Source organism: Bacillus sp. EA-CB0995 (assembly GCF_055814245.1).
Map to the genome: position 1 here is coordinate 250001 of NZ_CP169269.1, position 57671 is coordinate 307671.

The 57671-nt window shown below is 35.8% G+C and carries 37 protein-coding genes, 4 tRNA genes and 13 pseudogenes; 37 read left to right on the forward strand and 17 right to left on the reverse strand.

Features of this window, described 5'->3' with window-relative positions:
* Nucleotides 1–34: 34 nt before the first annotated feature.
* The 6 genes and pseudogenes from gyrA to dnaA all read right to left on the reverse strand — a co-directional run bounded on the left by gyrA (nucleotide 35) and on the right by dnaA (nucleotide 8706).
* On the reverse strand, nucleotides 35–2509 hold the full coding sequence (gyrA, locus tag ACEWFJ_RS01445; protein WP_473690101.1) for a DNA gyrase subunit A: 2475 nt from the start codon (nucleotides 2507–2509) through the stop codon (nucleotides 35–37).
* A gap of 91 nt (nucleotides 2510–2600) precedes the next feature.
* Nucleotides 2601–4522 (reverse strand): annotated as a pseudogene (gene gyrB / locus ACEWFJ_RS01450) (DNA topoisomerase (ATP-hydrolyzing) subunit B).
* 38 nt (nucleotides 4523–4560) lie between these two features.
* Nucleotides 4561–5688, reverse strand: a complete 1128-nt coding sequence (gene recF / locus ACEWFJ_RS01455; protein WP_230575663.1) for a DNA replication/repair protein RecF — start codon at nucleotides 5686–5688, stop codon at nucleotides 4561–4563.
* Nucleotides 5689–5700: 12 nt separating this feature from the next.
* Complete coding sequence (yaaA, locus tag ACEWFJ_RS01460) at nucleotides 5701–5913, reverse strand: S4 domain-containing protein YaaA (RefSeq protein WP_098310159.1); 213 nt, start codon at nucleotides 5911–5913, stop codon at nucleotides 5701–5703.
* A 123-nt stretch (nucleotides 5914–6036) separates the two neighbouring features.
* Nucleotides 6037–7182 (reverse strand): DNA polymerase III subunit beta, encoded by a 1146-nt coding sequence (gene dnaN / locus ACEWFJ_RS01465; protein ID WP_473690102.1) that lies wholly within the window; start codon nucleotides 7180–7182, stop codon nucleotides 6037–6039.
* Nucleotides 7183–7363: 181 nt separating this feature from the next.
* A pseudogene (gene dnaA, locus ACEWFJ_RS01470) lies at nucleotides 7364–8706 on the reverse strand (chromosomal replication initiator protein DnaA).
* A gap of 561 nt (nucleotides 8707–9267) precedes the next feature.
* Here dnaA and rpmH point away from each other — a divergent pair.
* From rpmH to ACEWFJ_RS01520, 10 genes and pseudogenes are all read left to right on the forward strand, one after another.
* Nucleotides 9268–9402: a 50S ribosomal protein L34 gene (gene rpmH / locus ACEWFJ_RS01475; protein WP_000831901.1), complete on the forward strand. Its 135-nt coding sequence runs from the start codon at nucleotides 9268–9270 to the stop codon at nucleotides 9400–9402.
* Nucleotides 9403–9480: 78 nt separating this feature from the next.
* Nucleotides 9481–9846, forward strand: a complete 366-nt coding sequence (rnpA, locus tag ACEWFJ_RS01480; RefSeq protein ID WP_098310156.1) for a ribonuclease P protein component — start codon at nucleotides 9481–9483, stop codon at nucleotides 9844–9846.
* On the forward strand, nucleotides 9843–10652 hold the full coding sequence (spoIIIJ, locus tag ACEWFJ_RS01485; protein ID WP_473690104.1) for a YidC family membrane integrase SpoIIIJ: 810 nt from the start codon (nucleotides 9843–9845) through the stop codon (nucleotides 10650–10652). The genes rnpA and spoIIIJ overlap by 4 nt, the downstream gene beginning before the upstream one ends.
* Nucleotides 10649–11266 carry an RNA-binding cell elongation regulator Jag/EloR gene (jag, locus tag ACEWFJ_RS01490; RefSeq protein ID WP_098310154.1) on the forward strand — a complete coding sequence of 206 codons (618 nt, stop codon included), beginning with the start codon at nucleotides 10649–10651 and terminating at the stop codon, nucleotides 11264–11266. Before spoIIIJ ends, jag begins: the two co-directional genes overlap by 4 nt.
* Nucleotides 11267–11646: 380 nt before the next feature.
* Nucleotides 11647–13023: a tRNA uridine-5-carboxymethylaminomethyl(34) synthesis GTPase MnmE gene (gene mnmE, locus ACEWFJ_RS01495; RefSeq protein ID WP_473690105.1), complete on the forward strand. Its 1377-nt coding sequence runs from the start codon at nucleotides 11647–11649 to the stop codon at nucleotides 13021–13023.
* A 19-nt stretch (nucleotides 13024–13042) separates the two neighbouring features.
* On the forward strand, nucleotides 13043–14932 hold the full coding sequence (mnmG, locus tag ACEWFJ_RS01500; protein WP_473690106.1) for a tRNA uridine-5-carboxymethylaminomethyl(34) synthesis enzyme MnmG: 1890 nt from the start codon (nucleotides 13043–13045) through the stop codon (nucleotides 14930–14932).
* Nucleotides 14933–14953: 21 nt separating this feature from the next.
* A pseudogene (gene rsmG, locus ACEWFJ_RS01505) lies at nucleotides 14954–15672 on the forward strand (16S rRNA (guanine(527)-N(7))-methyltransferase RsmG).
* A 248-nt stretch (nucleotides 15673–15920) separates the two neighbouring features.
* A pseudogene (gene noc / locus ACEWFJ_RS01510) lies at nucleotides 15921–16763 on the forward strand (nucleoid occlusion protein); the annotation flags it as partial.
* A 246-nt stretch (nucleotides 16764–17009) separates the two neighbouring features.
* A pseudogene (gene soj / locus ACEWFJ_RS01515) lies at nucleotides 17010–17769 on the forward strand (sporulation initiation inhibitor protein Soj).
* Complete coding sequence (locus ACEWFJ_RS01520) at nucleotides 17762–18613, forward strand: ParB/RepB/Spo0J family partition protein (protein ID WP_429709798.1); 852 nt, start codon at nucleotides 17762–17764, stop codon at nucleotides 18611–18613. The pseudogene soj and the gene ACEWFJ_RS01520 overlap by 8 nt, the downstream one beginning before the upstream one ends.
* 18 nt (nucleotides 18614–18631) lie before the next feature.
* Here the strand turns inward: ACEWFJ_RS01520 and yyaC are convergent, their stop codons facing one another.
* Nucleotides 18632–19228, reverse strand: coding sequence for a spore protease YyaC (yyaC, locus tag ACEWFJ_RS01525; protein ID WP_473690107.1), 597 nt, complete (start codon nucleotides 19226–19228; stop codon nucleotides 18632–18634).
* A 432-nt stretch (nucleotides 19229–19660) separates the two neighbouring features.
* On the opposite strand from yyaC, the gene ACEWFJ_RS01530 reads away from it, so the two are divergent.
* The 23 genes and pseudogenes from ACEWFJ_RS01530 to rlmH all read left to right on the forward strand — a co-directional run bounded on the left by ACEWFJ_RS01530 (nucleotide 19661) and on the right by rlmH (nucleotide 38148).
* Nucleotides 19661–20542: a mechanosensitive ion channel family protein gene (locus tag ACEWFJ_RS01530; RefSeq protein ID WP_473690108.1), complete on the forward strand. Its 882-nt coding sequence runs from the start codon at nucleotides 19661–19663 to the stop codon at nucleotides 20540–20542.
* Nucleotides 20543–20562: 20 nt separating this feature from the next.
* The gene (locus tag ACEWFJ_RS01535) at nucleotides 20563–20760 is read left to right on the forward strand and encodes a DUF951 domain-containing protein (protein WP_473690109.1); all 198 of its coding nucleotides are present in this window, start codon (nucleotides 20563–20565) and stop codon (nucleotides 20758–20760) included.
* Between the two features lie 207 nt (nucleotides 20761–20967).
* Entirely contained in the window at nucleotides 20968–22068 is a 1101-nt protein-coding gene (gene ychF, locus ACEWFJ_RS01540; RefSeq protein WP_473690110.1) for a redox-regulated ATPase YchF, read from the forward strand.
* Nucleotides 22069–22260: 192 nt separating this feature from the next.
* The gene (gene rpsF, locus ACEWFJ_RS01545; protein WP_473690111.1) at nucleotides 22261–22548 is read left to right on the forward strand and encodes a 30S ribosomal protein S6; all 288 of its coding nucleotides are present in this window, start codon (nucleotides 22261–22263) and stop codon (nucleotides 22546–22548) included.
* 30 nt (nucleotides 22549–22578) lie between these two features.
* A complete protein-coding gene (ssb, locus tag ACEWFJ_RS01550) occupies nucleotides 22579–23088 on the forward strand; it encodes a single-stranded DNA-binding protein (protein ID WP_473690112.1) in 510 nt (169 codons plus the stop codon).
* Nucleotides 23089–23132: 44 nt separating this feature from the next.
* The gene (gene rpsR / locus ACEWFJ_RS01555; protein ID WP_098310141.1) at nucleotides 23133–23369 is read left to right on the forward strand and encodes a 30S ribosomal protein S18; all 237 of its coding nucleotides are present in this window, start codon (nucleotides 23133–23135) and stop codon (nucleotides 23367–23369) included.
* Between the two features lie 167 nt (nucleotides 23370–23536).
* A pseudogene (locus tag ACEWFJ_RS01560) lies at nucleotides 23537–24474 on the forward strand (YybS family protein).
* Nucleotides 24475–24663: 189 nt separating this feature from the next.
* Nucleotides 24664–26637: a DHH family phosphoesterase gene (locus tag ACEWFJ_RS01565; RefSeq protein WP_473690113.1), complete on the forward strand. Its 1974-nt coding sequence runs from the start codon at nucleotides 24664–24666 to the stop codon at nucleotides 26635–26637.
* The gene (gene rplI / locus ACEWFJ_RS01570) at nucleotides 26634–27080 is read left to right on the forward strand and encodes a 50S ribosomal protein L9 (protein WP_098310138.1); all 447 of its coding nucleotides are present in this window, start codon (nucleotides 26634–26636) and stop codon (nucleotides 27078–27080) included. The genes ACEWFJ_RS01565 and rplI overlap by 4 nt, the downstream gene beginning before the upstream one ends.
* Before the next feature lie 27 nt (nucleotides 27081–27107).
* Nucleotides 27108–28456 (forward strand): annotated as a pseudogene (dnaB, locus tag ACEWFJ_RS01575) (replicative DNA helicase).
* A gap of 190 nt (nucleotides 28457–28646) precedes the next feature.
* Nucleotides 28647–29936: an adenylosuccinate synthase gene (locus ACEWFJ_RS01580; protein ID WP_473690114.1), complete on the forward strand. Its 1290-nt coding sequence runs from the start codon at nucleotides 28647–28649 to the stop codon at nucleotides 29934–29936.
* Between the two features lie 163 nt (nucleotides 29937–30099).
* A tRNA-Lys gene (locus ACEWFJ_RS01585) sits at nucleotides 30100–30175 on the forward strand.
* Between the two features lie 12 nt (nucleotides 30176–30187).
* Nucleotides 30188–30259 (forward strand) — tRNA-Glu (locus tag ACEWFJ_RS01590).
* Between the two features lie 23 nt (nucleotides 30260–30282).
* Nucleotides 30283–30358, forward strand: a tRNA-Asp gene (locus ACEWFJ_RS01595).
* Nucleotides 30359–30401: 43 nt separating this feature from the next.
* Nucleotides 30402–30474, forward strand: a tRNA-Phe gene (locus tag ACEWFJ_RS01600).
* A gap of 158 nt (nucleotides 30475–30632) precedes the next feature.
* Nucleotides 30633–31340: a cell wall metabolism DNA-binding response regulator WalR gene (gene walR, locus ACEWFJ_RS01605; RefSeq protein ID WP_429709791.1), complete on the forward strand. Its 708-nt coding sequence runs from the start codon at nucleotides 30633–30635 to the stop codon at nucleotides 31338–31340.
* A gap of 3 nt (nucleotides 31341–31343) precedes the next feature.
* Nucleotides 31344–33178: pseudogene (walK, locus tag ACEWFJ_RS01610) on the forward strand (cell wall metabolism sensor histidine kinase WalK).
* A pseudogene (locus ACEWFJ_RS01615) lies at nucleotides 33175–34395 on the forward strand (YycH family regulatory protein); the annotation flags it as partial. The pseudogenes walK and ACEWFJ_RS01615, both read left to right, overlap by 4 nt.
* Before the next feature lie 105 nt (nucleotides 34396–34500).
* Nucleotides 34501–35332 (forward strand): annotated as a pseudogene (locus ACEWFJ_RS01620) (two-component system regulatory protein YycI).
* Nucleotides 35316–36110: an MBL fold metallo-hydrolase gene (locus ACEWFJ_RS01625; RefSeq protein WP_098310131.1), complete on the forward strand. Its 795-nt coding sequence runs from the start codon at nucleotides 35316–35318 to the stop codon at nucleotides 36108–36110. The pseudogene ACEWFJ_RS01620 and the gene ACEWFJ_RS01625 overlap by 17 nt, the downstream one beginning before the upstream one ends.
* Before the next feature lie 63 nt (nucleotides 36111–36173).
* A pseudogene (locus ACEWFJ_RS01630) lies at nucleotides 36174–37372 on the forward strand (S1C family serine protease).
* 51 nt (nucleotides 37373–37423) lie between these two features.
* A complete protein-coding gene (locus tag ACEWFJ_RS01635; protein WP_154710347.1) occupies nucleotides 37424–37609 on the forward strand; it encodes a CxxH/CxxC protein in 186 nt (61 codons plus the stop codon).
* Between the two features lie 59 nt (nucleotides 37610–37668).
* Nucleotides 37669–38148 (forward strand): 23S rRNA (pseudouridine(1915)-N(3))-methyltransferase RlmH, encoded by a 480-nt coding sequence (rlmH, locus tag ACEWFJ_RS01640; protein ID WP_253631042.1) that lies wholly within the window; start codon nucleotides 37669–37671, stop codon nucleotides 38146–38148.
* Nucleotides 38149–38538: 390 nt separating this feature from the next.
* On the opposite strand, the gene ACEWFJ_RS01645 is transcribed toward rlmH, so the two are convergent.
* The 5 genes and pseudogenes from ACEWFJ_RS01645 to ACEWFJ_RS01665 all read right to left on the reverse strand — a co-directional run bounded on the left by ACEWFJ_RS01645 (nucleotide 38539) and on the right by ACEWFJ_RS01665 (nucleotide 45820).
* Nucleotides 38539–39786 (reverse strand): oxygenase MpaB family protein, encoded by a 1248-nt coding sequence (locus ACEWFJ_RS01645; RefSeq protein WP_473690115.1) that lies wholly within the window; start codon nucleotides 39784–39786, stop codon nucleotides 38539–38541.
* 689 nt (nucleotides 39787–40475) lie between these two features.
* The gene (locus ACEWFJ_RS01650; RefSeq protein ID WP_473690116.1) at nucleotides 40476–40769 is read right to left on the reverse strand and encodes a transposase; all 294 of its coding nucleotides are present in this window, start codon (nucleotides 40767–40769) and stop codon (nucleotides 40476–40478) included.
* 144 nt (nucleotides 40770–40913) lie between these two features.
* Nucleotides 40914–42569 carry a multicopper oxidase family protein gene (locus tag ACEWFJ_RS01655; protein WP_473690117.1) on the reverse strand — a complete coding sequence of 552 codons (1656 nt, stop codon included), beginning with the start codon at nucleotides 42567–42569 and terminating at the stop codon, nucleotides 40914–40916.
* A 459-nt stretch (nucleotides 42570–43028) separates the two neighbouring features.
* Nucleotides 43029–44936, reverse strand: coding sequence for a PhoX family protein (locus ACEWFJ_RS01660; RefSeq protein ID WP_473690118.1), 1908 nt, complete (start codon nucleotides 44934–44936; stop codon nucleotides 43029–43031).
* A 321-nt stretch (nucleotides 44937–45257) separates the two neighbouring features.
* A pseudogene (locus ACEWFJ_RS01665) lies at nucleotides 45258–45820 on the reverse strand (DUF1836 domain-containing protein).
* Between the two features lie 316 nt (nucleotides 45821–46136).
* Between ACEWFJ_RS01665 and trhA the strand changes: the two are divergent.
* The 4 genes from trhA (at nucleotide 46137) to msrB (ending at nucleotide 50354) form a co-directional block, all read left to right on the forward strand.
* Nucleotides 46137–46784, forward strand: a complete 648-nt coding sequence (gene trhA / locus ACEWFJ_RS01670) for a PAQR family membrane homeostasis protein TrhA (protein ID WP_473690119.1) — start codon at nucleotides 46137–46139, stop codon at nucleotides 46782–46784.
* 537 nt (nucleotides 46785–47321) lie between these two features.
* Nucleotides 47322–47954, forward strand: coding sequence for an AmiS/UreI family transporter (locus tag ACEWFJ_RS01675; protein WP_473690120.1), 633 nt, complete (start codon nucleotides 47322–47324; stop codon nucleotides 47952–47954).
* Nucleotides 47955–48277: 323 nt separating this feature from the next.
* Nucleotides 48278–49312, forward strand: coding sequence for an AI-2E family transporter (locus tag ACEWFJ_RS01680; protein WP_098310116.1), 1035 nt, complete (start codon nucleotides 48278–48280; stop codon nucleotides 49310–49312).
* Between the two features lie 82 nt (nucleotides 49313–49394).
* On the forward strand, nucleotides 49395–50354 hold the full coding sequence (gene msrB / locus ACEWFJ_RS01685; RefSeq protein WP_473690121.1) for a peptide-methionine (R)-S-oxide reductase MsrB: 960 nt from the start codon (nucleotides 49395–49397) through the stop codon (nucleotides 50352–50354).
* Nucleotides 50355–50459: 105 nt separating this feature from the next.
* Here the strand turns inward: msrB and ACEWFJ_RS01690 are convergent, their stop codons facing one another.
* The 5 genes and pseudogenes from ACEWFJ_RS01690 to ACEWFJ_RS01710 form a co-directional block, all read right to left on the reverse strand.
* A complete protein-coding gene (locus ACEWFJ_RS01690; RefSeq protein WP_473690122.1) occupies nucleotides 50460–51905 on the reverse strand; it encodes an ArnT family glycosyltransferase in 1446 nt (481 codons plus the stop codon).
* 331 nt (nucleotides 51906–52236) lie between these two features.
* On the reverse strand, nucleotides 52237–53835 hold the full coding sequence (locus tag ACEWFJ_RS01695) for an ABC-F family ATP-binding cassette domain-containing protein (protein ID WP_473690123.1): 1599 nt from the start codon (nucleotides 53833–53835) through the stop codon (nucleotides 52237–52239).
* 552 nt (nucleotides 53836–54387) lie between these two features.
* Complete coding sequence (locus ACEWFJ_RS01700; RefSeq protein WP_429719478.1) at nucleotides 54388–55209, reverse strand: glycosyltransferase family 2 protein; 822 nt, start codon at nucleotides 55207–55209, stop codon at nucleotides 54388–54390.
* Between the two features lie 75 nt (nucleotides 55210–55284).
* Nucleotides 55285–56738, reverse strand: a pseudogene (locus tag ACEWFJ_RS01705) (oligosaccharide flippase family protein).
* A 274-nt stretch (nucleotides 56739–57012) separates the two neighbouring features.
* On the reverse strand, nucleotides 57013–57525 hold the full coding sequence (locus ACEWFJ_RS01710; protein ID WP_098310110.1) for an acyl-CoA thioesterase: 513 nt from the start codon (nucleotides 57523–57525) through the stop codon (nucleotides 57013–57015).
* Nucleotides 57526–57671: the final 146 nt, after the last annotated feature.

The window sequence follows — 57671 nt, forward strand, 5'->3', positions numbered from 1 at the left end:
ACTTTTTATAAAAAAAAGAATAAGGAGAATCCCCTTATTCTTCTGAGCTTTCTTGATCTTCTTGTATGTCTTCTTCATCTTCTTTTTGCGTTTTTGCTACCGTCGCTACTTCTTGCTCGCCTTCTAAACGAATTAAGCGAACACCTTGCGTATTACGTCCCATTTGAGAGATTTGATCAACCGGCATACGAATTAAAACACCTGCTGCTGTAATCAGCATAATATCTTCTTCACCATTTACAGACTTAACAGCAATTAACTTACCATTCTTATCTGTAATATTACATGTTTTAAGACCTTTACCCCCACGGCTTTGGAGGCGATATTCTTCAACTGGTGTCCGCTTACCATAACCATTTTTCGTTACAATTAAGACATCCATTTCTTCTTCAACGATTTCCATGCCAACTACTTGATCTTCCTCACCTAACGTAATAGCTTTCACACCTGCTGCATTGCGTCCCATCGAGCGAACATCTTGTTCATGGAAGCGAATTAACATACCGTTACTTGTTCCCACAATCATATCTTTTTCGCCTGTTGTTAATCGAACAGAAATAACTTCATCATCTTCACGAAGTGATATTGCAATTAAACCATTATTACGTATGTTAGCAAACGATGAAAGGGGTGTTCTTTTTGCAATACCCTGTTTCGTCGTAAAGAATAAGTAATGGTCATCGCTAAATTCTCGGATTGGGATAATCGCATTTACCCATTCATCTTTATCTACTTCTAATAAGTTGATAATTGGTATACCCTTAGCTGTACGGCTATACTCTGGGATTTCATATCCCTTCGTCCGGTATACTTTCCCCTTATTTGTGAAGAATAGAATATGATCATGTGTAGATGTTGTTAACAAATGTTCTACAAAATCATCATTGTTCGTCCCCATACCTTGAACTCCACGCCCGCCACGATTTTGCGTTTTGTACGTAGAAGCTGGTAAACGTTTCACATACCCATTATGAGTAAGTGTGATTACAATGTTTTGCTCTGGAATTAAATCTTCATCCTCGATTGCTTCCATACCGCCAATTGTAATTTCTGATCTTCGTGTATCATTAAAACGATCTTTAACTTCTGTTAATTCTTCACGAATAATTTCAAGAACTTTCTCTTCATCTGCGAGAATTGCTTTTAGCTCCGCAATCAACGCAATTAGTTCTTGATATTCTTGTTCGATTTTTTCACGCTCTAATCCTGTTAAACGTTGCAAACGCATATCTAAAATTGCTTGTGCTTGCTTTTCACTTAAGCCAAAACGTTCCATTAATCCTTGCTTTGCAATGTCTGCTGTCTTCGAATTACGAATTAGAGTAATTACTTCATCAAGATGATCTAACGCGATGCGTAAACCTTCTAAAATATGAGCACGAGCTTCTGCTTTCTCTAATTCATATGCAGTACGTCTACGGATAACGACCTTCTGATGATCCAGGTAATGATATAGACATTCTTTTAAATTTAATACTTTTGGTTCTCCATTTACGAGCGATAGCATATTAATACCAAAGCTTGTCTGAAGTGCTGTATGTTTATATAAGTTATTCAATAACACATTTGCGTTTGCATCTCGTCGTAATTCCATGACGATACGCATACCATTTCGATCTGATTCATCACGTAAATCTGTAATACCATCAATCTTTTTGTCTCGAACAAGCTCCGCAATCTTTTCAATCAACCTTGCTTTATTCACTTGATATGGTAGTTCAGTTACAATAATAGATTGTTTCCCATTTGCCTTCTCTTCAATCTCTACTCTTGCACGAAGAATTACTGTACCACGCCCTGTTTCATACGCTCTTCGAATTCCACTTCGTCCAAGAATTTGACCAGCTGTTGGGAAATCTGGGCCGGGAATATACTCCATTAATTCTGCGATTGTAATCTCTGGATTGTGACTTAACGCTAATACCCCATCAATTACTTCACCAAGCTGATGCGGAGGAATATTCGTTGCCATACCAACCGCGATACCAGTTGCACCATTTACTAATAAATTAGGAAAGCGCGCAGGTAATACAATTGGTTCTCTTTCCGAACCATCATAGTTATCTTGATAATCAATTGTATTTTTTGTGATATCACGCAATAGTTCCATAGAAATCTTGGACATTTTTGCCTCTGTATAACGCATCGCAGCTGCCGAATCACCATCGACAGAACCGAAGTTACCATGTCCATTTACTAGCATATAACGTTGACTAAAGTCTTGAGCCATTCGCACCATTGTCTCGTATACAGCTGAATCACCATGCGGGTGATACTTACCAATTACTTCACCAACAATACGCGCAGACTTCTTATACGCTTTATCAGCAGTAATTCCTAAATCGTTCATCGCATATAAAATTCTGCGGTGAACAGGTTTTAATCCATCACGAACATCTGGCAGTGCACGAGATACGATAACGCTCATCGCATAATCTAAAAACGAGGTACGCATTTCTTGGCTAATATTAATTTCTCGAATTCGGCCTTGTTGTTGGTTGTCTGACATCAACCAGCACCTCCTCATTACATTTCCGATCGATATACCATGTTCATTTATACGTAGAAGACAGGAATACTCCGATTCCTGTCATCAATCATTAAATATCAAGGTTTTTCACATATTTTGCATTTTCTTGGATAAAGTTACGACGTGGTTCAACTTTATCACCCATTAAAATTTCAAATGTTTCATCTGCTTCAATTGCATCTTGAAGCGAAACTTGAAGAAGTGAACGTACTTCTGGATCCATTGTTGTTTCCCATAGCTGCGTTGGATTCATTTCTCCAAGACCTTTATAGCGTTGAATACCTGGTTTTGGTTGTTTCGGAATCTCCACTAATATATTTTCAAGTTCTCTATCGTTGTAAGCATACTCAACTCTCTTACCTTGTTGCACTTTATATAATGGCGGCTGTGCAATATATATATAACCGTGCTCAATAATTTGACGCATATAACGGTAGAAGAACGTTAATAATAGGGTACGAATATGAGCGCCGTCGACATCAGCATCCGTCATAATAATAACTTTGTGATAACGCGCCTTTTCAATATCGAAATCTCCACCAATACCAGTGCCAAGCGCAGTAATAATTGTTCGCACCTCATCGTTTGATAAAATTTTATCTAAACGTGCTTTTTCTACGTTAATAATTTTTCCTTTAAGCGGTAAAATCGCTTGGAAGTGACGATCACGCCCTTGCTTTGCTGAACCACCCGCGGAATCACCCTCTACGATATAAATTTCACTAATAGAAGGATCCTTAGAAGAACAATCTGCAAGTTTTCCTGGCAAGCTTGATACTTCCAGCGCACTTTTTCTGCGTGTTAATTCACGAGCTTTTTCGCCGCTACACGTGCACGCGCTGCCATCGTTCCCTTATCTACAATTTTTCGAGCGACATTTGGGTTTTCAAGTAAAAACTTTTCAAGTGCTTCAGAGAAAACTGATTCTGTAATTGTTCTCGCTTCGCTATTTCCGAGTTTCGTTTTCGTTTGCCCTTCAAATTGCGGATTTGGATGTTTAATGGATACAATAGCCGTTAAACCTTCACGAACATCTTCACCCGTTAAATTACTATCAGCATCTTTTAAAATATTATTTTTTCGACCATAATCATTAATAACACGTGTTAATGCTGTTTTAAATCCAACTTCATGCGTACCACCTTCATACGTATGAATGTTATTTGTAAATGAATAAATGTTAGTTGTATATCCTTCGTTATATTGAAGGGCAACTTCAATTTGAATTCCGTCTTTTGAACCTTCTACATATACCGGTTCCTCATGTATCGGTTCTTTAGAGCGATTTAAATGCTCAACATAAGACTTAATGCCGCCTTCATAATGGAATTCTTTCTTTTGTTTATGTTCACGTTTATCTTCAATTGTTAGTTTAATATTACGATTTAAAAACGCTAGTTCTCGTAAACGAGTTGCTAACGTATCAAATTCATATTCCGTAGTTTCAGTAAAAATTTCTGCATCTGGTTTGAAACGCGTTACTGTTCCTGTATGATCTGTATCCCCAATCACCTTTAAGTCTGCAACTGGAATACCACGTTCATACTTTTGATAATGAATTTGCCCGTCACGATGAACAAATACCTCTAACTCCGTTGATAATGCATTCACGACAGAAGCACCTACACCATGTAAACCGCCAGAAACTTTATAACCGCCGCCACCAAATTTACCACCCGCATGAAGAACTGTCATAATAACTTCTACAGCGGGGCGACCCATTTTCTCGTGCATCCCAACCGGAATACCACGGCCATTATCTGTTACTGTAATACTATTGTCTTCTTCAATAGCTAGATTAATCTCATCACAATATCCTGCTAATGCCTCGTCAATACTATTATCAACAATTTCCCATACAAGGTGATGAAGACCTTTTCCGCTCGTTGAACCAATATACATCCCTGGACGTTTTCGAACTGCTTCTAGTCCTTCTAACACCTGTATTTGACTTTCGTCATATGCGTTTTCTTCAATTTGTTTTTGTTCCATTGACACAAAGATCACCTACTTTTCCATTTAGACAGAAGCTATTTATCTTCTTCTCCACAATCCACTGTGCCGTTCGTTACATGAATTGTTTTTGCTTGTTTTAATGTATCATGCTCAATTCCATCAACACTTGTCGTTGTCACAAACGTTTGCACCTTTCCTTGAATCGTATTAAGCAGATGTGATTGTCTGTAATCATCTAGTTCTGATAACACATCATCTAATAAAAGGATTGGATATTCGTTAACTTCTGAATAAATCAATTCGATTTCAGCTAACTTTAGGGAAAGTGCGGTCGTTCGTTGTTGCCCTTGCGAACCAAAGACTTGAACATTTTTACCATTAACGAAGAATTGTAAATCATCACGATGAGGCCCAATTAAGGTTGTACCACGGAAGAGTTCACGTTGTTTCACAGATTGGAAACTTTCATAGTATACTTCTTTTATTTTCGACAAATCCATGGATTCTGATACATCTATACTTGGTTTATAGACTATTTCCAGCTCCTCAAGTCCCCTGCTAATTCCTCGATGAATTGGAGCTGCCCATTCTTGCAATAAACGTAAAAATTCAAAACGTTTTTTTAATACTTTTACACCATGTTCAACGAGTTGAAGTGTAAACACATCTAGCATAGCTTCATCATTCATACTGTTTCCTTGCATTTTTTTGAGCAAATGATTACGCTGTGTAAGAACTTTTTGGTATTGACTTAGCTCATACAAATATACAGGAGCTATTTGTCCAAGCTCCATATCTAAAAAACGTCTTCGTACTTGAGGACTTCCCTTTACAAGGTTTAAATCTTCAGGAGCAAACATAACAACATTCATTACGCCAATATATTGACTCAATTTTTGTTGCTCAAGTTGATTTAACTTTGCCTTTTTCCCTTTTTTGGAAACGTTCAGTTCTAAGGACAAAGAGTTATTTCGTTTTTGCAGTCTCCCTTTTATCTTACCACAATCTTCATCCCATCTGATAAGTTCACGATCATTAGAAGTTCGATGAGATTTGGCCATCGCTAATACATAAATCGCTTCCATCAAATTTGTCTTTCCTTGCGCATTTTCACCAATAATTACGTTTACTTTATCTTCGAAGGAGAGATCTAACTGTTCATAATTGCGATAGTTTTGCAAATGTAATTCTGTAATATACAAAGGGATCCCCCTTTATCCTTGAACTTGAAATGTTCCGATCCCCGGAATTTCAACAATATCATTTGTATATAATTTTCGCCCTCGTCTATTTTCAGGCTCTTTATTCACATACACTTCATACTCTTGTAAAAACCATTTTACCGCTCCGCCTGTATCAATCACGTCAGCCAGCTTTAAAAATTGTCCTAATGTAATATATTCTGTCGAAATTTGAATATGTTTCATACAAATCGCTCACTTTCTAAAAGTGTTCATTCTTTCATTGTACTAAATAAACAAGCATTAGGAAAGTAATAGGGAAAAATCAAAAGGGTTACCAGTACCTCTACACTAGTAACCCTTATCTTTTTAGTACGTACGTACTGGTAAAATTAATTGAGTAATGGAATCATCGTTCACAGTACGAATTAAAAATGGTCTCATTGCACCAGTGAAGCTAATTTTGATTTCTGTGCTATCCAATGCTTTTAATGCATCCATCATATATTTTGCACTAAACGAGATTTTCAATTCTTCTCCTTCAATTTTCTCACACTGAACTTCTTCTACTACTTTTCCGATTTCTGGAGAATTCGATGAAATTTCTAACATTTGATCTTCTAAAGTTGCTAATTTCACAACATTATTACGTCCATCTCTTGCTAATAAAGACGCTCGATCAATTGCTTGTAAAAATTCTTTTGTATTTACAAAAATATCGGTTTTACTATCTGGTGGGATTAGTCTTGTTGTATCAGGATAGTTACCCTCTAACAATCTAGAGAAGAACAATAAATGCTTCGTCCGGAATAATACTTGGTACTCCGTTATAACAATATCTACCATCTCTTCTGATTCATCAAGAATTTTACTTAACTCATTTAAACTTTTTCCTGGAATAACAACATTTGCTTGAAATTCATTCAAAATAGTTTGTCCTGCAATTTTTGCTTTACGAAGCGCTAAACGATGACTATCTGTTGCAATACAAATCAACTCGCTGTTATATACTTTCCAGTTTACACCTGTCAAGATCGGGCGTGTTTCTGATGTAGATACAGCAAAAACAGTTTGACGAATCATATGTTTTAACAGATCCGTTGGAATTTGAAATACATGATGTTCTTCAATCTGTGGTAACAATGGATATTCAGCTGAGTCTAAACCATTTAAGTTAAACTCGGATTTTCCAGATTTTATTTTCGTCATAAAATGACTTTCTACAGAAATTTCAACTGTATCTTTCGGTAATTTTTTTACAATTTCACTAAAATATTTTGCTTGTAAAACAATGCTTCCTGATTGTACGACTTCTACAATTTCTTTTCCATCCTCTTCAGTTGGGATAAAGGATTCGATGGATATATTTGCATCGCTACCTGTTAATGTAACACCTTCTTCATTTGCTACGATTTTAATCCCTGTAAGAATTGGAATTGTTGTACGAGATGAAACAGCTTTCATTACATCTTGTACACTTCTGACAAGGTAATCTTTTTGAATTGAAAAATGCATAACGAAAACCTCCGGCAAGTATAAAATTGGTTTTATTTAATAATAATAAAAAATTAGTAGTAATAGTAATAGGTCTTGTGGATATGTGGATAACTCATTTAGAATGCGGAAAAACAGTCTATCTACATGTGGATAGACTGTGCATAAAATAAAGAGAGTTATTCACGTTATTCACATCATATTACTTTAAAATATCGCGAATCTCTTCAAGCTGTCTCTGTAATTGTGCATCTGTTTTTAACAGTTTTGAAATTTTTTCATGTGCGTGAATGACTGTAGTATGATCACGACCTCCAAACTCCTCACCGATTTTTGGTAAGGATGAATCTGTTAGTTCACGAGACAGATACATTGCAATTTGACGAGGGAAAGCGACTGATTTTGTACGCTTTTTCGCTTTAAAGTCTTCTAATTTCACTTGAAAAACATCCCCTACAGCTTTTTGGATGTCATAAATTGAAATAATTTTTGGTTTTGAATTTGGAATAATATGCTTTAGTGCCTCAGCAGCTAAATCGGCATTCATATCCTTATTAATTAAAGATGAATACGCTACAACACGAATTAGAGCACCTTCCAATTCACGGATGTTAGAGTCAATTTGATTTGCGATGTAGAGCATAACTTCATTTGGAATATCCAGACCTTCAGCTTTTGCTTTCTTGCGTAAAATCGCAATCCTTGTTTCTAAATCTGGAGGAGTAATATCTGTAATGAGTCCCCATTCAAAGCGTGAACGTAAGCGATCTTCTAATGTAGGAATTTCTTTTGGCGGACGATCACTTGAAATTACAATTTGCTTACTTTCTTCGTGCAACGCGTTAAATGTATGGAAGAACTCTTCTTGTGTTTGTTCTTTTCCAGCAAGAAATTGAATATCGTCTATAAGTAGAACATCGACGTTCCGATATTTATTACGAAAATCAACGGCCTTATTATCACGAATAGAATTAATAAACTCATTTGTAAATTTTTCAGATGACAGATAAACGACCTTTGCGTTTGGATTATGTTCGATAACATAATGACCAATTGCATGCATTAGATGCGTTTTTCCAAGTCCAACTCCCCCGTAAATAAATAAGGGATTGTATGCTTTAGCTGGTGCCTCAGCTACAGCTAACGAAGCTGCATGGGCAAAGCGATTACCAGAACCGATTACAAAGGTATCAAATATATATTTTGGATTGAGCATGCTTTGCGGAAAATGATTAGGTTCATCGTGCGTTGTTGTATTTTTTTTAACAGGAGGATAGTCAAATTCCTCTTCTGTTTGACTTTGTGGAATGATAAAGCGAATCTCAAGCTCTGCTCCCATTAAATGAATGATTGTCTCCGCAATAAGATCTGAATAGTGGGATTCCAACCAATCACGTGCAAATTCATTTGGAGCTGTAATGGTTAAAACGTCCTTTTTTAAAGAATAAGCTTTTGTAGATTTAAGCCATGTTTCATAACTAGGCTTACTCACTTTTTTTCTAGTTCTTTTAAGGTGCTATTCCATAAATCTGAAATGTTTTCCAAAGTTGTCCCTCCTTTACAAAAGATGATAAGTAACAAAGTGTTTAATGTTTGTATAACACAACAAAACAACACTGTATATTTATACGTAACACTTTTTAAAAGTGAAAAAGCGGTTCAAATACGAAATAGAGTTTTCGACAAAAAAACGCATTGTGGAAAACTCCTTATGCACATGTGTTTATACATGTCCACAAGTTATTCACACATTGTGGATAAATAATAGTTGTGGAAAACTTGTCCAAGGTGAAAACACAACTATAATATCAAAAAAAGATAGCAATAGCAATGTATTTCAAAAAGTTATCCACAAAATCAATACCTTGTGGAATAAACTTGTCCACAATACGATATACTGTGTAAAAACAAAAAATGATTTGTGGATATAAAAAAGTGGCAAAAAAAATTATCCACAACCGATGAAAGATACTGTGAACAACGTTGTGAATAGGTAAAAAATGAATATTTTATTAAAATTTCGAGAGGCATTGACATTCTCCTACCAAATTAACTATAATTTATAGGACTGTCTTTAACAGTTATTCCTCAGGGAGGTGTCATATAATGAAAAGAACTTATCAACCAAATAAACGTAAGCGTAGCAAAGTACATGGTTTCCGTAGCCGTATGAGCACAGCGAACGGACGTAAAGTTTTAGCAGCTCGTCGTCGTAAAGGTAGAAAAGTATTATCTGCGTAGGCCACTGATCGTTCAGTGGTCTTTTTTTCTAGTAATTATGAATTTTCCGCTGGCGAAATACAGGAGTGTTCAATTGATATGAAGAAAAAGAATCGTGTAAAGAAGAATGAGGAATTTCAAGCTGTTTTTCAAAATGGAAAATCAAATGCCAATCGTCAATTTGTTGTATATCAGTTAGAAAAACCAAATCAACCATATTTTCGAATTGGTCTTTCCGTTAGTAAAAAACTAGGGAATGCGGTCATGCGTAATCGTATTAAACGTATGATTCGTCAAGCTTTTACAGAATTAAAAGATGAGATAGATTCTGGAAAGGATTTTGTTATAATAGCAAGGAAGCCTTGTTCAGAGATGAACTATGAACAATTAAAGAAAAGCTTAATTCATGCTCTGCAGCGCTCAGGAGTAAAACTGGCAAAAAATAGCGAAATAAGAGGAAAATGAATTACACTATATACATACCGAAACAAGGAGGAGTAGGCTGTGAAAAAAAGATAAGCTTACTAGTCATGGTTATTGCTGTCACGGCAATTTCTGCTGGCTGTAATCAAACCAATCAGCCGATTACACCGGAAAGTACAGGAATTTGGAATGAATATTTCGTATATCCGCTTTCTCAGTTAATCACGTTTTTTGCAAAATTATTTGGCAATAACTATGGTTTAGCGATTGTTGTTACAACTCTTATCATTCGTTTTGCGTTGCTACCATTAATGATTAAGCAAACAAAGAGTACAAAAGCAATGCAATTATTGCAACCTGAAATGGCAAAATTAAAAGAGAAATATAGTTCTAAAGATCAAGCGACTCAACAAAAATTGCAACAAGAAATGATGCAATTGTATCAAAAATATGGTGTAAATCCATTAGCAGGCTGTTTACCAATATTTATTCAAATGCCAATTTTATTTGCATTTTATCATGCGATTATAAGAACAGCAGAAATTAAACAACATACTTTTTTATGGTTTGACTTAGGTCATCCTGATCCATATTACATTCTGCCAATTCTTGCGGCAATTACAACGTTTATTCAACAAAAGTTGTCAATGGCTGGTACTGCTGGGCAAAATCCACAAATGGCAATGATGTTATGGCTTATGCCTATCATGATTTTAGTTTTCGCAATTAACTTCCCAGCTGCGTTATCTCTTTACTGGGTAGTAGGTAACATCTTTGGTATTGCACAAACATATTTGATCAAAGGGCCTGATCTTAAGGCTAGTAAGGCAGGAGGATCAAGTAAGTGAGTATGATTACTGCTAAAGGACAAACAGTCGAACAGGCAGTGCAATCCGCATTAGAACAATTACAAGTATCAAGCGATAAAGTGGAGATTCGCATCATTGATCAAGGTAAAAAGGCTTTTCTCGGTTTCATTGGAGGGCGTCCTGCTATTGTAGAGGTTATTGTAAAAAAAGATCCTGTAGAAGAAGCGGAACTTTACTTGAAAAGTATCATAAAAGAAATGGATGTTGATGTAACTGTTGGAAAAGAGGTAAAAGGACGTGAAATTCATTTTACACTTTCCGGTAGTGAGGTTGGTGCGTTAATTGGAAAAAGAGGGCACATACTAAATTCTTTACAATATGTAACGAAGCTTGTTGCGAATCGTAGCACGAAACAATATATCGGTGTAACAATCGATGCTGAAAATTATCGTGATAAACGAAAAGATACACTAGAGTCACTTGCACTTCGGTTAGCAAAGCAAGTTAGCAATACGAAAAAAAGAATTGTGTTAGAACCAATGCCTTCTTTTGAAAGAAAAGTTATACATCAAGCACTTGCGAGTCATCCATATGTGATTACGACATCTGAAGGGAAAGAACCACATCGACATGTTGTCGTATCTCCAAAATAAAGTGAAACTTCCATCCTGAGGGATGTATCCTAAATGGTTGGCTAGTTGAACGAATCAGGCTTTTATGGGCAGCCTATCTGCTTTGAATTTCTTAGAAGATTGAGGTGGGAGTTTTACTGTCCTTTAGAGCGGGATAAACCGGTAACTCATTTGAGTGCCGGTTTTTTACTGGATAAAATATGAAGATAGGAATTTTTCTGTGGATAAATAAAACGCACTAAACTTATACACGGTGGATAAGTTTAGTGCGTTTTATGAGGGGACATAATAAAATAAGTTATTATTCTTTTTTACACAGTTTCGTTATGGTATCCTAATAATTTAGTGAAGGAAAAAATCGTGTTGAAATAGAGAGAAATAAGTAAGTGAGGTGAAAGAACATGGAATTTGATACAATTGCTGCGATTTCCACAGCTCTTGGAGAAGGTGCAATTGCCATTGTTCGAGTAAGTGGAGATGATGCGGTAGAGAAGGTAAATCGCATTTTTAAAGGGAAAGATTTAACGACAGTTCCATCTCATACAATTCAGTATGGGCATATTGTGGATTTAGATACAAATAAAGTTATTGAAGAAGTTATGGTTTCAATTATGCGGGCACCAAAGACATTTACGCGTGAAGATATCGTTGAGGTAAATTGTCATGGTGGCCTTGTTTCTGTAAATAAAGTATTACAACTTATTTTATCGCAAGGTGTTCGCCTGGCAGAGCCAGGGGAGTTTACAAAGCGTGCTTTTTTAAATGGACGTATCGATTTATCGCAAGCAGAAGCGGTTATGGATTTAATTCGTGCGAAAACAGATCGTGCAATGAATGTTGCAATTAACCAAATGGAAGGTCGTTTATCAAAACTAATTGGTCGTCTGCGTCAAGAAATTTTGGAAACATTAGCTCATATAGAAGTGAACATTGACTACCCGGAATATGATGATGTAGAAGAGATGACGCACGGAGTTTTGATTGAGAAGGCGGAATACGTTCAATCAGAAATTGGGAAGTTATTGCAAACTTCAAAGCAAGGAAAGATTTTGCGTGAAGGAATTGCAACGGCTATTATTGGAAGACCGAATGTTGGAAAGTCATCTTTATTAAATAGTCTTGTACAAGAAAAGAAAGCGATTGTAACGGATATAGCAGGAACGACTCGAGATGTTATTGAAGAATACGTGAACGTACGCGGTGTACCGCTTAAACTGATTGATACAGCTGGAATTCGTGAAACAGAGGATATTGTAGAACAAATCGGTGTAGAGCGTTCAAAAGAGATGATGAATAAAGCAGATTTAGTTCTTCTAGTTGTAAACTATAGCGAAGTGTTAACAAACGAAGATGAAGAATTATTCCGAGCGGTGCAAGGAAAAGATTTTATTGTTATTGTAAATAAAACAGATTTACCGCAGCAAATTGATATGGAGCGCGTTACACAATTAGCTGGTTCAGCTCGTGTTATTACAACAGCTTTAATCGAAGAAAAAGGTGTAGATGAACTAGAGCAGGCAATTGCTGATCTCTTCTTTGAGGGAGCAATTGAAGCGGCAGATATGACATATGTGTCGAATGCGCGTCACATTGGTTTATTAGCACAAGCAGAAAAGACGATTGGTGATGCAATCGAGGCTATTCATAGCGGCGTACCAATTGATATGGTGCAAATTGATTTAACAAGAACGTGGGAAATACTCGGTGAAATTACGGGAGACACTGTACATGAAAGTTTAATTGATCAGTTATTCTCTCAATTTTGTTTAGGAAAGTAATCGTAAGGAGGAATGGAAAATGGGATACAACGCTGGTTTTTATGATGTTATTGTAATCGGTGCGGGTCATGCGGGGTGTGAGGCTGGTTTAGCGGCAGCTCGTATGGGAGCAAAAACATTAATGTTAACAATTAACTTAGATATGGTTGCATTTATGCCGTGTAACCCTTCGGTTGGTGGACCTGCAAAGGGAATTGTTGTTCGCGAAATTGATGCACTTGGCGGTGAAATGGGAAGAAACATTGATAAAACACATATTCAAATGCGTATGTTAAACACAGGAAAAGGTCCAGCCGTACGTGCGCTTCGTGCTCAAGCAGATAAATTTGCGTATCAACATGAATTGAAAAAAACAATTGAAGAAACACCAAATTTAACACTGAGTCAAGCTATGGTTGAGCGCTTAATTGTGGAAGACAGCGTATGTAAAGGTGTTGTTACACAAACAGGAGCGGAATATACAGCGAAAACAGTTGTTATTACAACAGGTACGTTTTTACGCGGTGAAATTATTGTTGGAGATTTAAAATATTCAAGTGGGCCAAATAATCAACAACCATCTGTGAGATTATCAGAGCATCTAGAAGAACTTGGATTTGAACTTGTGCGCTTTAAAACAGGTACGCCTCCGCGTGTAAATAGTAGTACAATTGATTATAGCAAAACAGAAATTCAACCAGGTGATGATACACCACGTGCATTCTCTTTCGAAACAACGAAGTTCATCATGGATCAAATTCCATGTTGGTTAACATATACAAGTGAAGAAACGCATCGTTTAATTGATGGAAATTTACATCGTTCTGCCATGTATTCTGGCATGATTAAAGGAACAGGACCAAGATATTGTCCTTCAATTGAAGATAAGGTTGTCCGATTCCACGATAAACCACGTCATCAAATCTTCTTAGAGCCAGAAGGACGAAATACACAAGAAGTATACGTACAAGGCTTATCAACAAGTCTACCAGAAGATGTACAACGTGAGATGTTAAAGACCATTCCTGGCTTAGAAAATGTAGAAATGATGCGTACAGGATATGCAATTGAATATGACGCGATTGTACCAACACAGTTGTGGCCAACACTTGAAACAAAAAAAATAGAAAATTTATATACAGCAGGACAAATTAATGGAACATCTGGTTATGAGGAAGCTGCCGGTCAAGGATTAATGGCGGGTATTAATGCAGCCTGTCGTTCGTTAGATAAAAAAGAAGTGATTTTAAATCGTTCGGATGCATATATTGGCGTTTTAATCGATGATTTAGTAACAAAAGGTACAAATGAGCCATACCGTCTATTAACATCTCGTGCAGAATACCGTTTATTATTACGTCATGACAACGCAGACCTGCGTTTAACAGAAATTGGCCATGAAATTGGTTTAATTCCAGAAAAGCGATATGAACGTTTTACAGTAAAGAAAGAGCAAATTGAAAAAGAAAAAGAACGTTTAGCAAGTATTATTATTAAGCCGCGTCCTGAAGTACAAGAGCTAATTCGCGAAGCTGGCGGAAGTGAACTAAAGGATGGTATACGTGCGAGTGATTTATTACGTCGTCCAGAAATGACATATGAGCATATTCATCTTCTTGCTCCAAGTGAAGAAGAGATTAGTGATGAAGTGGCAGAGCAAGTTGAGATTCAGCTTAAATATGAAGGATATATTGAAAAATCCTTACAACAAGTAGATCGTATGAAGCGTATGGAAAGCAAAAAGATTCCGGTTGACATTGATTACGATGCGATTTCTGGAATAGCTTCTGAAGCACGTCAAAAATTAAAAGATGTCCGTCCGCTATCTATGGGGCAAGCATCTCGTATTTCCGGGGTAAATCCAGCTGATATTTCCATTTTACTTGTGTATATAGAACAAGGAAAAATTGCACGAGTATCGAACCAATAAATAGTTAGGAGATATAGCGAGATGAATATAGAACAATTTCAATCTATGCTAGTAGAAAGAGGTATTACTCTTTCTGCTAGGCAGTTAGAGCAATTTGAAATCTATTTTGAAACGTTAGTTGAGTGGAACGAAAAAATGAACTTAACAGCAATTACAGAGAAGGAAGAAGTGTATTTAAAGCACTTTTTTGATTCCATTACAGCTGCTTTCTATCATGATTTTTCAAAGCCATTTTCTGTTTGTGACGTTGGTGCAGGGGCGGGGTTTCCTAGTATTCCTTTAAAAATCTGTTTTCCAAATTTAAAAGTCACAATTGTCGATTCCTTGCAAAAACGTATTACATTTTTAAATCATTTAGCAACAAAGTTAGAATTAACTGACGTAGCGTTTTGTCATGATCGTGCTGAAACATTTGGAAAAAAGAAGGCGTACGTGAATCTTTTGATATTGTAATGGCACGTGCGGTTGCTCGTCTCTCTGTTTTAAGTGAATTGTGTTTACCGCTTGTGAAAGTCGGGGGAACGTTTATTGCAATGAAAGGTTCCGCCGCAAACGAAGAAATTGAGAATGGCAAGTATGCTCTGCAAGTGCTTGGTGGCGAATTGAAAGGAATTGCTACGTTCCAATTACCATTTGAGGAAAGTGAACGTAACATCTTATCAATTGAGAAAAAGAGAAAAACACCAAATAAATATCCGCGTAAACCAGGGACACCGAATAAATTACCTATTGAAAAATAAATCTTATTAGACGTAAGATTAAGTTATATAAAGTGAAGCTTCTATCAGTAAGTTTGTTTATCGTTACTGATGGTTAGTTGAACGAATCGGGCTTTTACAGGCAGTTATCCACCACCTATCTTTTTGGATTCCTCACAATATTGAGGCGGGGGCTTACTGTCCGTTAGAGCGGGATAAAGACGTAAATGTTTCACATGGAACATTTTTGTATAGAGTATTCAATAGGATTCAAAGGTGGTGGAATATGTATGAGAAACACGTTTTCTCGTTTATTTGGCTTTGGAGAGAAAGAGGCTGAATTAGCACTACAAGAAGAAAGCCATGAAGAGATAAAGCAAATTTCATTATCAAAAATTGTTCCAAATCGCTATCAGCCACGTACAATTTTTGATGATGCTCGTATTGAAGAGCTTGCGCTTACAATTCATACGCATGGATTAATTCAACCGATTGTTGTTCGCCAGTATGAAGAAGAGAAATATGAGATTATTGCTGGTGAAAGACGTTTTCGGGCTGCAACAAAATTAGGATGGGAAACTGTCCCAGCCATTGTTAAAAATTTGAATGATACTGAGACTGCTTCTGTTGCCCTAATTGAAAATTTGCAACGAGAAGAACTTACGGCAATCGAAGAGGCTGTTGCTTATCAAAAGCTAATTGAATTACATAATTTAACGCAAGAAGCACTAGCGCAGCGACTAGGTAAAGGGCAATCTACAATTGCAAACAAACTAAGATTATTAAAGTTGCCAGAAGATGTTAAACAAGCATTATTAGAGAAGAGTATTACAGAACGCCATGCTCGTGCCCTTATTCCGCTTAAAAATGAAGAGCTTCAATTAAAGGTTTTACAAGAAATTATTGAAAAGCAATTTAATGTGAAGCAAACAGAAGATCGAATTGCTAAATTGTTAGAAGAAACGAAGCCGAAACGAAAAGCAAAGCAAAAAGCAGTAAGTCGCGATATGCGTATTGCAATGAATACAATTCGTCAATCTTTACAAATGGTTACGAATAGTGGCTTGAATGTGAATTCGGAAGAAGAAGAATTTGATGAATACTATCAAATTACAATTAAAATTCCCAAAAAAAATAAGAGAATAGAAAGACCTCAACCGTTGGTAGAGGTCTTTTTGCTTTATCACGCATTAATAGCTAGTAAGACCTCGGTGATGGAGGTTTCACTTTATTAGTACTATATTTTCTTTTAAAATTAAGAAGGAGTTTGTAAATAAATTTTGAAGTTTAATATAAACAAAAGAAACATGATTGTTTCATGTTAAAATAAAAACAATCATTTGTAGAATAAGACAGAAAGGTTGAAAGTAGGTGACATCATGGGGAAAATCATTGCCATTGCTAATCAAAAAGGTGGGGTTGGAAAAACAACGACATCGGTAAATTTAGGAGCTGGATTGGCACAAGTAGGAAAAAAGTACTTCTTGTTGATATTGATGCACAAGGGAATGCAACGACAGGAGTCGGAATTGAAAAATCAGATTTAAATGAATGTATTTATAATGTGCTTGTAGAAGATACGGATGTTCGTGGGGTTGTACAGAAAACAGCAACTGAAAATCTAGATGTGCTTCCTGCTACTATTCAGCTAGCGGGAGCTGAAATAGAACTTGTACCGACAATTTCCCGGGAAGTTCGCCTGCAGCGTGCGCTGCAGCCAATTCGTGATGAGTATGATTATATTATTATTGATTGTCCCCCATCTTTAGGTTTATTAACCATTAACGCATTAACTGCTGCAGATTCTGTTATTATTCCTGTTCAATGTGAGTATTACGCCTTAGAGGGGTTAAGTCAATTATTGAATACAGTTCGCCTTGTACAAAAGCATTTAAATAAAGATTTAGCAATTCAAGGTGTTTTACTAACAATGTTGGATGCTCGTACAAACTTAGGATTACAAGTAATTGATGAAGTGAAGAAATATTTCCGAGATAAAGTATATAGTTCGATTATTCCGCGTAATGTACGTTTAAGTGAAGCGCCGAGTCATGGTAAACCAATTATGATGTATGATGCTAAGTCGAGGGGGCGGAAGTGTATTTAGATTTAGCAAAGGAAGTGATTGCAGGTGGCTAAAGGACTAGGAAGAGGAATTAATGCGTTTTTTCCAGATTTGGATGTGAAAGAGGAAGAAACAATTCAAGAATTGCAAGTAAACGAATTACGTCCTAACCCATATCAGCCGCGTAAATATTTTCACAAGGAAGCAATTCAAGAGTTAGCATTATCCATTAAAGAACATGGGATTTTACAACCGCTTATCGTTCGAAAAAGTATTAAAGGATACGAAATTGTTGCAGGAGAACGGAGATTTCGTGCTGCAAAAGAAGCAAATTTCGAAACGGTTCCTGTTGTTGTTCGAGATTTAAACGAGCAACAAATGATGGAGCTTGCGCTACTAGAAAATTTGCAACGTGAAGATTTAACGCCTATTGAGGAGGCGTTAGCATATCAAATGCTGATGGAACAACTTAAGGTAACACAAGAACAGTTAGCAAAGCGGCTTGGAAAAAGCAGGCCACATATTGCAAACCACATTCGCTTACTGTCTCTCCCATCTTTTGTACAAGAGATGATTTCAAATGGAACGATTTCCATGGGACATGGACGAACATTACTTGCTTTAAAAGATAAAACACAAATTAATAGCTTATTACAACGAATTGAAAAAGAAGGATTAAATGTCCGTCAGTTGGAGCAAATTATTCAGCAGATGAATGAAGATGTTTCACGTGAAACAAAGAAACAAAAACCAGCAAGAAATATTTTTTTTGAGGAGCAAGAAACGGTATTACGAGAGCGATTTGGAACTGCTGTGAAAATTAAAGAAACGAATCAAGAAAAAGGAAAAATTGAAATTCAATTTTTCAATAAAGGTGATTTACAACGTATTTTAGAACTTTTAGCAGGAGAACAGTAAAAAATAAACCATCTTGACTTATAGATGGTTTATTTTTTTCATTACAGCAAGTTTTTTATCTGTTTCAATAATACTTTCTGCAATGCTGGTAGCCATGTTCATAACAAGGTTTAATCTTGTGTTTTGCAGTACAAAAAATTCCATAAATCCATTTAAATTTACAATGCCGTGGATATGCATATCACCAATTGCAGGGAGTTTTTTATTCATAGCGGCTCCAGGTTTACTAGGTCCTTTTCCGATTGTAATGGAACCAATATTTTGAGATTTTCCTAGACATGCATCAATTGCGATAATAAAGGGATCCATAAATGTTTTATGTATTTCTGTAATCGTTTCTTCTAAGTTTAAAGCGTGGACTGGTGATTCTAATGTTCCGTATAAATGAAAATGTTGAATGTTATAATCTTGTAGTTTTGAACCAACAAGGGGACCTAATGCATCACCAGTTGATCGGTCTGTCCCAATACAAAGTACAATAAGTGGAGAGCCTTTTTCAATTGGGAGATGAGAGAGCAGAAAGCTACTAACTGTTTGATTGCAATTTGCATCATGATACATAACTTGCTCCGAATCTTTTTCAAAAAAAGGTAAGCGAAAACTTCCGATATTCACGAAGCATCCATCCTTTAATAGAATTTATCAAATTCATATGAATTTGATTTTCCTAAAAACTATTGCATGTCATATATTCTTTTGAATGTAAGAATTATATTGAGTTTATGGTTAGGGGAACTGCATTTTATGGTATGTATAAATCGGAAAATTTCCCATTTCCCCTGTTGATGGAGAATGAACTCTGTTGTAAAAAGATGAAGTATGAGTAGAAAGAAATATACATTTTTGTATCTAGATACTTATAAAATATGAATGCTAGTGAAGTATGTCGTGTAGTCTGGAGAATACTAGTACTAGTATATAAAGAAAGTTGTTATTTTATACCTTATAGAGTTCGAAATTAAAAGCATATGAAAGAACTTTTTCGTAAAATATAGGAGAAATTCTGTTACAATAAATAATGAATATGAGATAGAAAGGTAGGTCGCGATGAAAGGACTTCACGACTTATATACAAATTTTGCAAACTGGTTATTAGATGCGGGATTATGGGAAAAGATTGGTCTCGGTTTACTACAAATTACACTTATTTTGCTTGTTTCGAGTATAGTTATTCGAATTGGCAGGGCAATTATCAGTAATGCCTTCAAAATAAAGGCAAAATCACCAATTCAAATTTCTGAAAGAAGAACGATGACATTAGCGAAATTATTAGAAAATATTTTAACGTATGTTATCTGTTTCGTTGTAATAATCGCTATTTTAGGGGTATTCGGAATTGATACAAAAGGATTATTAGCCGGTGCAGGGGTTGTTGGTTTAGCGGTTGGTTTTGGTGCACAAAACTTAGTCAAAGATGTTATCACTGGATTCTTTATTTTATTAGAGGATCAATTTTCAGTAGGGGACTATGTACGCTTAGGCCAATTTGAAGGAGTTATTCAAGAGATTGGATTACGTACAACGAAAATGAAGAAATGGACAGGTGAAATTCATATTATTCCAAATGGAAATATTAAGGAAGTAACAAATTTCTCTGTTAGTAATAGTGTTGCCTTTGTAGATGTATCTATTTCATATGAAGGTGATATTGAACATGCAGAAAAAGTTCTTGAAAAGTTATTGGATGAATTACCAACAAGGTATGAGCAAATGGTTGCTCGTCCGCAATTATTAGGTGTACAGAGTTTGGCAGCATCAGAAGTTGTTTTGAGGGTTACAGCTGAAGTAGAACCGATGCAACATTTTGTGGTGGCGAGAGCGCTTCGTAAAGAAATTAAAAATCGTCTTGATTTACATGGTATTGAAATTCCATATCCACGTATGGTTCTATATAACCGTGAAGAGCTGATGAGTGAAAAGGCAAATTAGCAGTGAGAGGAGTTTGGAGAGTGGAGCAAAAGCAATATAACTTGCACGATGTAGTGGAAATGAAGAAAGCTCATCCATGCGGTGAAAATCGTTGGAAAATTATTCGCATGGGAATGGATATTCGTATTAAGTGCGAGGGGTGTGACCATTCGGTAATGATTCCTCGAAGAGAATTTGATCGTAAGGTGAAGAAAATACTTATAAAGCATGAAGAATAGATGAAAAAATAAACAGTAGCTGATGCAGCTGTTTATTTTTTTCGCTATTACTACCTGTAAAAGCTCGATTGGTTTAACTAATAATCAGTGTGGGATAAAGTGCCCTCTCCGCTTCATACAGTTTCGTTTTATGAAACTCTATGAAGCTTGTCATTTTATTCGTTACTATCTATAATGATGGAAGATTGAGACATAGGAGTGAAGAATATGGGATTAACGGCTGGTATCGTTGGACTACCGAACGTAGGTAAATCAACATTATTTAATGCAATTACACAAGCAGGGGCAGAATCTGCAAACTATCCATTCTGTACAATAGATCCAAACGTTGGGATTGTAGAAGTTCCAGATTATCGTTTAAATAAATTAACTGAACTTGTTGAACCAAAGAAAACAGTGCCAACTGTCTTTGAATTTACGGATATTGCAGGTATTGTAAAAGGTGCGAGTAAAGGTGAAGGATTAGGAAATAAATTCTTATCCCATATTCGTCAAGTAGATGCAATTTGCCAAGTAGTTCGTTGCTTTGAAGATGAAAATATTACACACGTAGCGGGTAAAGTAGATCCGATTTCAGATATTGAAACAATCAACTTAGAACTTATTTTAGCGGATTTAGAATCTGTTGATAAACGCATTGATCGCGTGGCGAAATTAGCCAAGCAAAAAGATAAAGATGCTGCATTTGAACATGAAATTTTAGTCCGTTTAAAAGAAGCGTTTGAAGAAGGAAAACCGGCTCGTACAGTTGAATTTACAGAAGAGCAAATGAAAGTAGTAAAAGGTCTTCACTTATTAACAATAAAAGAAATGCTATATGTAGCAAACGTTGGTGAAGATGATGTAATGGATCCATCTGGAAATGAATATGTACAAATTGTAAAAGAATTTGCTGCAAAAGAAAACTCTCAAGTAATTGTTGTTTGCGCAAAAATTGAATCAGAAATTGCTGAGTTAGATGAAGAAGAAAAGAAAGTCTTCCTTGAAGAACTAGGCATTGCAGAATCTGGTCTAGATCAATTAATTCGTGCGGCGTATGATTTATTAGGATTGGCTACTTATTTCACAGCAGGTGTACAAGAAGTACGTGCTTGGACATTTAAAACAGGAATGAAAGCACCGCAATGTGCTGGAATCATTCATACAGATTTTGAACGTGGATTTATTCGTGCAGAAACAGTATCTTATGATGATTTAATGGAACGTGGTTCTATGACAGCTGCTAAAGAAGCTGGAAAAGTACGATTAGAAGGAAAAGAATACGTTATGAAAGACGGAGATGTTGTGCACTTCCGCTTTAATGTATAATTTTTTTATTTCCTAGGAAAAAAATAAAGTATTTAACTTGGCAAATTCATTAGGTTTGCCAAGTTTTTTATGTTTTCATGAGTTGCTTCCTCTAACTTACTATGATATAATCTAAACTCGTGAGTAATTACTATAAATTAATTGCTCCTTGCCCAATTTGGGCCGTTTAGACCAAAAGGAGGTGAAAGTGTAATGAAAAAGTACGAAATCATGTACATCATTCGTCCAAACATGGAAGAAGAAGCTCAAAAAGCTTTAGTTGAACGTTTTGCAGGCGTTTTAACTGAAAATGGTGCAGAAATCATTAACACAAAAGACTGGGGTAAGCGTCGTTTAGCTTACGAAATCAACGACTTACGTGACGGTTTCTACATGATCTTAAACGTAAATTCTAACCCAGAAGCGGTTAAAGAATTCGATCGTTTAGCGAAGATCAGCGAAGATATCATTCGTCACATCGTTGTTAAAAACGAAGAATAATCATTAAGATATATAGGGAGAGTGGTTCGATTGATGAATCGCGTTTTACTCGTTGGTCGTTTAACTAAAGACCCTGATTTACGTTACACGCCAAACGGTGTTGCAGTAGCTACTTTTTCGTTAGCTGTAAATCGCACATATACAAATCAGCAAGGTGAGCGTGAAGCTGACTTTATCAACTGTGTTATATGGCGTAAACAAGCAGAAAACGTAGCAAACTTCTTGAAAAAAGGTAGTTTAGCAGGCGTAGATGGTCGTCTTCAAACTCGTAATTATGAGGGACAAGATGGGAAACGTGTATATGTAACAGAAGTGGTTGCAGAGAACGTACAATTTTTAGAGCCACGCAGTAGCTCTGGTGAACAACGTGGTTCATTCAATCCGCAACCATCGGGAGCAGGTTTCGGAAACCAAGGCTCTCAAAACCCATTTGGTCAATCTGGTAATAATGGTCAGAATGCTGGCTTTACTAGAAATGACGATCCATTTGCAAATGTAGGTCAACCAATTGATATTTCAGATGATGACTTACCATTTTAATGGTGTAGAACGGGTATTTTAAAACAGAATGGAGGGAAATGAACATGGCAGGTGGACGCAAAGGTGGACGTGCGAAACGTCGTAAGGTATGTTTCTTTACATCTAACGGTATCACTAACATCGACTATAAAGATGTAGATTTACTAAAACGCTTCGTTTCTGAGCGCGGTAAAATTTTACCACGTCGTGTAACAGGTACTAGCGCAAAATACCAACGCAAATTAACAGTTGCAATCAAACGTGCTCGTCAAATGGCACTTTTACCATATGTTGGTGAATAATAACGCATGAAATGCACAGTAGAGTGACACTCTACTGTGCATTTTGCTATTCTTTTCTTTTTTATTCCTAAGAGCTTCATCTTAAGATTTAGAAGGAAGAAAATCAGTCGGAGATGAAGAAATCCCACTGATGGAAGTTTCACTTTATAAGAAAGAAGGTGTGAATAATGAAGCGCACACGACTTATTACAGAAGGAGCAGTTTTACTTGCTTTATATGCTATCTTGCTCCTTGCCTCTCTGTATATGCCCATTTTAGGGGCTATATTTATATTTGCATTGCCGTTACCATTTCTTATTTTTACGATAAGATCCCCATTAAGTAGTGCTTGTATGTTATTAGGAGCAGCGATTCTTGTAACACTTATTGTTAGTTCGCCTCTTAGTATTGTGAATACACTTATGTTTGGGATAACAGGTATTGTATTAGGACATATGTATAAAAAGAAAAAAGTATTATTGAAATTTTATTGGTAGGGACACTTGTATATCTTGTGAGTTTTGTATTGCTGTATGTTGTCAGCGTAAAGTTTTTTAACATCGATTTTATTAAGCAAATGGAAGACGTGTTTAAACAATCGATGGAACAAAGCGAGAAATTGATGAACATGGCAGGTGCACCTGTAAATGAAGATCAACTGGCTGAATTGAAAAAAGTAGGGAATATGCTTCGCTTGCTTGCACCAGCTTTACTTGCTATGGGATCATTTTTTTATTCTTGGATTACGATTTTAATTGCTAATCGTGTCTTAAAACGATTAAAGTACACGGTGGAATCTTGGCCGACATTCCGTGATATACAGATTCCTAAGAGTATCGTTTGGTTGTACGTCGCTGTTATTTTGCTTTCTTCTTTTACGAAAATAGAAGCAGGCTCATATTTGGAAATGGTGGTTTTAAATTTATCAACAATTTTCACCTTATTACTGTTGTTTCAAGGTTTTTCGTTCCTTGCTTTTTTTACAAATGCAAAAGGATATACTAAAGCTATTCCAATTTTAATTTTTGTCGTAGGTTTGTTTGTACCAGTTTTGTTTCCTCTTGTGACAATCTTAGGTATAATTGATTTAGGCTTTTCGTTACGGTCGAAAGTACAGGTAAAATAAGTAGTTGAAACAAAGTGCTTTTTATAAGCCTTTTTTTGTAACGAAACATAGAAATATAAACTTTTATCCTGTACTTAATGGGACCGTAAGACTCTGTAAGTGGGGGATAAGTCTGGTGGATTTGACTAAATATCAGTAGCGGAATGAAGACCTAACTGATAGAAGTTTCACTTTATAGGAGTTGTATATATGCCTGAATTTTATAAGAAACAGCGGTTTTTGTATCCTGTTTATGTGTTGGCATTTTTAGCGTTTGTACTCATTACAATTCTCGTCTATTTTCATTGGTTGATGGGGATGATTTCCTTCGTCGTCTTTTGTATCGTTTTATTTTTCACTATTAAATTTGAGCTTGCATTTCAAAAACGCTTTGAAAAGTATACGAATGATACGATTACAAGAGTTAAAAAGGTAAGTAACGAGGCTTTCAATCAAATGCCAATTGGAATTTTACTATATAACAAGGATTATGGAATCGACTGGGCAAACCCATATTTATCTTCCTGTTTAGGGCAGCATTCGTTAGCTGGATGGCATCTGTATGATCTATCAGAGACCCTACTTCTATTTACAAAAGGTGAAACAGCTAATGATATTGTATCTTTGAACAATCGGAAATTTCGCGTGTTTGCCAGAAAAGAAGAAAAGTTAATTTATTTCTTTGATGTGACAGAGCAAACAGAGATTGAGAAAATGTATGAAGATCAAAGAACGGTACTCGCTGTCATCTATTTAGATAACTATGATGAAGTGACGCAAGGACTAGATGATCAATTGCGTACAAACATTACAAGCCATGTTACATCTTTGTTGAATGAATGGGCTGTGAAACATGGAGCTTATTTGAAACGTGCTTCATCCGAGCGATTTTTCGTTGTGTTAAATGAAAGTATTTTAGCGCAAATGGAGAAAGGGAAATTTGATATTTTAGACCAAGTACGTGAAGAAACGTCTAAACGAAATATTCCTCTTACATTGAGCATTGGTGTTGGTTCTGGTGATTTATCGCTAGCGGAGCTTGGAGCTATGGCGCAATCAGGTCTTGATTTGGCACTTGGACGAGGCGGAGATCAAGTGACAATTAAACAGGCGACAGGGAAAGTAAAGTTTTATGGCGGGAAAACGAATCCGGTCGAAAAACGTACTCGTGTACGTGCACGTGTTATTTCTCACGCTTTAAAAGATCTTGTGCTAGAAAGCAGCAATATTATTATTATGGGGCACCGAGCACCGGATATGGATGCTATTGGGGCAGCAATTGGTATTTTAAAAGTAGCGCAACTTAATGAACGAGAAGGATATATCGTATTGGATGAAAATGATTCTGATAAAGGAATTAAACGTCTAATGGATGAAGTTAAGCAGCAAGATGAATTGTGGTCGCGTTTTATTACACCGCAACAGGCGCTGGAATTTGCGAATGATGATTCGCTTCTTGTTGTAGTGGATACACATAAACCGTCCATGGTCATGGAAAAAAGGTTGCTTGATAAGATTGAAAATGTAGTTGTAATTGACCATCATCGCCGTGGTGAGGATTTTGTTGAAGACCCGTTGCTTGTCTATATGGAACCATATGCGTCTTCCACGGCAGAACTTGTAACAGAGCTATTGGAATATCAGCCTAAGCGCTTAAAAATGAATATGCTAGAGGCGACGGCTTTACTTGCTGGCATTATCGTAGATACAAAGAGCTTTACATTCCGCACCGGAGCACGTACGTTTGATGCAGCTTCGTATCTTCGTTCACATGGTGCAGATACTGTGTTAGTACAAAAGTTATTAAAAGAGGATATGGAGCATTATTTACAGATTGCAAAAACAATCCGAAATGCATACATTTATAAAAATGGGATTGCGATTGCAAAGGTAGATGGTGATGGGTTTTATGATCAAGTATTAATTGCACAATCGGCTGATACATTACTGACAATGACAGGAATAGTAGCTTCTTTCGTAATTGCGCGGCGTAGTGAAACTGTTATTGGTATTAGTGGGCGTTCTTTAGGAGAGATAAATGTACAGCTTATTATGGAGCATTTAGGCGGGGGCGGTCATTTAACAAATGCTGCAACGCAGATGCAAGACATATCAATTGATGAAGCAGAAGTAAAACTACAATCTGTTATAACTGAGTATTTAGAGGGAGGAACACAATCATGAAAGTAATTTTTCTAAAAGACGTAAAAGGTAAAGGTAAAAAAGGGGAAGTAAAAAACGTACCAGACGGTTATGCAAATAACTTTTTATTAAAACAAGGTCTTGCAGTTGAAGCAACAAATGCAAATGTGAAAACATTAGATGCGAAAAAACGCAAGGAAGAAAAAGATGCAGAATTAGAGCTTGAAAAATGTAAGGAGTTAAAAGAAACTCTAGAAAAGTTAACGGTAGAATTAAAAGCAAAATCAGGTGAAGGTGGCCGTTTATTTGGCTCTATTACAAGTAAACAAATTGTAGATGGTTTACAAAAAGCTCATAACATTAAACTTGATAAACGTAAATTTGAGATGGATGACGCAATTCGTGCGTTAGGATATACGAATGTTACTGTGAAATTACACCCACAAGTGACGGCGACAGTAAAAGTACATGTTACTGAACAATAAACAAAAGATTGAAGAGGAGGTTTGCGCATGAGTGACGTATTTGCTGATCGTACCCCTCCGCATAATATTGAGGCTGAACAAGCCGTTTTAGGGGCTATTTTTCTCGATCAAGAAGCATTAACATCAGCTTCGGAAATGCTAATGCCAGAAGACTTCTATCGAACGGCACATCAAAAGATTTATCAAATGATGCTTGATCTTTCTGATAAAGGAGAGCCAATTGATTTAGTTACTGCAACAGCAGCGCTTGCTGATCAAAATTTGTTAGAAGAAATTGGCGGTGTTTCCTATTTAGCTGAACTAGCGGAAGCTGTACCGACAGCTGCCAATGTGGGATATTATGCACGCATTATCGCTGAAAAATCGATTTTGCGCCGGCTTATTCGAACAGCAACGCATATTGTGTCGGATGGTTATGAACGAGAAGATGATGTAGAGAGCCTGTTAAATGAAGCAGAGAAAAAATACTAGAAGTATCTCAGCGTACGAATACAAAAGGATTTCAAAATATTAAAGATGTTCTTGTGACAGCTTACGATAAAATTGAATTACTGCATAATCAAAAAGGTGAAATTACAGGAATTCCAACTGGTTTCACAGAGTTAGATCGTATGACAGCAGGTTTCCAGCGTAATGATTTAATTATTGTAGCAGCGCGTCCATCTGTAGGGAAAACAGCATTTTCTTTAAACATTGCTCAAAATGTTGCTACGAAAACGGATGAAAATGTTGCGATTTTTAGTTTGGAGATGGGATCCGATCAGCTCGTTATGCGTATGCTTTGTGCAGAAGGAAATATTGATGCGCAGCGTCTTCGTACGGGATCTTTAACTTCAGAAGACTGGGCGAAATTGACGATGGCGATGGGGAGTCTCTCAAATGCAGGTATTTTTATTGATGATACACCGGGGATTCGCGTTAGTGAAATTCGAGCAAAATGCAGACGCTTGAAACAAGAACACGGTCTTGGAATGATTTTAATCGATTATTTACAACTTATTCAGGGTAGTGGAAAATCGGGTGAAAACCGTCAACAAGAAGTATCAGAAATTTCTCGTACACTAAAAGGGCTCGCTCGTGAACTAGAAGTTCCAGTGATTGCCTTATCTCAGCTCTCTCGTGGTGTTGAGTCTCGTCAAGATAAGCGTCCGATGATGTCTGATATTCGTGAATCAGGAAGTATTGAGCAGGATGCTGATATAGTAGCCTTTTTATATCGTGAAGATTACTATGACCGGGAAACAGAAAACAAAAATACAATTGAAATTATTATTGCTAAGCAGCGTAATGGCCCAGTAGGCTCAGTTGAACTAGCGTTTGTGAAGGAATTTAACAAATTCGTGAATTTAGAACGGCGTTTTGATGAGGGGGCCTAGTGAGGGTATAAAAAAGAACCACATTTCTTATAATAAAATGTGGTTCTTTTTTGTTTGTGAAAAATATTTCTTACGAACGAAAGGGATAAAAGTAAAAAAAATGTTCGTTTTTAAATTGACTTCTCTTTGCATTTTGGTACAATTATATTGTTTGAAAAGTTCGTTTGAAAATTGCGGAGGTGCTTGAATAATGTCTTCAGTAGTAGTTGTAGGAACACAATGGGGCGATGAAGGAAAAGGTAAAATTACTGATTTTCTTTCTGAACATGCGGAAGTAGTTGCAAGATATCAAGGTGGAAATAACGCAGGACATACAATCGTTTTCGGCGGTGTTAAGTATAAATTGCACTTAATTCCATCTGGTATTTTTTATAAAGAAAAAATTTGTGTTATCGGAAACGGTATGGTAGTAGATCCGAAAGCATTACTTGAGGAATTAAAATATTTACATGATCGTGATGTAAACACTGATAATTTACGTATCAGTAACCGTGCGCACGTTATTTTACCTTATCATTTAAAACAAGATGAGTTAGAAGAAGAGCGTAAAGGTGATAATAAAATTGGTACAACGAAAAAAGGTATCGGCCCTGCATACATGGATAAAGCAGCTCGTGTTGGTATTCGTATGGCAGACCTTTTAGATCGTGAAGCATTTAAAGAAAAGCTGGAGCGCAACCTTGCGGAAAAAAATCGTTTATTTGAAAAAATGTACGATGCAGAAGGTTTCAATGCTGACGAGATTTTTGAAGAATATTATGAGTATGGACAACGAATTGCACAATACGTATGCGATACATCTGTTGTCTTAAATGACGCATTAGACGAAGGTCGCCGCGTATTATTTGAAGGTGCACAAGGCGTTATGCTTGATATCGACCAAGGTACGTACCCATTCGTTACATCTTCTAACCCAGTAGCTGGTGGTGTAACAATTGGTTCTGGTGTTGGTCCTTCTAAAATTCATCGCGTTGTAGGTGTATGTAAAGCATATACAAGCCGTGTAGGTGATGGTCCATTCCCAACTGAATTACATGATGAAATCGGCAATCAAATTCGTGAAGTTGGTCGTGAATACGGTACAACAACAGGCCGTCCACGCCGCGTTGGTTGGTTCGATAGCGTTGTTGTAAGACATGCTCGTCGCGTTAGTGGTCTTACAGACTTATCTTTAAACTCTATCGACGTATTAACAGGTATTCCAACTTTGAAAATCTGTATTGGGTATAAATATAACGGAGAAATTCTTGATGAAGTTCCAGCAAACTTAAACATTTTAGCAAAATGTGAGCCAGTATATGAAGAGCTTCCAGGCTGGACAGAAGATATTACAGGTGTAAGAACATTAGCTGATCTTCCTGAAAATGCAAGACATTATGTAGAGCGTGTGTCTCAATTAACAGGTATCCCATTATCTATGTTCTCTGTTGGTCCAGACCGTAATCAAACAAACATTGTTCGTAACGTATACGGCCTATAATCTTGTTTTTTTCTTAAGGGTACGGTATATTGAAGAAAGGACTCATATTCAATTGAGTTCTTTTTTCATGTTTTTATAAAAAAATGAAAAAAAGTATTGCAAAAATAAAACATCTTATGATATTATAAGTCTTGTCGTCACGAAACATGACATTGGTGAGTATGAGCCATTAGCTCAGTTGGTAGAGCATCTGACTTTTAATCAGAGGGTCGAAGGTTCGAGTCCTTCATGGCTCACCATTTTATTTTCGTGGCCCGTTGGTCAAGTGGTTAAGACACCGCCCTTTCACGGCGGTAACACGGGTTCGAATCCCGTACGGGTCACTTTTTTTTTTATATATTATTTTGGTCCCGTGGTGTAGTGGTTAACATGCCTGCCTGTCACGCAGGAGATCGCCGGTTCGACCCCGGTCGGGACCGCCACTTTTGTTTAATACCACAATTAGTGGTTTTATATATATGTTTTGGCTCGGTAGCTCAGTCGGTAGAGCAGAGGACTGAAAATCCTCGTGTCGGCGGTTCGATTCCGTCCCGAGCCACTCTCAGGATATTAGGTGGGCCCACTTAATATCCTTTTTATATTGTTCAATTTTACAAATGAGAGTAGTTCTTTTACAATAGAATGAGGGAGCCTCTAGCAGTTGAAGCTAGGGGCTTTTCTGTAAGGAAAGCATTAAACATGCAGGAGGAAACTAAAATGATGGGAAAGAAAATTTTAGTCGTTGATGATGAGAAGCCAATTGCAGATATTTTAAAGTTTAACTTAGAAAAAGAAGGTTTTGAAATTGTGATGGCACACGATGGCGATGAAGCAATTGAAAAAGCAAATGAGGAACAACCGGATATGGTTTTATTAGATATTATGTTACCGGGAAAAGACGGTTTAGAAGTTTGTCGTGAAATACGAAAAAACCATGAAATGCCGATTATTATGCTAACAGCAAAGGACTCTGAAATTGACAAGGTGCTTGGGTTAGAGCTTGGTGCAGATGATTATGTAACAAAGCCGTTTAGTACACGTGAGTTATTAGCACGCGTAAAAGCGAATTTACGTCGTCATCAGCAAGGAGGAGCAGCTGAAAAAGAAGAAAATACAGAGATGATTATCGGTCCAATTGTGATTAATTCAAACGCATATAGTGTAACAAAACGAGAAGAAAGTATTGAGTTAACACATCGTGAATTTGAATTACTTCATTATTTAGCAAAACATTTAGGACAAGTTATGACACGCGAACATTTATTACAAACGGTTTGGGGTTATGACTATTTTGGTGATGTGCGTACAGTAGATGTAACGGTTCGTCGTTTGCGTGAGAAAATTGAAGATAATCCAAGTCATCCGACTTTAATTGTAACAAGACGCGGTGTGGGATATTACTTACGTGATCCAGAGCAGGAGTAATATATGAAGAAAGTTGGTTTTTTCAGTCTATTCATTTAAAGTTCGTATTAATTTACATGCTATTAATTTTAATGGCGATGCAAATTATTGGTGTATATTTCGTTCGTGAGTTAGAAAAGAATCTTGTGAAGAGCTTTAAGGAATCATTAACACAACAAACGAATTTACTCGCTTACAATTTAAAGCAGGAATTTACAAAAGAAAGAGAAAAAACAGATCCCACTCTTGAAGGAGCAATTCAAACGAGCATAGAAGATTTTTCTTCTGATCGAAAAGCTGATATTCAAGAAGTTAGGGTGATTGATGCAAATAGCCGTGTATTAGCGACATCACATCAGTATAATCAAGGGATTGTTGGAAAGAAAACAACTGATCTACTGGTAAAGCGAGCTTTAGTACAAGGAAAACCCGTTGAAAAAATGGAAATAGATCGCAACACAGGGAATCGTATGGAAGTTGTTGCCACTCCAATTCAAGGAGACAATAAGAAAACACTTGGTGTAATTTATATTGTTGCTTCTATGGAAGATGTTTATAAACAAATGAAGCTTATTAATCAAATTTTTGCAACGGGAACGGTTATTGCACTGTTGGTAACAGCTGTGCTAGGTACTTTGTTGGCACAAACCATTACAAGGCCAATTTCAGATATGAGAAGGCAAGCCATTGAAATGGCAAAGGGGAATTATTCTCGTAAAGTAAAAGTACATGGCAATGATGAAATTGGTCAACTAGCATTAGCATTTAATAACTTATCGAAGAAGTTGCAGCAAGCTCGTTCTTCTACGGAAAGTGAGAGACGAAAGCTTTCATCTGTGTTATCTCATATGACAGATGGGGTAATTGCAACCGATCGAAAAGGAGATATTATCTTATTAAATGATCCGGCAGAAAAAATGTTAAATGTTTCACGTGAAACAGCATTAGACCAGTCTGTTTTAGAAATATTAGGCATTCAAGAAGAATACACATTAGATAATTTATATGAAGAACCAGACTCTGTTATATTAGATTTTAGTACAAGGGATGAGCCATATATTTTGCGAGCTAGCTTTTCTGTTGTTCAAAAAGAAACTGGAAAGGTGAATGGTTTAATTGCAGTATTATATGATGTAACGGAACAAGAACGGATTGATAGGGAACGACGCGAATTCGTAGCAAACGTTTCACATGAACTTCGTACACCATTAACAACGATGCGCAGTTATTTAGAGGCATTGGGTGAAGGAGCGTGGCAAGATGAGAATATTGCACCGCAATTCTTACAGGTAACACAAGAAGAAACGGAACGAATGATTCGCCTTGTAAATGCACTATTGCAGCTTTCGAAATTGGATAGTACAGAATATCGTTTAATGAAAGAATGGGTAGACTTTACACAATTCTTTAGTAATATCATTGACCGTTTTGAAATGTCAAAAGAACAAAATGTATCTTTTAATCGTTCATTTTCTAAGAAATCACGTTTTATTGAAATCGATGAAGATAAAATTACACAAGTTCTCTATAATATCATTTCAAATGCGTTAAAGTATTCTCCAGAGGGTGGAACAGTGACATATCGTTTACGAGAAAGAGAAGATATGTTAGAAATAAGCATTAGCGACCAAGGAGTGGGCATTCCAAAAGAGAACGTAGATAAAATCTTTGAACGTTTCTACCGTGTTGATAAAGCGCGTTCGCGTAAACTAGGCGGAACGGGATTAGGTCTCGCGATTGCCAAGGAAATGATTCAGGCTCATGGCGGCTCAGTTTGGGCAAAAAGTGAAGAAGGAAAAGGGACAACCATCTATTTCACGCTTCCAATGGAAAAGGAAGAAGAGGATGACTGGGAATGAAAATTGAGAATTTAAAGTCAGTCTTGCTTATTAATTTGGTTGTTATTAGTTTATTTCTTACTTTTAATTTATGGACTTATGTGCCGGATTCTAGTAAATCACAAAATGCAAAGTATTTACAAGATAATACAGAGATGATGCAGAAGAGTCCTGAAAATGTCGTTTTGCCTTCTTTAGTTCTTTATCATAAAGAGAATACACACCTTGGAAGCGAAAATATAGATACTATTGATCCTTTGTATAAATTACTTGAGAGAGGAGAATTGTATGATTTTAGAGATATATCAAATGATATCCCAAAACATCAATTCCTCTCCTTCGTTCGTGGTAAAAATAAGATTGAAATGATTTTTCCTACACATATACCTTTAGATTCTATGAGAAGTGTTTTTACAATTAAAGAAAAAATCCCAGAATCATATAGCTTCAATCGTATAATGATTGATTTACAAGGAAGCCGGGATGGTAACATTCCTGTATATTTCATTTCGTATGAAAATCGCAAAGTATATCAAATGGTATTAAAGGGAATTACGCTCAAAGAACTTGATGCAGCACGTGACCAATTTACAGCTAATGCGAGGGAATACTCTCAATATACATTAAGTGATACAAGAGAGATCTTTTTACCAGATACGAAAACAGATATGCAAAGTATGGGATATTTAATAAGTGATATACCTGAGGATATATTTATAAATGCATTATTTACAGATCCTCGTTATGTAAAAAAAGTATCTGATGATCAGGAAAACACATATACAGATGGAATTCGCCTTATGCAAGTACTAAAGAAAAAACAAATGCTGCAGTACACAAATTCAGCTGCATCAGATCAATCACACATATATGGAAACGCGCTTGTTCAACGCAGTTTTGATTTTGTTAATAGTCATGGTGGCTTAACAGATTCTTATCGTTTTGATTATATGAACTCTAAAACAGGACAAACAACGTATCGTTTATATGTTGATAGCTTACCTGTATTTAATGAAAGTGGTATGGCGACGATAGAACAAGCATGGGGGACAGAGGAATTAATTTCGTATAAGCGTCCATTATTTAAGCTATCGACATTAAAGTATGGTGATGATCAAACAATTTCTCTTCCAGATGGTAAGACAATGATACAATCTTTAGAGAAGAATAAAAAAGTGGATATGAAATTAATTCAGGATATTCGGTTAGGATATAAACTTACACCAGAGCTGGGGGCCGATGGGAAAAAGATTGCTGCAGTAAATTTAAAACCTATTTGGTACGTTGTGTATGGTGAAGATAATAACATTCTAGAATGGAGTGAGGAGAAAGGGGAGAGCTCATTGGATTGGAATAGGATTAAAACAATTTTTATTGTTGCCTTTTTCATTTTAGATCTCTTTCTTCTCTTTCAGTTCATTCAAAAGCAAGATAGTAATCAACTTGATTATATGACGGAAACGAATATTGAGGAACAATTGAAAGCAGATAAAATTACAGCTGATAATTTGCCGAAAGAACCGACGAAAGATACGTATATTATGGCGAAAAATAAGGTTTTTTCTGATGAAGATATACGTTCTTTAAAAAGTCAAACGGCGTCTCTACAAGATTCGAATACAATTTCAAGTAAGCTTAAAGAACCATTTGGGAGTTCGAAAGCAACAATAGGTGATAATTATAGTGAATTTCTACGTTCTTATGTAATTGATGGGCAAAAATATAGTCCTGCTGGGAAAGTAGAAGGATCGAGAGTATATTTTTTTCAAAAATATAAGGATAAGCCCATTTATTATAATCAACACGGTATGATTGTTGCGGAGTTAAATGAAAAGAAAGAAATTATATCGTATACACAAACGATGTTATATGATTTTAAAGAGATGGGAGAGCAAAATAAGGAATTGGATATTATTTCTGCTCGGAATGCGTTAGAAACGTTGTATACGAAAAATGAATTAAAGCAAGGGAGTCATGTAAAAGGAGCAAAACTAGGATATGCAACAGTGGTAGCTTCTTCTTCCTCAAATGTGCAAGTTCTTGTTCCCACGTGGAATTTGTATACAGATAAAATGGATTATTTTGTGAATGCAGTAGAAGGACAAATTATTCAATTGGGCAAGGACAACAAGGAAAACGAGCAATGGAGTGAGGGTAAATGAGTTTGCATTTTAGTGTACTTGCAAGTGGCAGTACAGGAAATGCGCTGTATGTAGGGACAGAGCGCCAAAAATTATTAGTAGATGCAGGGCTAAGTGGAAAAGCAACAGAAGCCTTGTTTCAGCAAGCTGAACTAGACATAAATAGCATATCCGGTATTCTTGTTACACACGAACATAGCGACCATATTAAAGGACTAGGCGTGTTAGCACGTAAGTATGATTTGCCCGTTTATGCAAATGAGAAAACATGGAACGCGATGGAACATTTAATCGGTAATATTCCAACAGAGCAAAAATTTATTTTCTCAATTGGAGAGATTAAAACATTTGGAGATATTGAAGTGGAATCATTTGGTGTTTCACATGACGCTGCTGAACCAATGTTTTATGCGTTTCATCATAATGGAAGAAAGTTAGTGCTTATTACAGATACGGGATATGTTAGCGACCGAATGAAAGGAATTATTAAGGGAGCTAATGCTTTTGTATTTGAAAGTAATCATGACGTTGAAATGCTGCGAATGGGACGTTACCCGTGGAGCATTAAACGAAGAATTTTGAGTGATGTAGGACATGTTTCTAATGAAGACGCAGCTCTTGCGATGACCGATGTGATTACAGATGAAACGAAGCATATTTATTTGGCTCACCTTAGTTTAGATAATAATATGAAAGAACTTGCTCGTATGTCTGTTGAACAAGTACTTGAAGAAAAAGGACTTGCTGTAGGAGAAGCATTCCAGCTGCACGATACGGATCCCAAAATGCCAACTAAAATTCAATACGTATAATTCTTCATTTTGGTAAACAATAAAGGAGAATATAAATGCTTTCGGAAGGCTAGGTGAGCATAAATGTCCTTTATTGATGAAGAAGATTTACAGATGAAACGAAAAAGAAAGCAAAAGCATAAACATATTTTCGTTTCTGTTGTAGCGGGAACCGTCATTGGTGCTACATTATTTGCTTTTGCTATTCCAACGTTTTCAAAATTAGGTTGGACTACAATAAGAGAAACAGAAGCAAGTGAAGAGAAACAGTATATAGCGCAGTCTACTCCTCAAGTTACGAATACAGGAGATCATTCTGGCTTTGTTCAAGCTGTTGACCGTGCTTCAGAAGCGGTTGTTGGTGTTATTAATATTCAGCGTGATAATTTTTCAGAAGCAGATTCAGAAGCAGGAACAGGATCTGGTGTAATTTACAAGAAGGAAAAAGGAAACGCATATATTGTAACAAATAATCATGTTGTAGCAGGAGCAAATCGTATTGAAGTAAGTTTGAGTGATGGAAAAAAGTTCCTGGAAAGATTTTAGGAACTGATGTTGTGACAGATTTAGCTGTCTTACAAATTGATGAAAAATATGCGAAGAAGGTTATTGAACTTGGTGATTCTACAAAAGTAAAACGTGGTGAAGCTGCGCTTGCAATTGGGAACCCTCTTGGTTTAGAATTCTCAGGTTCTGTAACACAAGGGATTATTTCAGCAAATGAACGCATTGTACCGGTTGATTTAGATCAAGATGGACATTATGATTGGCAAGTAGAAGTATTGCAAACGGATGCAGCTATTAATCCTGGTAATAGTGGCGGGGCTCTTGTAAATGAAGCAGGGCAGCTTGTTGGAATCAACTCCATGAAAATTGCTGCAAAAGAGGTAGAGGGAATTGGACTTGCAATTCCTATCGCAAGAGCTGTTCCAGTTATGAATGAGATTGAAAAGTATGGGAAAGTAAGAAGACCTTACGTTGGAGTTGAATTAAGGTCTTTAAATGAAATTCCAAATTATTATTGGAATCAAACATTACATCTTCCAGCTAATGTAACAGAAGGTGTATGTGTTTTAGATGTGAAAAGTCCATCTCCTGGTGCAGATGCAGGTTTACGCGAATATGATGTAATTGTAGCAGTGGATGGAAAAGCAGTTCAAGATATTATTGCATTCCGAAAAATCTTATATAATAAGAAAATTGATGATAAAATGACAATCACATTTTATCGTGGTGCAAAAAAAGATACAACAACTGTAAAATTAGGCAGTCAGCAGTATTAAAACAGGAGGCAGCCCCTCCTGTTTTCTGTTGTGGATAAGTGAGGTGAAATTATGAAATTACCTTGTTGTTTAGAGCATGTGGAACTAGCGTTAGACATTATTGTGGATGAATGTGAAGTGGCACCGTTTATCCACACTGTGGATAATAAAGATAATGAGCAAAAAACGTGTGAATTTTGTCAAAATAAGGCGACATATGTTGTATCGAACACAGATTCCCACACAATATGTGGATGATAAATGTGGATATGTGGATAACTTTTGTGGATAACGTGTTTGTAAGGTGGGGAATATATGTGAATATCTTAATTATCTCAATCGGAAAATTAAAAGAAAAATATTTAAAACAAGGCATTGAAGAGTATTTAAAACGATTATCCGCCTATGCAAAAGTGGAGGTTGTTGAGTTACCAGATGAAAAAGCACCGGAAAATTTAAGTGAAGCAGAAATGCAAATGGTAAAAGAAAAAGAAGGAATTCGTATCTTAGATAGAATTTCTGATGATACGCATGTAATTGCATTAGCAATTGAAGGGAAACAAAAATCATCAGAAGAGTTTGCTGCCAACTTAGATCGCCTTGCTACATATGGAAAGAGTAAAGTGGCATTTGTTATTGGAGGATCGCTTGGGTTAAGTCAAGAAGTGATGAAGCGCTCCAATGAGTCATTGTCTTTTTCAAAAATGACGCTGCCCCATCAGCTGATGAGATTAGTGCTGTTAGAGCAGGTGTATAGAGCGTTTCGAATTAATCGTAATGAACCGTACCATAAGTAACTGAGGTTATTTCTTAAAGGCTCTTTTCGTAAACTTTGTTGCTATGAGCTATAAAAGTAAAAATCGGTACTTGGATTTTTACGATTTTGGCCTCTTATTTTCTATAAGTATGAAATCTACTTATTAGGGAAAAGAGCACGAAACCAATATTTAATAAGGGAATAAATGTATATTCGAAAAACAACAACCTGCGAGAACCGCCTTCTTAAAAGAAGGCCGAAGATTAATAAATTAACCAAAATTATGACTAGCTCTTACAATTGGGAGTTGGTCTTTTTTGTGCCATGTAAATGTTAAATAATGTCGTACATCATTTCCCTTTATGATTAGGCGGTGTTGTTCTAATTTTATACATATGGGAAGGGGATTATGGAATATTACACATAATCCCTATATTAAATCAGGAGTCAAATTATTCAAGTAATCGGCATCTCCAACAGCGGTACGACTACCAATGGATACAGCCTGCCACATATCATCCGCCAAGTGTAAGGATACGCATGGTTTATTCATTTTTACCCCTTTTTTTGCATCTCCATCTATTCCCCATACCTTTCGTAGTTCTGTTGGTATGAGAAACGGGGTATATTCATAATCGGTCATGGAAAGTGACTGACGCCTGAGCAATGCCAGCCCGAGCTGATTAGTCATACTTCCAAAAACACCTAAATAATCAGAATCAAGAAAACCCATTAGTTCTTTGAGTTTCATTAACTTTTGCCAATTGGAGCGGGGCACTTCCATCCAATCGGCAATTTCGTCCCCTACAATTTCTCGAATTAGAGCAGGAATAATGTTATCAAACATCTGGCCCGGAATTAGATCTGCATGATATTCAAGAAGAGCCTGAGTCATCTGAATTCCTTCGGGGGACGGACCATGATGCCTTCTTCCAATAGTTTCTTTTAATATTATTGATTGTTCCATGGTCTCTGGGATAATGTCCTCCCGAATTCCTAACATGGATCCTACGATTTTCCAAAAATACAGATAATCTTCGGCCTGTTTTTCTGTTATATTCATACCTAAACGACGAAGGCCATCAATGATAACACTAGAGAAGGTTAATAGAGTACCCAACAGATCCTCCTGACAAATGGGGATACCATTTTCTTTCTCGTCCCATCTACCGGTTTGTTGGATCAAGTGACGAATAGCCGAATGCATTAAACGGACTTTTTGGATCGCTTTGATTCCTTGTCCTTCGGATTCAAGACCACCTGGTGCCATGACATGAAGGATGAATTGTCCTGTTTCAGCTATCCTGCGGTAGGCATTTTGACCTAAACGATAACTGAATGTAAGGACCTTAACACCTTTACGTGCTGCATAACAATACACAAGTGAGCCTGTTGCTAATAGTAAAGTGATAGCAATCCCATGTTCCTGAAATAAGTCAGTCGCGTTTCTCATTCGGGCCCAGTCAACCCCTTCTGGACAATAAGCTGTATCTCTTAGCCAACTCTCGATGTTATTAGGAAGCTCTTCTGGATAAGACTGGTCATTGTTAATTAATTGTCTCAACAAAGAATTTACTGTACCAACCTGACTATTTTTGAACAATTCTTTAATAATTCCATCCGGAATAGGGTCACCTTCCATCCGTAAACTCTCCATAAACTCGTCGGTATATAACATCTGTTTCCCCCTTAACTGTTTATTGTCCATACTCTATACTCTAGTCAACCCGAAGAAGAACAAGAATATATTCAACGTTATATATATTCTATTTATACAAGTAATATGAAAATCTATGAATAATTAATAACATTGAAGGCAGTATGAATAAATATAGGCAATAATAGACTCTCGAAAATAATAGGCCGTGAATTGACATTAGGAAAACAGTCAAGCAAATCTAATTTTTAATGGAGATAATATGGTGAAGGACATAAAAAAGAGTGTTCAATGGAGATTTGACATCGAAAAAAATAAAATGAGAGGTTAAAAATGTTTGATGGGAAAAGAAAAAGCAATGCTTCATTTAATTATTTTATTATTGGTGTACTGGTAAGCGGCTAGATTGGCGTATTAGTTGAATCTATTCTTACAGAACAGCTAGAAGGAAATTCTTTAAGGGTGGACTGTGGTGTTTTTTATGCTTGAATATATAAATCGATTTTAATTTTTCGACATCTAAGTCGCCGCTATGCAAAATGCAACATGATCTACACTCGTTTTCTCTTTCTGTTTTCACTTCGCATGTGGCAGGAAAAGACCCTGACGGCTTCGGTATTGTGGTCTTACCCCTGTCAAGTAGACAGTAAAAGATTAAGTGTCTTTTCATTAAGCAGCCTTAGTTCTAAATTCAGCAGGACTAAGGTTGTTTAATTTTTTTGGAATTGTTTGTTATTGTAATACCTCATCTCCTTTTTCGCAGCCAAGAGCTTTTTTAAGTATGCATTTTCTGCTTCTAATTGTTCTATTCTGTCATCTTGACCTGTTTTTATTGAATTTTGATTTGTTTGTCTAGATCTTCCTCGTTTTTCTTGTGGGCCAAGAATACCCTCGCTATTATAGTTTTTAATCCACCTGTCTATAACTGAATACGTAACTCCTAATTCTCTTCCAATTAATTTACTACCCATTCCTCTATGTAAGTACATTTCAATAGCTTTCATTTTAAAATCAACCGAAAAAGCTCTTCTTTTTTGTTTTGAGATTTGAAAGGGACAAAAAATTGAACCTGTTAAGATGATTGCTGAAAAGTTGACCATTAAATTTGAATATCAAATTCAATGGTCATTGTGTCGATTTTGCTTACTTTATTTATTTTTACGATATTTATGGCAGTCAAAACATTGAGCAAAGGAGTTATCGCTGCATTGTTCTGAATTTCGTTCACATGGGTTAAAGGTAGGATTAGCTAGAACCTCGTATGGTCTCATCATATCGTGATCTTCATGTTCAAGAATGTGGCAGTGCCACGGGTAGATTCCTGTAAATGGCCCAAAACGTGCAATAATCCGGGTCACTTCTCCGGGATTGGCACGAACAGTATCTTTCCATCCTTTCTCGCTTGGATCGGGTGGTATTGGCGGCCCGACTTTGAGGTTAGAACCATTTGGATTGCCAGTAAATACAGCACGATTCAAAATTTGAAAATTTACAAGATGCAAGTGAATCGGGTGAGTGTCCTGTGTAGTATTATACAGTTCCCAAATCTCTATTGTTCCATTATATGGGGTTTCTGTAATGGGCTGATCCCACTCCAGATTGTTTAATAATAGTTTTGGGCGCCCGAAATCATCGGTACCTTCAACTAATGTATTTTTTCGTACGATTACAGCATCTTGTGGATTAAGTTGTTCCAAACAACTCAATTTTTGTGGAATTTTGCTTTTGTCAGATTTGCAACATTTTTGTTTGACTCGAAATTGCATGATTTGTCTGAGGTCTTCAGAAGGATTTTCGCCGTTAGGGAACGGGCTTGGTGCATCATTTGTTAAAATAATACTCTGACCATTATGGTTTGAAAAATCGACAATGACATCGGCACGTTCAGCAGGTGCAAGGATGAGTTGAGATACTTTGATTGGTTTTTCTAAAAGTCCTCCGTCTGTGCCAATTTGGACAAAACTTTGACTAGAGCTCAACTGTATACGATAAAAACGAGAATTGGAACCATTTAGGATGCGGAACCGGTATTTCCGTGGCTCAACCTCAAGATAAGGCCATACTTTTCCGTTGACTAAGATTGTGTCACCAAAAAACTCTGGGACAACTGACGGGTTTGGTAATGTAGGATCTATTGGTGGAGGTGGCTGTGGTGCTGGAGGCGGCACATTGCCTGGTTGGGATGGATAGAACAGTTCACCATTAGGATAGAACGAACGATCTTGGATGACCAGCGGAATTTCAAATTTCCCACTAGGAAGATGCAATTCTTTCTCTTCTTCATCTCTGAGAAGATAGAAGCCCGCAAGACCTGCATAAACATTCAAACGAGTAATTCCAAGAGCGTGATCATGATACCAAAGTGTTGTAGGGCGTTGACAGTTTGGATAATAGTAGACTTCATTCACGAATTTTGGCCCAACATTTTTAAAGTCTCTTGTGAACCATGCCTCAGGATATCCGTCACTTTCCGGACGGACCCGACCTCCATGTAAATGGACAACCGTCCTAACAGAAGGTTTGTCTGGTTCTGCACCATGAATGGTTTGATCGACGGGCAGCAGGTGTTCAAAGGGCAACTTATTTTTCCATTTTACAAAAATAGGGTGATTTCTTTCTACTTCGAATGTAGGGCCAGGGTACATACCGTTGTAACCCCAGACGGTAGTTGGCGGCAAATCGCGGTGTAATTTTTGCTTGAATTGCTCCATTGTTACCTCATAGAATGGGATTCCATCACGGGTACCTTCTGCTTTTAAGACAGGAGGAATCGGTAATTCATCTACAAATTTTTTAAAAGACAATTAACTGCCTCCTTTTTAAAGAATCAAATATTGTTTGTTATATATGATATGAACTTAATTTAAGTGGGTATAGACGAATTTCTAATAGGAAATGAATGAACAAGGCTTGAATTGTAAAAAAGTAATTCGTCTAAGGAAAAATCCCATTTAAATTAGTCACGGTGAACCATACCATAAGTAAATAAGAATTTTACAAGTGTTTGTATTAATTAAAGTGCGTTGTACTTTAAGTTCATCTTGCATTCAAACCTTAAAATTCAGAGGAAGAACCCTACTGTTGGAAATTTCGCCTTATTAAATGTTGTTTGATATATTCAGTTCTAATTTACTAAGTTAAAAACTCCTGCTTTCCTATGAAGGATAAAGCTTTGGGAGTAGGCGTTTCTTAACATACAAAAAGCCCTTATGGCCTAGTCTACAGGATATGTGAACTAAGCCATAAGGGCCGTGCGTTATCTTTTATTTATTGGAGTTATTATTTTTATTTCCAAAAGGTAGTCCAGATATGTAGCCAACTCCTCCAGTCTCCTGAATGCCTAGGCCTTGTTTCATCGCTTCTTCTAATTTAGTTTTGTCGACGGCTGTGATTTGTTTGCCCTCAAGGTCTTCACCTGGATGCTGATAGTTGCTTAAGATATAACGGAAGCCGTTAGCATCGTCAACTGCTCTTAATCCTGTTGCTTCTGCGCCAGCAGGAACTGAAAGAATTCTTGATAGTTGCTTAGTTTTAACATTATAAGCCCATACAAAGTTATTTGTGTGCATAGAGCTGTCTTCTCCAATGAATAACGTGTTTAAATCGTTTGAGAAGGTTAGGTTATCAGGATTTGCTACTTTGTCTGGTGCAGCTGTATTTCCGTAGGCATCTGGAGTTTTCAAATCTTCTCCAACAATAAGTCCTTTCATACTAGCAGGTACGAATTCACTTTCGATGTGACGGCCGCTGTTATCTTTTTGTTCGCTGTTTAGGTCTATCTGCCAGGTTACGCCAGAATTAATAGCGGGTAGCTGAATATCGTCTTGAATACTGCCTTCTTGTTTTTGCATACTGCCATTTTGATAGGACATAGCGATATACGCTTTTTTATCTTTGTCATTAACAGCGAGGCCTTCCATTTTATTAAATTCAGATGTTGCACCTAATATAGCGCCATATCTGCGAGATTCTAAGAATGCAGCTGCTTTTTCCATTCCAGGTTTTACTTTAAGGTACTCGATGTTTTTATTTGCTGATGTTTTGACTGCCGTATAGCCAGCGGTAGGCTGAGTTGCTGTATCAAAAATATCACTGAACTTGACACCTTTATCAATAATAGCTTTTATTTCTTCATCGGTTGAATGACCCAGCTTAATCCATTCTAAGTTTCCTGCACCGCCATTTTCAGTACTTGTTTGTTTAAATTTAGCTGCGTATAGCGTTCCTGCAGAAAAATCTTTCTTTTTATCTGCCACATACATAAACATCATCGTATTTCCGCCATCATCACCAAATATTGCCGTTTTATCATCAGGTAAAACTTGCATCAATTCATGAGAAAATCTTCCTGTACTATAATGTTTGACAACGGAAGATTCTCCTTGTGCATTGACGGAGATTTCAGGAATCCAGCCATAAAAGTAAGGATTTGCTTTAGATTTATCACCAAAGTAGTAGTTAGCAAAGTTTGTAACAGCTTTATAAGAACTGGATGTAGAATCTTCAAATGAGCGTGCATCTGGTTCATATTCTTCTGAGCCAAGATGAGTGTTCCACTCTGTTGTAGTTCCATTACATGGATTCCAAAGACCATTTACGTTTGAAAAATCAATTTTTTTGGCGTTATTAACAGTTAGTTCGCCATTTTCTTTATTTTGATCAACTTGTGTAAGAGTCATAGATGCCGGTAGACCAGAAATTGATTTTCCTGCATTATCTATTGAATCATATTCATAATGAGAGATAATGTAAGATTTTCCAGCGATCGTAATAAAACTATTGGAGTCAGGTGCATCAGATATAAAATAAGAAGGCTTGTCCGGAACACTTTTATCGACAATTGGATTCCCTTTCACGTCAATAGGGGTGCCTGCTGGGATCATTTCACCTTTATTTTTTACAATTTTATCTTTGGATAAAAATAGAGAGTTGTAATCAAGAGGCGTTTCTTTCACACTGCCATCTTTATAGGTGATTTTCACCTTAGCCTCTGAATAAGTTTTGACCATGTTTTCAATAGTAGTTGGAGCTTTCATAGAAGTAAATTCTACGCGCTCTATTTGGTTGTGTTTTTGAGACTTAGAACTGTGATCAAAATCGGATGCAAAAGTCGGAATTGCAGCGGAAGCCATTATAGCCATAGAAAGACCAACTGAGACTGCTTTTTTCATAATGATTTGATTCCTCCTAAGATTTTAATAATTTTATTAAATCATTAAATTGTTAAGAGGATATTAAGAAATATCTTTTACTGTTGAGAATTTATTAAAATAATAATAAATTTATCGGAAAATTGGCAAGAAGACCCCACCTTCAATACGTGTAGGGCATAGCCCGGTTTAAGGTGGGGATAACTGCCCGTAAAAGCCCGATTGGTTTAACTAACCATCAGTGGGGATGAAAAAACCCCCACTGATGGAGGTTTCACTTTATTAGAGCCACTTCAAAATAGGTGGCTTTTTTAGTGGTCCATGAATTAAAAATAAATAGAATTAGGAATTCTTCATTTCATCCACTATTTTTTCTGCTAAACGTCGATACATATTACTCATGGTTACGAAAGATGTAAGCAATAAGAACTTCTCAAGATTTTCATTTTCGAAGATGGCTGCTTCTGCTTTCACTTCGTCTACTCGATTGTTTACATCATTTTTGAAGTTTTTGATATTTGTTTCTGTTAGATGGAGGTAACTTTTATAAAGAGCATCTAGTTCAAAATCGTCTTCGTGTACTAATTTTTCATTAATTTCAACTAATGAACTTTTTATGTCGTTAATAGAAAGTGCCCCTTTTAACTGATAAATTAAACTAATTAAGATTATATGCTCTTTAGAGTATTTTTTATTTTTAATAGGAAAAAACAGTTTTCCTTTTGCATAGTTGTTAATCATGGTTTTCGTTAGTACTTTTTCATCTTCATTTCTAGTTGTCATGTTGTAGCTATTTTCAAATAGCTGAACGACTTGATCTACATATAAATCTACGTTAGGGATATCTTCAAGTGTAATTTTTTTTCTAAATGTAATGTTTCTAGTAAATCTTTTATATTTTCCATATGAAATCCTCACTTTTATAGGAATGATGTAAATTTTTATACCGATATGCCCACCTCAAGGTTATGAGAAAACAAGGTGAGGGGTAGCTGCTGGCATGCGCTCGGTTGGTTCAACTAATTATCAGTGGGCGATAAAAAACTCTCACTGATGGAAGTTTCACTTTATTAGTGAGTATAACTTTCCGTGGTTATTCCTGTATATTTAATTATAGTATTATGAAACAGATCTCTTGTAAATGTTGACCTTTAGAATTAATTACTATATAATCACATGTAGTTATTAAAACTACATGTGATTATATAGGGGGTCGTTAATGTGAATTCTTATGTGAGAGAACCGGTTAATGCATTTACGCATTTTGGAGGCGCAATTTTATCATTTGTCGCACTTCTTGCCATGTTAGTGAAAGTTTCTATAAACATGCCGTCTGCCACTACAATTTCAGCAGTCATTTTGTTTGGAGTGGGGATGATGATTCTCTACGCTGCATCCACTGTATACCACATGGTTGTTGCAAATGATCGTGTCATTTATTTTTTTAGAAAACTGGATCATTCCATGATTTTTGTTTTAATTGCAGGTACATATGCCCCTTTTTGTTTAATTACGTTACAAGAAGACAAAGGTTTGCTATTGTTCATATTGGTGTACGCAACTGCTGTGTGCGGAATTATTTTTAAAATGTTTTGGTTTAGTTGTCCTAGGTGGTTATCGACATCTGTTTATCTTTTAATGGGATGGCTGATTATATTCTTTTTTGCTCCATTATCAGAAAATCTCAGTGTAAATGGTCTCGTGTTATTGATATTAGGAGGGGTATTTTATACGATTGGCGGATTTATTTATGGTGCAAAACCGAAATGGTTGGAGTTTAAATATATGGGCCATCATGAAATTTTTCATGTTTTTGTGTTACTAGGTAGCCTTGCTCACTTTTTATGTGTTTACTTCTATGTAATTTAGTATTTGGATATAAATAAAAGTTAAGGTGTGATAAGAAACTTTACAGCTTAATGAATTTTTGTATATAGAGTGTCGTATAGATGGATAAACTCACAAATATTGCATAGATAACTCCTATCCAAGGAAAAAAGATAGGAGTTTTTTCGTTAAAAAGGAGCCATATTTTTCTCCCGCTATTTGTGGGGAGTAATACCCTCACTGATAGAAGTGCCATCTGATTGTAATGATTTTATAAATAAAGGTATTTTGTGGGTTATATACTATTTTTTTTATTATTTATTTTTATACCGAATGCTGTTATTATATTGATATCGTTTTCATAATGCATACTTTTCGTTTTGAAAGCGCTTGATTCAAAATTTATATGCACTTCAAATGTATTATCTGTTGCAAATTTTTCTAAAGACAAGCAGTTCCTCTGCTACATGTTATTGGAGAAGAGGAACTGCTTTTTATTGTTAAAACTATTAAAAAATGAATGTATGATGTAAGGAGGTATCGTTGTGAAAAACAGTTTTGTTTTTCACAAGAATATATATGGGTGATGTTGGATTATTGCTTTCTGGTGCAGCGCTATTTTTAAATAGCCTTGTAATGCTAGGAAAAGCGGAAGAAAAAAGTATTGGTGTTTTTAATTTATTTGTAGGTGTACTGCAAATTATTATTCCTTTTTATTTAATTGTAGTGTCTGATCAAAGCAATTGGACAGTGTATTTATATGCGGCTACTTTTTTATTTGGTTTAACTTATTTATACGTAGGAGTTACTTTCATTGTAGGATTAAAAGGTGATGGATTAGGCTGGTTTTCTCTTTGGGTAGCGATTATTGCACTATTCTACATGATTGTGGCCATTATACATTTTCAAGATATCGTTAATGCGTTAACTTGGTTAATGTGGGCGTTTCTATGGTTCTTATTCTTTATCTCTAATGTGCAGAAAAAGAATATCAATCATTATATTGGAAAAATAGCTTTTGTACAGTCATGGGTTACACTAACGTGCCCAGCGCTCCTCTCTTTGATAGGTGTATGGAAAAACTCTTATGTATATAACCTATGGATATATGTATCGATTCTTTCGATTATATATTTCTGTGTTTGCATGTTTAAATTGAAAGCTAATGTAAATGCTGCTCAAAAAAATATAGATGCACACACGAGTTATTAGTTAGTTGCTGATCCTCTCAAAGATTAATGAATGCTTCGATTATATAGGTGTTTGGCATCCTAAAAAAGTAGCTTAATAGTTGATACTAAGGCATTTCATAAGAGGAAAAATAATAAATAACATTGTCTTTTATAAAGAAAACAAGCTATTAATAGCTTGTTTTTTTATGTTACATTGGTGTAGATACATATTGTTTAAAGAAAATTTAAATTTACCAGTAAAACTTTTTATTCAGTTTACAAGAATACGTTCTGAAAGTACCGTTTATATTGTAAAATGAGATTAGTACGAATTATAAGGACAGGAGAGATCAAGCTTCGATTATGCAAATGAAAAACCTGTTTCAAAGCAAAGGGTTTCAGAGGTTAGTTATATTAGGGTTACTTGTGCTCATATTATATGGGTTGAAAAGTATGTTTAACTTAATCTTAATTACATTTATTCTTACGTATTTAATGGATCGATTTCAAAAATTTATCTCTCGTAAACTGGATCATTTTTTACCGATTAATAGAAGAATAATTATTGCGTTTCTCTATATAACATTGGTTAGTGGGATTGTTATTACATTATACAAGTATTTACCAATTCTAATGATACAAATTACACAGCTCGTGTATCAGTTCAATATATTTGTACGAAATCCACCTGATAATGAGGTAATTAAATATTTAGTTTCTGCAATTGATCATATAGAGTTATCGAAGTATGTGAATCAAGGTGTTGACATCATTTATAGTTCATTAGCGAATATTGGGAAAGTAAGCTTGCAAATTTTACTTTCACTCATTTTAAGCTTATTTTTCTTGTTAGAAAAATCTCGGATTGTTGCATTTACAGTAAAGTTCAAAGAAAGTAAATTAGCTGTTTTTTATAATGAGATTGAGTATTTTGGAAAGAAATTCGCTCGCTCGTTTGGAAAAGTAATTGAGGCCCAATTCTTTATTGCTGTTATAAATTGTGTGTTATCTGTTATTGCCCTTTGGATTTTAGGTTTTCCGCAATTGCTCGGGTTAGCTTTAATGATTTTCTTATTGGGTCTTATTCCTGTTGCAGGTGTAATTATATCACTGTTTCCGCTTTGTATAATTGCTTACAATATTGGGGGCACTGTATATGTACTATACATTTTAATTATTGTGGCAGTCATTCATGCGATTGAAAGTTATTTCTTAAATCCAAAATTTATGTCAGTTAAAACGAATCTACCTATTTTTTATACATTTATGATTTTAATTTTCTCTGAACATTTCTTAGGAGTTTGGGGATTAATTATAGGGATTCCGATCTTTATGTTTTTATTAGATGTGTTAGAAGTAACAAGTGATGAGAAAGAAGAAATGGTGAACAAGAAATAAAAAGCATCTATTTTGATGCTTTTTTATTTATAACTTATATTTTTGTATGCCATACTGTAAGAAAAGATAGTGGGGTGAAGAAGTGGCTGTAAACGAAAAATATGAATTTGCAACATTTGCCGGAGGGTGTTTTTGGTGCATGGTGTCGCCATTTGAAGAGATGGATGGCATTATAAAGGTTGTATCTGGATACACAGGTGGACATAAGGAAAATCCAACGTATAAAGAAGTTTGCTCAGAGAAAACAGGGCATTATGAAGCGGTACAAATTACTTTTGATCCAGAGCGTATGCCGTATGAGCAATTACTTCACTTATATTGGCAACAAATTGATCCAACTGATGCTGGAGGTCAATTTCATGATCGCGGACAATCGTATGAAACAGTCATTTTTTATCATAGTGAAGAGCAACGCGAAGCGGCAGAAGCGTCTAAACGTGAATTAGAAGAAAGTGGACGATTTTTGAAGCCGATTGTCACAAGAATTTTACCGGCTGCAACATTCTATCCTGCAGAAGAATACCATCAAAGCTATCATGAGAAAAATTCGTTTCGATATGCGTTATATCGTCAAGGTTCGGGACGTGATGCGTTTATCAAAAAATATTGGCCAAAGGATAATACTCATCTAAAAGAAAAACTCACAGAAATGCAATTTTATGTTACACAAGAAAGTGGAACAGAACCACCATTTCAAAATGAATATTGGAATCATAAAGAAGAAGGTATTTACGTTGATATCGTTTCAGGAGAGCCTTTATTTAGTTCTTTAGATAAATTTGATAGCGGTTGTGGGTGGCCTAGTTTTACAAAGCCGATGTTATCAGCAAGTATAAAAGAAAAAATAGATGTGAGCCATAATATGACGAGAACGGAAGTACGTAGTAAAGATACAGATTCTCATTTGGGGCACGTATTTCCAGATGGGCCGGGACCTAATGGTTTACGCTATTGTATTAATTCTGCTGCACTTCGTTTTATCCCTAAAGCGGATTTAGAGAAAGAGGGATACGGAGATTTTCTCATCTTGTTTAGACGCTAAAAAATATAACAGCCTGTTCCGCGTATTTCATTTTTGGAACAGGCTGTTATTACGTTATTTTTATTTCATGTATAAACTGTTTCATTTAATTAAGTTTTACACTTTTTATAGAAATGGTAATCGTGTGAGTTTTTTCATATATTGATGAATCACATAGATTCCATAGCTTTGAATAATAAAGAAGCTTGGAATGATAAAATATCGATATCTTGTCTGTATTTCTATTAAAAAGTGAATAGATATATATCCAATAATAAGTAATAGGAATAATGTATACTGAAGGTTTTTCTGCTTTGTGAAAAGAAGGTATAATAATCCAATCATACCAAATAGCATGGTTGCAATATAAATATATTTTTCATATTCCATGGCTGTATCAGCTAATTCTTTTTTATTTAATTGATTTAAGCTCCAGTAACCAGCGGAATCAAGACCTCCCCACATATAGGGAAATTTATCTCCAAAGAGTGTGAATAGCTTTTCTTTATCTGCAATTCGTTCTTTAATGAGCCTCATTTCTAATTCTTTTCTTTCTTCACCTATTTCTAGACTCATGATTTGTTCAGCATCGGATGTTGAATATAATCCTGTTGTTTCGTGGTTAAGTCCTACGACAAATTTCCAAAGGGGATCACGATTAGATAAAGGATATTTTGTAACTCCTGTAGCAATGAATGCAGAGCTTACGAGATAATGGACAGCATAAAAGACAAAAAGAATACCAATAAGTTTCTTTGTTGTAGTAAACATTGTTTTCTTATCTTTCCCAAGAAATCCGTGAAGGAATAGATAAATAATAACTGCTAATAAAATAAAGCTACCTAGAGGACGTATTATATCACCAAACGCTAATGTAATCCCTACAAAGATCCAAGTATATTTACTATAGAATCTTTTTGACACTAATAAATAGAACCCTAAATAAAATAAAAATGTTGCAAGGTGGTCATTAGTTAAGACGGAGCTCATCATAATGCTTGGAATAAAAAAAGCATATAATAGTCCAGCTATACGCCCAGTCCACTCATTAAAAATGTTGCTTGTAATACTATATATACATATGGTAGTTCCTGTACAATAAAGGACATTTAACAACTTCAAGATGAATATATGGTTACCGAATACATTGATGATAAAAGCTTGATACATCGTAAATCCAAGTTGATATACCCATGCTGTATAGTAGGGGGAACTTGAAAAACTATAGTCACCGTAAGCAGCTTGTACGGCACTCCTATACATTAATGCAAAGTCAGATTCAATTGGTGTTGGGATTTTTAGAATCCAAATGAATCGAAGGATAAACGTGCAAAGTGTTAACAAAATAATAAAGGCAGTTTTAGAAAGATATTTATTACAAAGGTAAGTTAGTAATATCAGTAAAATCATAATGATAATTACAATTGGGCCGCTAATAAGTGTTCGAACACTTAGAGTTTCTTTAACGGTTAAATAAGAGCTCCAAATAGTAAAAGCAAAGATAAGTAAGCATAAAAACACGAGGCATTTTGCTAACAATGAATTTAAACGATTCCATTGTAGGGTTAACATGGCTTATTACACTCCTTGTTTTTATTAATTTTCAAGGTGAAGTATAGTAATAATTTATGTATTTAGATGGGAATAAAGCGCACTCTTCATAAGAATACAATTTTTTAAACAAGGTAAAATGTTTTTCCTAAAAAAGAAATAATGAAATATGCCTCCTGTCTTAGACAAGAGGCATATTTTTATCCCGCATTAACGGGCAGTAAGACCCCCATCTCAAGATTCAGAGAGAAGCAAAGAAGATAGGTGGGGGCTAACTGCCCGTAAAAGCCCGATTGGTTCAACTAACCATCAGTAGGGGATGAAGAAAACCCTCACTGATGGAAGTTTCACTTTATTGATGAGCAGCTTTTTCCGCCCATTCCTCTACGTTCCAAACTTTTGTAATCCAACCTTCATAAAAGTCTGGTTCGTGACAAACAAGAACGATTGTCCCTTTATATGCTTTCATAGCGCGCTGTAGCTCTTCTTTTGCTGTTACGTCAAGGTGATTTGTTGGCTCGTCAAATAATAGCCAGTTACTTTCTGTTGCCATTAATTTGCATAAACGAACTTTTGCTTGCTCACCACCACTTAGTTGGCTCAATGGACGAGAAATATGCTCATTTTTTAAACCGCATTTCGCAAGCATTGCACGTACTTGATGTTGGTCTAAGTGTGGGAACGCATTCCATACATCATCAATTGGTGTAATATTTTCTGCTTTTACTTCTTGTTCAAAATAAGCTGGCTCTAAGAAATCACCAAGGCTTGTTTTTCCGCTTAGCGGTTTAATTTTTCCAAGAATTGTTTTGAGTAATGTTGATTTTCCGACACCATTACATCCGACAATGGCAATTTTCTCACCACGTTCAATTGTCATTGTTAATTTCGGTAATAGAGGGTGTGTATAGCCAATTTCTACATCTTCTCCTTCGAAGACAAAGCGGCTGCTTGCACGGCACTCTTTAAAAGAAAACTCAGGTTTCATAGCAGTTTCTGGACGATCAATACGCTCCATACGCTCCAACTGTTTTTGACGGCTTTTTGCACGTCCTGTTGTTGAGTAACGCGCTTTATTTCGTGCGATAAAATCTTCTTGCTGTTTAATGAACTCTTGTTGTTTTTGATATGCTTGTAAATGTTGATTTTTGTTGATTTCTGCTAGTTCTAAGAACTTTTCATATGTTGCTGTGTAGCGTGTCATTTTTGAGAATTCTAGATGGAAAATAACATTGACACATTTGTTCATAAATTCTGTATCATGGGAAATTAAAAGGAACGCATGTGGATATTCCTTTAAATAGTTTGCTAACCATTGAATGTGTTCAACGTCTAAATAGTTGGTCGGCTCATCGAGTAATAGCACTTCTGGTTGCTCAAGTAATAGTTTAGCAAGCAATACTTTCGTACGTTGTCCACCACTTAATGCTGAAACATCACGATCTAAACCAATTGCATCAATTCCAAGCCCGCGTGCTGCTTCTTCAATTTTAATATCTAATAAATAGAAACCGCCTGCTTCAAGTGCATCTTGCGCTTCTGCCATCTGTTCAAGTAGTACTTCTAATTCTTCTGGTGATGCCGTTGCCATTTTTTCAGTAATTGTATTTAACTCTTTTTCTTTCTCAAATAACGGTAAGAACGCATCTGTTAATACGTCACGAATAGTTCTTCCAGGCGTTAAAATTGTGTGCTGGTCTAAATATCCGTAATGCGTACCTGGTGTCCATTCTACACGTCCTTGATCATGAATAAGTTGCCCTGTAATAATATTCATAAATGTTGATTTACCAACGCCGTTTGCGCCGACTAAGCCAACATGTTCTCCTGCTAATAAACGCATTGATACATCTTTAAATAATGTACGATCGCCAAAGGTATGCCCTAGGCTTTCAACTGTTAATAAGCTCATAGTGTCCTCCGCCCTGTTTGAAATAGTATCTTGAATCATGATACTAAATTCTTAAATATAAAGCTATCTTTAAATTATCACGTATTCCTTATGAATGGGAGCTGTAACTTTATGGGAAAAAGTTATGTTTGTACTAAGGAAGAATATGAATTGTTGTAACTATCGATTTACCTTACAATAATGTAATTTTTTTGTAAGATAAATCGATAGTTGATTCCTTTTATATATTATACACTTTCGTTAACAAGGTCGTATAAACATATAGATGAATAAATATAATGATAAATACGATGATGCGTGCTTTATACCAAGATGATAAATTGTCATTATTTTATTCATCACTTGTTTAGAGATTATAAAAAATCTCCTTGTTTTTTGTAAGTTAAAACCCTATAAAGAAAAAGCAACTGTCCAACGAAGGATCAGTTGCTTTTTCTTTTATCACGCTATTCGCGGGCAGTAAGACCTCCACCTCAAGATTGAGAGAGAAGCGCAGTAGATAGGTGGGGGCTAACTGCCCGTAAAAGCCCGATTGGTGAGGGCTTTCCATCAGTGGGGATGAAGAAACTCCCCACCGATGGAAGTTTCACTTTATTTAAAGTACCCTCTGACAATTCCTTTTAAGCGATTTGCATGGAATTTTCGTTTATCGTTAGAGATGTTTTGCATCGTACGGAATGTAGCAGCAGTAATGGCACGTAAAAAGTAAGGGAATCCGTAATGCAAGCGAATGACTCTGCCGAAACCGCCGGCATAGGAAATTGCTCTTTTTAATGATTGTTCATTAATGACCTCTTCTTTTACAGGATGATATACGAAAAGGTCTTTCTTAAATACACCTGTATATCCATTCTTCATACCGCGAAGTACGAAGTCAGTTTCTTCACCGGCTCCGTAAATCGTTCCTGATCCAACTCCTAAGTCTTCATCAAATGTGCCTACATCTTGTACAAATTGTTTCGTGAAAAATAGTGCAAAGGAAGGTCCCATGAAGCCATATTTGTTATTTAAAATGATGTCTGTTTCTGGTGCGTGTATTAAAGAGCCTGTCCCTTCTACATTTGTTGTATTGGTGGAGATAAAGTGAATATCTTTGTTTTTCTCAAACGTTTCTTGGATGCTTTCTAATACATTTGTTTCGTAAATACAATCGTCATCTGGAAAAGCAATAATATCGCCGTCAATTACTTTTAATCCTGTGTTACGTGCACGAGATAGTCCTTTAATTGGTGTGTATATATAGTTGATTGGGAATTTTTCTTTATAATCTTCAAATAAATCAGAGATTGGTATATCGTTTTGATCAACTACGATGAGTTCAAAGTTTTTGTATGTTTGTTTTTCTAGCGATGTTAGTAAATCTATAATATCATCACGTCTGCCGCAAGTGGCCATGATTAAAGAGAATTTCAATCGTAACAGCTCCTTTAAGAAGTTTCGTTAGCAGGAGGATTGAGGAAAAGATGTAGTATTCTTTCCTCATGTGTATTACGCTTTTTTAAATTTTAATTTTATTTTATTTAAAAACATAAAGAGAATTTCATCCTTTGTTACCAATAAGATAAGAGCGTAAGCAAATATATTTACTGAAATTGTGATAAAAGCAAATGATAGCGTGTTTTTGAAATACATCTTTACAATAAATGTTAATGGAATAAACGTTAGTGAGTAAAGTAAATATTTTAATTTGCTCATATCAAACAATGTGTAATTTACTTTTAATTTCTTCTTTACATACATATATTCCAAAACAATCAATAAGCAGTTTGCAATTGTTGTTGTGAAAATAGCAGTTGCTGGCGTGAAGACATGAAAGATAATTAATAAAATATCTAATACAAGGTTTGTGAAACCGCATATGAATAAAAAGCGAACTAAAATATGCTCTTTCTTCTTCACATAAATAATTTGGTTCGATAGAATCGACTCGATTCCTACGGAAACCATATATAGAGCAAAAATAGATAATGTATTCCCAGCAGGTGCAAATTCGGATCCGCCGTAAATAACAACAGCAGCATGAGAAATTAAAATGAGGCCAACAGCAGCAGGGAAGAGTGTAATAAAGTATACCTTTGAAATCTTATTTAATAATGTTTCATACTCTTTTTCATCAGCATTTCCTGATAAATAGGATAGTCTTGGAATGGTAACTTGAATTACGCTGATCATTAGTGTATTAACAATGGTCATCATTTGAAAGGCCATTACATAGAATGCCACATACTCTGCACCTAAATATTCTCCAAGTAAGAAACGGTCTAATTGTGTATACAAGATGCTTGTATTTGAGAAAATAACGACTGCTAGTAATGGTTTTAAGTGCGGAACGATTGTAATATTAGAGAAATCAAATTTTATTTTCCGCTTAATGTATATAAAGCTAGTAAAATGATTTAAAAATGTTGAAAGAGCTAATAGTGCTGCATATTGTTTATAGTCGTTTGCATTATGAACGATTATAAATAATAGCACAACGTAAGTTAATCTAACACAAATGGTTTTTATAGCAATAAAATCATAGTTTTCATGAGCCTCATTTACCCATTCTACGTAGAACATATTCGAAATGAAGTTAAATCCGAAAATAACTAATACCGGGAATATCTTTTCATTGCCATAGCCGATGTAACTAAATATTAAAAAGGTTGTTAGAGCAAATAAGCTTGTCATTAAATTAATAAGGTAAAGGTTTGTGAAAAGTTGACTTACCTTTTTTTATCATTTTTTATTAAGCTCATTTCTCGTAATCCATATTGATAAATACCAAATACAGCAAAAATGAAGAAGTAATTAAAAATCGTATCAGCAAAGTTAACAGTTCCCATTGATTGTGCTCCAAGCGCTCGGTAAGCGTATGGTCCAACGAGTAAGGGGAGAATAATGTTAAAGACATTCAGTGCAATCTTATACAAAATGTTTTTAAATAGTGATTTTTGCATAACTAGATCCTTCTATACATAATTTTATGGAGTTTATGATTCGTGCTTTATCTATTACACATTTCGTAATTATACGATTTATCTTATGTTGTGGGCAAATTTTTTTAAAAGCCCTAGCTAACTTATAAGTAACCTTATCAGTGTAACGCACGTAAACTTTGTAAAGCAACTTATGGAAATAATCATTGATGAAAACGGATTTTAAATGTCATATTAAAGATTAAGAAGAAGTATGAGAAACCACCATCCTAATAGAGGATGGTGGTTTCTTTAATTAGGCATTCCACGGTTTTTGGATGGTTAGTACTTCTGCCATTTCTTTACTTTTTAGTCGGTTCAGTTTTCGTTTTTCTGCACGTTCTGCACCTGTATTATATAACCATTGCTCTTCTTCTGTTTCAGCAATTAAACCTGGTACAGAGGATGGTTTTCCGTCTTCTAATGCCACGAAAGTAATGAAGCAAGTAGCAGCAATGCGGCGTTCACCGCCTAATAAATCCTCTGCAACGACTTTTACGAATACTTCCATAGAAGATCTTCCTGTATAACAAACGAATGCTTCATAGCAAACAGAATCAGTTTGATGAATTGGTGTTAAAAAATCAACAGAATCGATAGAAGCTGTCACACAGTGTTTACGACTATGACGTGCAGCTGCGATAGAAGCAATGCTATCAATTTCTGCTAATAATTTTCCGCCAAATAATGTTTGATGGTTATTTAAGTCATTCGGAAAAACACGTGTTGTTTTTATCGCCTTGGATTCTCTCATAAATTTCTTTTCCATATTATCTACTCCTGTTTGTTTTGTTCTAATGATACCCATAAGAACTCGATTTGTTCTGTTCATTATTTATAATAATGAACAGAAGTTTCACTCCGTATAGATTGTAGTGTAAAAGAGATTTCGCTTACATTGCAAGGAGAATATGT

Coding starts and splice junctions, on each gene's coding strand:
- gyrA (WP_473690101.1), bottom strand. CDS start 2,509: ATGTCAGACAACCAACAACAAGGCCGAATTCGAGAAATTAATATTAGC.
- yaaA (WP_098310159.1), bottom strand. CDS start 5,913: ATGAAACATATTCAAATTTCGACAGAATATATTACATTAGGACAATTT.
- dnaN (WP_473690102.1), bottom strand. CDS start 7,182: ATGCATTTTTCAATTCAAAAAGATTACCTTGTCAGAAGTGTACAAGAT.
- rpmH (WP_000831901.1), top strand. CDS start 9,268: ATGAAAAGAACTTATCAACCAAATAAACGTAAGCGTAGCAAAGTACAT.
- rnpA (WP_098310156.1), top strand. CDS start 9,481: ATGAAGAAAAAGAATCGTGTAAAGAAGAATGAGGAATTTCAAGCTGTT.
- spoIIIJ (WP_473690104.1), top strand. CDS start 9,843: ATGAATTACACTATATACATACCGAAACAAGGAGGAGTAGGCTGTGAA.
- mnmE (WP_473690105.1), top strand. CDS start 11,647: ATGGAATTTGATACAATTGCTGCGATTTCCACAGCTCTTGGAGAAGGT.
- mnmG (WP_473690106.1), top strand. CDS start 13,043: ATGGGATACAACGCTGGTTTTTATGATGTTATTGTAATCGGTGCGGGT.
- ACEWFJ_RS01530 (WP_473690108.1), top strand. CDS start 19,661: ATGAAAGGACTTCACGACTTATATACAAATTTTGCAAACTGGTTATTA.
- ychF (WP_473690110.1), top strand. CDS start 20,968: ATGGGATTAACGGCTGGTATCGTTGGACTACCGAACGTAGGTAAATCA.
- rpsF (WP_473690111.1), top strand. CDS start 22,261: ATGAAAAAGTACGAAATCATGTACATCATTCGTCCAAACATGGAAGAA.
- rpsR (WP_098310141.1), top strand. CDS start 23,133: ATGGCAGGTGGACGCAAAGGTGGACGTGCGAAACGTCGTAAGGTATGT.
- ACEWFJ_RS01565 (WP_473690113.1), top strand. CDS start 24,664: ATGCCTGAATTTTATAAGAAACAGCGGTTTTTGTATCCTGTTTATGTG.
- rplI (WP_098310138.1), top strand. CDS start 26,634: ATGAAAGTAATTTTTCTAAAAGACGTAAAAGGTAAAGGTAAAAAAGGG.
- ACEWFJ_RS01580 (WP_473690114.1), top strand. CDS start 28,647: ATGTCTTCAGTAGTAGTTGTAGGAACACAATGGGGCGATGAAGGAAAA.
- walR (WP_429709791.1), top strand. CDS start 30,633: ATGATGGGAAAGAAAATTTTAGTCGTTGATGATGAGAAGCCAATTGCA.
- ACEWFJ_RS01625 (WP_098310131.1), top strand. CDS start 35,316: ATGAGTTTGCATTTTAGTGTACTTGCAAGTGGCAGTACAGGAAATGCG.
- ACEWFJ_RS01635 (WP_154710347.1), top strand. CDS start 37,424: ATGAAATTACCTTGTTGTTTAGAGCATGTGGAACTAGCGTTAGACATT.
- ACEWFJ_RS01645 (WP_473690115.1), bottom strand. CDS start 39,786: ATGTTATATACCGACGAGTTTATGGAGAGTTTACGGATGGAAGGTGAC.
- ACEWFJ_RS01650 (WP_473690116.1), bottom strand. CDS start 40,769: ATGAAAGCTATTGAAATGTACTTACATAGAGGAATGGGTAGTAAATTA.
- ACEWFJ_RS01660 (WP_473690118.1), bottom strand. CDS start 44,936: ATGAAAAAAGCAGTCTCAGTTGGTCTTTCTATGGCTATAATGGCTTCC.
- ACEWFJ_RS01675 (WP_473690120.1), top strand. CDS start 47,322: ATGGGTGATGTTGGATTATTGCTTTCTGGTGCAGCGCTATTTTTAAAT.
- ACEWFJ_RS01680 (WP_098310116.1), top strand. CDS start 48,278: ATGCAAATGAAAAACCTGTTTCAAAGCAAAGGGTTTCAGAGGTTAGTT.
- ACEWFJ_RS01690 (WP_473690122.1), bottom strand. CDS start 51,905: ATGTTAACCCTACAATGGAATCGTTTAAATTCATTGTTAGCAAAATGC.
- ACEWFJ_RS01695 (WP_473690123.1), bottom strand. CDS start 53,835: ATGATTCAAGATACTATTTCAAACAGGGCGGAGGACACTATGAGCTTA.
- ACEWFJ_RS01710 (WP_098310110.1), bottom strand. CDS start 57,525: ATGGAAAAGAAATTTATGAGAGAATCCAAGGCGATAAAAACAACACGT.